The sequence below is a fragment of the Bacillus nitroreducens genome, from assembly GCF_964021195.1.
This window is the reverse complement of record NZ_CAXHYI020000003.1, coordinates 3768476-3812000: the sequence shown is the minus strand read 5'-3', so window position 1 is coordinate 3812000 and position 43525 is coordinate 3768476. Positions and strand designations below refer to the sequence as shown.

Below are 43525 nucleotides of genomic sequence, written 5' to 3'. Positions count from 1 at the left end.
AAAAGCCTTTAAAGGAAAAGGAGGAGGTGAAAGAAACAAAAGAGATTAGAGTAAGTACCACAGATCCAGAAAGTGGGTTTATGTCGCGAGACAATAAGCAAGAGATGTTCTGTTATTTAGACCATCGGACAACAGATTTGAAGTTTAACATTATAACTGATGCATTCGTAACTCCAGGTAATGTCCATGATTCAATACCATATCTTAGCCGTTTAGATCGTCAAATCTTACGATTTAACTTTAATGTGGAAGCTGTTGCTCTTGACTCTGGATACTTAACTAATCCGATTTGCAAAGGATTATCAGATCGTAAGATCTTTGGAGTTATTGCCCATAGAAGGTATCAACCAACAAAAGGACTCTTTCCAAAATGGAAGTTTAAATATAATAAAGAAAATGACATTTATGTTTGTCCAAATAGCGAGGAACTAACATATCGTTCAACTACAAGAGAAGGTTACCGAGAGTACAAGTCAGATCCCAAGAAATGTTCAACCTGCCCTCTTCTTGAACAATGCACTAGATCCCAGAATAAGCAAAAAGTTGTTACTCGTCATGTTTGGGAAGATCATAAAGATAAGGTGAGGCTAAATCGCCTCTCTCCAGAAGGGAAAATTCTTTATAAGTTTAGAAAAGAAACCGTAGAGCGAAGCTTCGCAGACTCAAAAGAGCTGCATGGGCTTCGCTACTGTAGGTTACGGGGAATTAAAAATGCTAGTGAGCAGGTATTACTTACAGCAGCCTGCCAGAACATGAAAAAGATTGCCAACCACCTAGCCAAGCAAGGCTAGATGGTTGGGAGTGATATTTTCAAGATTTTTGATAAAGAATAATGTCAACTTACAACTACAAAAACCACCGAAAACAAAAAGTGTAGAGAAAAAATACCCCTTTCTCTACACTCTGAGATTAGTAGGTACCACTCTACTAATCTCTTTCCAACGTTAGCGTGTGCTTCATCACAATTCGTTCAGGATGTGAATACACATTAAGCTTTCCACCGCGAATAAAACCAACCGCGGTAATATTAAGTTCCTCTGCCATTTTAATGGCTAAATCGGTGGGAGCAGATTTTGATAAGACAATGCCAACCCCGATTTTGGCAGCTTTTAGTAGAACCTCAGACGAAATCCTTCCGCTAAATACAATGACTTTATCACGAACAGGTATTTTATTGTTTAAGCAATACCCATATATTTTATCAAGTGCGTTATGTCTACCAATATCGGTTCGATTTACAATCATTTCGTTTGGTGTGCAAAGTGCGGCATTGTGCACGCCCCCAGTATCTTTGAATACAATACTACTATTTTGCATGTCGTTCATCAAGGTGATGCATTCTTCGGGTGTAAGGGTAATGGTTGATGTAGATGTTTTAGCCGTCTTGGCATCATTCACAAAGTAGAACTGTCTGCCTTTGCCACAGCATGAACCGATGAAACGTTTAGAATAGTAATCTTGACTTGTTGTCACTTCATGCGTTGTTTCAACATAGGCGTAGCCAGCACCCTCGTCAATATGGAGACTCTTAATGTCGTCTCGGAACCTGATGACTCCCTCAGAAGCTAAAAACCCGATAACGAGCTCATCTAGTTCAGAAGGGGTACATACCATCGTAGCAAATTCTTGTTGGTTTAAGATAATCGTTAACGGATATTCACTGACAATTTGATCTTCCTCTTCAATTAACTGACCATCTGCAAATTTGATAATTCCTTTTCTTACAGTAATGTCGTCCAACTTGTATACACCTCACTTTAATTCATAAAATCAGTTTGGATGCGTTTTCCTCATAGATTACTAATTATATAAACATATTTTTTGGGGAAGTACAACTATAACTTTTTCACTATTCGGATGAATTTAGTGAAAAGGTATTGTATTATTTTGCTAGTTTTGTTACTATTTTAACAAATAGTTCACAATATAGACACACTTTTGACACAGGATAGCGAACCTGTCTCTGTTGCAAAAGGTGGAATATTGGAAACGATTACTGTTAGTTTTATAGTAGCGATCCTGCTAGAGAAATTAACCGTCATCAACCCTAGTTGCTAATATATGCATAGGGCTGTTGGCGGTTTTTGTATTTTTAGGATCCTACAAATGTCAATAATAACACTATTTTAAAGGAGAGAAGAAATGGAGAAGACTAAAAATCGTTGGCTGATTGCAGCTTCAGCTGTTGGAATTCACTTATCAATCGGTTCGGTTTATGCGTGGAGTGTATTTACAAAACCTCTCCAAAATCAATTTGGCTGGGATTTAACGGACATTAGTATGACGTTTAGTATCGCAATTTTATTCTTAGGTTTATCAGCTGCTTTCCTAGGGCATTTTGTTGAAAAATATGGACCTCGTGCATCAGGTCTTCTTGCTGCTGTTTTCTTTGGCGTGGGAATTACAGGGTCTGGTATTGCGATCCACTTAGAATCATTGCCATTATTATACTTATTCTATGGTGTATTCGGTGGAATCGGACTAGGCGTTGGTTACATTGCTCCAGTATCGACACTAGTAAAATGGTTTCCAGATCGACGTGGGATGGCAACGGGTCTTGCCATCATGGGGTTTGGATTTGCCTCATTAATTAGTAGCCCTATCATGCAGAAACTGATTGTTTCTGTGGGCATTGCAAATACGTTTTTTATTTTAGGTGTATCATACTTTGCGATTATGATTTTATCATCACTATATCTTGCTCCGCCTAAAGCAGGCTGGATGCCAGCAGGATTCAAAGAGAAAGTATCAAATGGGACTACAAAATTAAAGCAGGATCTGTCCCAACTAACAGCAAATGAAGCAATTAAAACAAAACGCTTTTATTATTTATGGTTAATGCTTTTTATCAACGTCACATGTGGGATTGCTATTATCTCCGCTGCTTCTCCACTTGCACAAGAAAGTGTTGGTTTAACACCAGTTGCAGCTGCAGCATTAGTTGGGGTTCTCGGGGCATTTAACGGACTTGGACGAATTGGCTGGGCTTCAGTATCGGACTACCTAGGCAGACCGAATACATATACCATATTTTTTGTGATACAAGTAATTGCGTTTCCATTACTACCACATGTATCGAATCCATTGTTATTCCAGGTGTTATTAGCACTTATTTATACATGTTATGGTGGTGGATTCTCCGCGATACCAGCATATATTGGCGATTTGTTTGGAACAAAGCAACTTGGTGCAATCCATGGTTACATTTTAACAGCGTGGGCAGCAGCAGGTCTTGCAGGTCCAATGTTTGCCTCATGGATTCGTGACACAACAGGAAGTTATACACAAAGCTTAACAGTATTTACTGCATTATTTGCAGTTGCTTTGGCCGTTTCACTTCTAATTCGTTTGGATATTAAGAAACTACAAAAGCAACAATCTGCAAATGCTGAGCTTGCTGGTTGACATTCACTAGTAATTTGATTAACGTAAAGTTAACGAGTAACTAGTTTAAGAGGTATGCATAAAATGAATAAATACGAAGCAGAGTTTAGCAATTTAGTTAGGTCGTTCCGCAAAAAACATATGGGGAAGGGACCTAGTAAGATCACCACAACATTTTGTAAAAATTGGGCTATTTGTGAGATGGAGGGAAACTTATCTCCAGTTGAAAAGTTCATTGCGGGTGCGGATGAAGGAAAACAGATGCTACGTGCCGCACGTACCGAAATGGTAAAGGAAATGTATCGCAAAAACAGGCCAATTGAAATGGAAGAATTTCTAGGGGCAAATCTCGTCGACTTATTTGTTGATATTGATATTGATCGAGATTTTGGTATGTCAGTGTTTGTATTCGATCAAGATTTAGTGAAAAAATTTAAAGCAAAATAGACAACGATATAATTTGTGTTGGCACTTGGTAGCGACCCTGCTAAAGACTAACCACCGTTTCATTTTTCTACCAGTTTAGAATGATGTTCGGTGGTTTTTTCTTTACCAGGAGGAATAACCACTTTGAATGTAGAATGCAATAAATAATATATTCTTTCTTTACCCATACACATAGTAGTAGTGAAATAAGGAGAAGGGGGATTAAAAAATGGGGAAAACAAAACATCAGGGTCCAATTAAAGCAACGAAAATGCCACAACCAAAGCATTGGGTCAGTCCAATCCCTTTTGGTTTAGGTAAGGTAAAGCCTAAGCATATTAGAGATACAATGAAAGTCGCGTGGGAGAACAAGGATAATCTCGGATATGCCACTCGGATACTAACACAAGGGGTTTGTGACGGATGTGCACTAGGAGTTTCAGGTCTTTACGACCAAACATTAAAGGGTCCACATATGTGTACGACCCGTTTGAATGTTCTTCGCTTAAGTACGATGCCAGCGATTGACTCAGACATTCTTCATAAGGATATTGATGAATTAAGAAAGTATAACAGCACGGAGCTTCGACAGCTAGGAAGAATACCGTATCCAATGATTCGTCGCAAAGGAGATAGAAAGTTTTCTAGAATCTCTTGGGACGAAGCAATGGACATGATAGCCGAAAAAATGAAAAAACTTAATCCAAAGCAATATGCGTTCTATCTTACTTCTCGTGGGATTACAAATGAATCATATTATGTAGCAGCTAAGGTTGCTCGTTTCTTAGGTACGAACCATATTGATAACGCTTCACGTATTTGTCATTCTCCTAGTAAAACAGCGTTGAAACGTTCCGTTGGAGTAGGGGCATCAACTGCTAACTATCAGGATTGGATCGGGACAGACGTTTTAGTGTTCTGGGGTAGTGTAGCCTCTAACAGTTCACCTGTTTCAACAAAATATATGCTTGAAGCAAAAAAACGCGGTACAAAGATTATCGTGATTAATCCTCATCGAGAACCAGCAATGGATAAATATTGGATTCCATCTAATCTGGAATCTGCCTTATTTGGAACAAAGGTCGCCGATGATTTTTACCAAGTAAGCATTGGTGGAGACATTGCCTTCATGTTCGGAATAATGAAGCATTGGTTTGAAATGGAAGAAAAACATCATGGTTCCGCGATTAATCATCAATTTGTGAAAGAACATGTAAATGGGTACGAAGAGTTAAAAGCACATGTAGAAGCTCAAAACTGGGATGAAATCGAGAAATCGTCAGGTGTCACAAAAGAACGCATCATCGAACTAGCCGAAACATTAGCGAAGAGTAAAAATGCGGTATACACTTGGGCAATGGGCTTAACGATGCACTCGTTCGCTACCGATAATATTTCACAGGTTGCTAATCTCGCCTTGTTACGCGGACACTTAGGTCGCAAACATAATGGTCTCATGCCATTCCGTGGTCACTCTTCTGTACAGGGTTCTGGTGAGATGGGAGCAGATCCATTTGTGCTACCTGGTGGTGAATTTGACGAAGCGAATATTCAGCGTATTGAAAAGGTATGGGGCTTTGAATTACCAAAATGGCAAGGAGATATTGTAGGGGTCACTCTGGAAAACATTGTGCTACCTGAGGATCATGAACGCAAGGTAAAACTTTACTATATGTCTGGTGGTAATTTCTTAGAAACGATGCCAGACCCTGATTTCGTAGAAAAAGCACTATCAGAGCTTGAAATCCGCGTTCATCAAGATATCATTTTAAACACGTCAACCTTGGTGGATGCGAAGGAAGCTGTCATTGTTTTACCAGCCCAAACACGATATGAACAAGAAGGTGGAGGAACCTCTACGTCAACAGAGCGTATGGTTTATTTTTCACCTGTCATTGAAGGAAATAAAAATGAAATTAAAGAAGCCCGTGCGGAGTGGAAGATTTATGTTGATCTGGCAAAACGGGTTAAACCTGAACAGGCACATTTAATTGATTTTAAGAGTGGACAGGAAATTCGTAACGAAATTGCAATTGCGAATCCAAATTACGACGGCATCCAACACCTTAAGAAAAAAGGGGACGTGTTTCAATGGGGTGGCGCATGGCTATGTGAAGATGGAATTTGTCCGACTCCAGATGGAAGAGCGAATTTAATTCAGGTTGACATTCCTGATTTAGGGAAAAAAGAAGAGCAATTTGTGTTAACGACTCGTCGTGGAAAGCAATTTAACTCGATGGTTTATAAAGAGGTGGACCCATTTAATGGTGCTGGCCGTTATGATGTGTTAATAAACCCAGAAGATGCGAAGGAGCTACGTATCACGGAAGGTGAAGCAATTGTGGTTCATAATGGATTTGGTGTCTTCCAAGGAAAAGCCAAATTTGCCGATATTGCCAGAAAAAATCTAGGCGTATTCTTCCCAGAAGGTAACTTCTTATTACCAAAAGGCCGTTATGAGAAATTTGCAGGTATTCCTGATTATAATATTGCCGTGTATGTAGAAAAAGCAGAGCGCTTCAATGCAAGAAAAGACACACAATATCAAGAAAAAGAAATCGAGGATGACTTAGACGTAAATCCTCCAGCATAAAAGATAAGCGCTAATCGCTCCCTGATTCCTAGCTAGATCCAAGAAATACTGTCACTACGAGAATAATACTGTCACTATGGGAAAAATACTGTCACTATCCAAGAAATACTGTCACTATGCGAAAAATACTGTCTCTGGGCAGGCATGTCCAATGCCTAACGCTCTAAATCCTAGCAGTCCTGACATAGGCGATAAGTATAAGAAGTCTGAATCGATTGAGTAGATCAGTGAGCCGATCGCGTATGGAGCTAGACATCATTGCTTATAAAAAGTTGTCCCCAAAACTAACATTTTGGGGGCATTTTTATGTCTTGATTAGGGAATGGATAAAAGTAATGCTAGATTTGAAGGGATGTTACCATTGCTTTCGTTTCGTGGAGATGCGCATAAAATCTATTTAAAGCTTAAAAAGAACGTAAAGAAAGACTACACCTTTGGGCATATGAGGGATATGGAGGAAGTCCGGGAAATCAAGCAGTTTTATGAGAAAATTGATTCACAAACGTTAAAAATTATTTATTATCGCATGCTAAAAGAACAAAATGGATCTGGAATGATTCCCATTTTAATCACTGCGGTTCCGTGGTTTTTGTTTCTGTTTTCCAATCAATTGCAAAAGTTCCTGTTTGGAAAAGGGTACTTATATTTGGTCCTCTTTACACTCATTTATTTCTTTCTGCTTTTTTTCACAGTCGTCTTACATTTTCGTGAAAAAGCATGGGCTTCCTTCCATATTCAAATGATTTGTGACATTGTCGAAGAACGAAAAAAAGTTGGGAAATGACCTCCCAACTTCTTTTTAATAAAGTAAATATATAATTGATAATGTTAAAATTCCCATCATGACAGATGATATGAGTCCAACAAATAAAGGACGGAATCCAACAGATTTTATTTTTTTAAAATCAGTTCCGAGCCCGACACTTGCCATTACCATGAGGATTAAAAACTTTGCTACTCCATCTGTCACACTTGTAATTGATGATGGAAGGGAGAAAATCGTATTTACCGCAACTGCTCCAGCGAAAAATAAAATAAAGGTTGGAAAAACCTTACTAATTTTTACCTTATGACCTGTTTCATTTTTAGACTTCATTGAGATAAAGATAGATAAAAGAAGAATCACTGGCACAAGCATAAGAGTTCGAATTAGCTTAATCACGACCGAATTTTCCCCAGCAGCATTACTATAACTGTACCCAGCTGCGACCACTGATGATGTATCGTGGATGGCTAATCCTGCCCATAAACCAAAGATCTGATCGGACATAGAGAAAAGTTGTCCCAAAAGCGGATAAAATAATACTGCCAACACATTAAATGCGAAGATAGTATTGATTGCATACACTGTTTCCTCTTCTTTTGCGCGAACGATCGGACTAGAGGTGACGATTGCCGTGGCCCCACAGATTGCTGTTCCAAGTGAAACAAGAAGTGGAATATTTCCATTTAACTTGAAAAGCTTGGCCAATAGAAAAGTAAAAAGAATTCCTGCTAAAACGGCCATCCCAACTAATAGAATTGCTTCAAATCCAAGTTGGAAAATACTGGCGTAACTGAGACCGAATCCAAGGAGAACAATTGCAGCCTTCAGTAACGTTTTTAGCGTATAGGTTATCCCTTCTGAAAAAACAACGGGAATGGTTAAAAAGTTTCGGACCAGAATTCCGATGATGATCGCAATTACAGCCCCGCCAATCAATGGAAAATCATTTCCTAATGAGTTCGCCAAAACACCAATAATAAAAACAAGCGCGATACCAGGCAACTTATTTCGTAGTGAAAGTGTATGTTCGAATAAGTATGATTTCTTTTCAAAAGATTGTGATACTTCTAGATTTGCATTACTCACGTGATTCATCCCTCTAAACTTGTTTTATACCCACTATCTTACCATAAGGGAGGCACCCTTCACACCTTAAACTTATTCTATTATAATGAATGTAGGTGAATTGTCACGTTTAAAGTGGCATAAAAAAAGAGGAAGTGACTTCTCACTTCCAAACACGAACAGATAAAGAATAAGGAGCTAACACCACACTGTATAGTATGCGAAAAGATAACTGGACATGTGGGGTAGTACACTACGTCAAACGCACATTTTTACCAAAAATAATAAAAAAGGTGTTTTTTTTATGATCGAACAAGCGAAACAAGTATTACAATCGTATTTTGGATATCCTTCGTTTAGACCTGGACAGGAATCCATTATCGAAAATATTCTACAGGGAAACGATACGCTGGCTATTATGCCTACTGGCGGGGGAAAATCTTTATGTTATCAAATACCCGCCCTTATTTTTGAAGGAGCCACCATCGTCATTTCCCCTTTAATCTCATTAATGAAGGATCAGGTAGACACATTGCTGGGTGTCGGGATTCCAGCTACGTATATTAATAGCAGTCTATCATTACAAGAAATTCAGGAAAGGCTGCAGGATGCACGAGCAGGTCGCTATAAAATTATTTATATTGCACCTGAACGACTTGATTCCTCGGGGTTTCGATCCCTTTTATCTTCTTTACCGATTTCAATGATTGCAGTTGATGAAGCTCATTGTATTTCACAATGGGGACACGATTTTAGACCAAGCTATCGAAATATCCATTATATGATTGCAGAATTACCGTCAAAGCCTGTTGTAGCGGCTTTAACGGCAACAGCAACGGTCGAAGTAAAGGATGATATTTGCAGTCAACTTAAAATTGATTCTTCTGCAGTTTTTATTACAGGATTTGCTAGAGAGAATTTAACATTTAACGTGCTTAAAGGTGAGAATAAACGAGATTTTATTAAGAGCTTTTTACTAGAAAATAAGAATCAATCAGGGATTGTCTATGCTGCAACACGTCGTGAGGTCAATGAACTTCATTCCTCACTAAAAAAGGAAGGGTTTTTAGTTGGAAAATATCACGCGGGGCTTTCTGATGAGGAGCGAAAGCAAGCACAGGATGATTTCCTATTTGATACGGTAAATGTCATGATTGCAACAAATGCATTCGGAATGGGAATTGATAAAAGTAATGTAAGATATGTCATTCACTATAATCTACCTAAAAATATAGAAGCCTATTATCAAGAAGCAGGAAGAGCGGGGCGTGATGGTGAAAAAAGCGATTGCTACCTTTTATTTGCCCCCCAGGATATTCAACTGCAAAAATTCCTTATCGAGCAATCGACAATGGATGAAGGGAAAAAAGAACAAGAATACCAAAAGCTTCAGCAAATGATTGATTACTGCCATACTGAAAAATGTTTGCAGCAATATATTTTGGAGTATTTTGGTGAGAAGGAAAGCACCGAATGTACCCGTTGCTTTAATTGCAAAGATGACCGTGAAAAAATCGATGTTACAACGGAAGCGCTCATGGTGTTTTCTTGTATCAAACGAATGAAAGAAAGATTTGGGAAAACATTGGTTGCGCAAGTCCTAAAAGGTTCCCGAAATAAAAAAATCAAAGATTTTGGTTTTACTTCGTTATCCACTTACGGTTTGCTAAAACAATACTCAGAAAAACAAATCGTTGCCTTAATCGACTATTTAACGGCAGAAGGATATGTGAAATTAACAAACTCCCAATATCCAGTACTCATTTTAGATGCAAAAGCCTTGCCAGTTCTAAAAGGAGAAGAAAAAATCTATAAAAAAGAACAGGTGAAGAAAAAACAGATTGTTACTGACAACACATTATTTGAAATCCTTCGTGAGGTTCGGAAAGAAATTTCATCGCGAGATCAAGTCCCACCTTATATTGTCTTTTCTGACAGTACATTGCGTGAAATGAGTGAAGTGGCACCAACGGAAGAAAAGGAATTACTTGAAATAAAAGGGGTTGCCCAAACGAAATTAGAACGATATGGTGAGGATTTCTTAATCGCCATACGAAAGTATCTGGATGAAAAAACTGCGATAATCGAATAGACAATAAAAGGCACCACATTTGTTTGTGGTGCCTTTACTTATGCCTGGAATAGGGTTTCCATGTCTTGATTTCGTGTTTGTTGTTCTTCCTGTGTCGCTAAGTCATATTTCTTTAATAGGTGAAATAGCTCATTTAGAACCTGTTGCGAATGCTCAGCTTTAAGGAATTGAGTTGCTTTTTGGTACAGTTCCCGCGGTAAAAAACTTTCTTGGCTCTGAAGCTTCTTCATAACATCCTCAAGTGAATGGTCGATATTACATGTAGACATCATAATCCCTCCATTTTTACTTCTACTTACATTCTAGCATGTTTGAAGAGGGATGAATAATAAGGTATAAAATTAGAAATCACCATACAGAATGGCAGTTAGCTAAATGCGCAAATTCTACAGGTAGTCTTTATCGTAACTACCACACCTCAGTATTGCTAGGCAAATCTCACAAAGCTCAGGTACAACATTCAAAGTGATATCCCACACATCCCATTTCATACCTTACTGATAAAATGGGCAAAAGGAAGAAGGGAGGTTTATGATGGCCTATTATTTTTGGATTTTCTCGAACGTACTACTCGTGTTAATAACTTTTATTTACATTTGGATTTTTAGTACGCACGATTCTCAGCTTGTCACATTAGGGCAAGTATTTGCTCAAATGGCGGTTATTTTTTTTATTGTAAACGTAAATATGTATTTTATTTTTCTTGTGATTCGTAAAACTAAGGTGCGCAAGTTGAAAATATCACTTGCGAAGATTTCACGCTATATGATGAAATCCCATATCAAGCTGGCTGTCATTGGGACGATATTGATTGTATTTCATGGAGGTATCATGATCGTTACACTTGGGGAAACACTGGGGTATACACATCCTAAGATTTTGAGTGGGATATTTGCAATGCATTTTTTAGTGGTTACCCTTTTTGCGGGTTATCTTCGGCACAAAAAAGCTTCGGGATTTCGGAGAAGGTTTCATTATACAACGGCCTTTTTATTTACATGTATGTTCTTGGTTCACCTTTTTTTACCGATATAAAGATAAAAAAGACCGTCCACATTTCCGTTCTGGTTAGTCCCGCAACGATGCGAATTTGGAAGTGGTGGACGGCCTTACTTGTAGTATATGTTATTACGTAAATAAATTATGCGTTCTTTAAAGTGGCAATCATACTATTTTTTATCTCATTCCAAAGCTCTTTATCTGTTGTAATGCGCTCTACAAAAGATTTAATAAATGCCTTGAATGCAGCATCATATTCAGGTGACTCTTTATCAGGAACATTTGCTTTTAATTCTTCAGCAATTTCTTGTGCTTTTGGTGATCTTGGTCCCCATTTCCCGACCTCTTCAAAGTCCTTATTGATAAAAATAAAGATAGGAATTGAGCGGGATTTACCGTTCGTGAGATATTGATCCATTAACTCTAAATTTTCATCGCGAATTAAATAACGTGTTTCGAGTAACGCTTCATCAGCCATTCTCATGAAGATTGGAAGATTTACCATGGCATCTCCACACCAATCAGCTGCTAGTATGATGGCTTTTAGTTCTTTTTCCTGAAGTGCCCGTAGGAATACTTTATCGGATTCATCTAGTTCAAATTCATTATATACTTTTAACAGATTCTCTTTGTGAACTTGCATGCTGTTAATGTACTCATATTGGTTCATGCCTTTCTCAAACCATGGTTTTAAGTCTGCCATATGTATTTCCTCCTCAAAAATAGGTTCTTTCTTTTTACTATAAAGGATAAAGGCGATTCTAACCACTAAGATGCTTATGAAAAATCATGAACCGATTTGTAAAATTCATACGTATCATGTATCGGAAAGCTTGGTATAATGGGTTCTTCTTCAATAAGAACATCTGTTAATACATAATAGTCCCCATTGGCAGAAGGCATTTCTGTTTGTTCCCATTTCCAACAAGCACCTGAAAATGCAATCAGGTTATCCTGAAGAAGCCTAATTTCATGGAGAACGCCATTTAGTTCAACAAATCCAATACCGTTATTTTCTTTAAGTTGCTGAATTAATTCTTGTTTAGAAATTTTCATTTTCATCCCCCCAATTATTGATAGTTTTACCCAAAGGCTAATGAGTAAGCTATCCAAGTATTGTTAGTTGAATGGTTCATATTTAGCTGAAGGAAGTGACAAAATAGGGGGGCCAAGGAGAAAGTGAAAGCGACTCGCCCAGAAACTTGAAAATGGGAGGACTGTGAGTGTCACGGCCTTCATTTCTTTATTAGCACATGCACATCCCGTCAGAGGCTTCTAAAAATTACAAGAGTATTTAAGCCATTGTTATGGAGTTTCCAAATCTCTCGAGTTTCTAGTCGCTTCCTTTGGTGATTATGCAAGAGGAGTTGAGTGCGCACGTGAGATGGCAAAGGTCACTGTTGGATTTACTTAAGAATCGAAAAAACAAAAAGATTGCACTGGCAATTGATACTTCAACAAATCAGGTACGGTCGATTCTCATAAACAATATCATAAAGTTTTTTGGAGAGATGCATCCAGAGACACATCTGGTACAGGCTGATTTTAAAATCAGAAGCATTACACCGATCCAAAACCCTACCATCAAATACTATACGCATGGCAAATCCTCGTATACAGAGGTACTGGAATGGGCGGATCAAGAGAAAATTGATACCCTTTTCTATATAACAGATGTCACAGGATATTTTTATGATGAACTCGATGTTCATACAGAAATATTCTGGCTCGTTCCTGATGACTATGTTCCAAAAGTACCATTTGGAAAAGCGATAAAAATTGCCTAAATGATTACAAACGCCTAGAATAAGTAATTCTAGGCGTTTTACTGTGGTGTTCATTTGAATTGATAAATTAAATTCATACTTGACGGATTGGAATAAGTTGATTATATTTTAATACGTTATTCATATAAAGGGGGGATAAATCAAATGAGTTTACTTGGTTTAGTAAATATCGTATTGATGGTCTTATTACTAATATTATTGTTTTATATGCAAAAGAAGCATGTCTCATTTTCTAAACGTGTATTTGCAGCACTAGGTTTAGGGGTTGTTTTTGGACTTATCCTACAATTAATCTATGGATCAGATTCAGAAATTATATCCGAGACAATTAGTTGGTATAATATTGTTGGTAATGGCTATGTGAAGTTTTTACAAATGATTGTCATGCCACTTGTGTTTATTTCAATCGTATCTGCTTTCACAAAGATGAAATTAGCAAATAATATTGGAAAAATAAGTGTACTTATCTTAGGGATTTTAGTTGGTACAACTGCAGTCTCGGCACTCGTTGGAATTGGTACAACTGTTGCGTTTGATTTAGAAGCATTCCAAATTGAAGCTGGAGATGCAGAAACAGCAAGAGGAGAAGCAATTGAAGAACGATATGCAGGAATTCAAGACAGAACGTTTCCAGAACAAATTCTTGAATTATTACCAGCAAATCCATTCTTAGATTTCACTGGGGCTCGTTCCACTTCAACAATTGCAGTTGTAATTTTTGCGGCGTTTCTGGGAATGGCGTTTCTTGGAGTTCGTCGTAAAGATCCAGAAAATGCGGAGATGTTTGCAAAGATTATCGATGCTATTTATGCCGTTATCATGCGAGTGGTAACGTTAATTCTACGTTTAACTCCTTATGGTGTTCTTGCGATTATGACTCGTGTAACAGCTACGAGTGATTATGGTGCGATTTACAAGTTAGGAAAATTTGTTGTTGCATCATATGTTGCATTATTGATTGTTTTTGGTCTTCATTTATTATTACTTGCATTAGCTGGACTAAATCCAATTACGTATATTAAAAAGGCTTTCCCTGTCTTAACTTTTGCATTCACGTCAAGAAGTAGTGCAGGAACATTGCCACTAAACATTAAGGCACAATCAAATGATTTAGGTGTACCAGAGGGAATTGCAAACTTTGCTGGTTCATTTGGACTTTCAATTGGACAAAACGGATGTGCGGGTGTATACCCTGCAATGCTTGCGGTCATGATTGCTCCGACAGTAGGTATTAATCCATTGGATCCAACATTTATCATAACACTCGTAGTGATTGTTGCGATCAGTTCATTTGGTGTTGCTGGAGTTGGTGGAGGAGCAACATTTGCTGCCATCCTTGTTCTATCAGCACTGGATTTACCAGTTGCATTAGCAGGTCTTCTAATCTCTGTTGAGCCACTTATTGATATGGGACGCACAGCCCTTAACGTAAGTGGAAGTATGACAGCTGGTGTTCTTACAAGTAAAATGACAAAAGAACTCGACACAGATACTTATACACAACCAACACAATCACTAGGTGCATAAACCATTGAAATAAGACCCTGATATGGGTCTTATTTTTCTTTCATATATACATGCAAAAGAACCAACCGTTATTTTTAACGATTGGTTCTTTTTATTGAGCGTATTAACTTTGTACAAAATAATTTTATTGCCGCGGTAGTTTGAAAATCTTAAACAACGAAAGCCCTACCTCTCTTTCGTCCTCACGGCTCCGAAGCCGATCCAGTGTGAATAAGTCTTTCTCAAATGTAAAAGATAAAACGAAAATTAAAAATTTATCTATTTTAAAATTAAATGTTTAAAGTTATTAGGGAGTAAAGTATTATTATAGAGGAGCTTATTAGTATTGTCAAATTGTTATGGGGTGCTTGTCATGTTTAATACTATGTTTAAAAAGAAATTATTGCTTATTTATTTTTTGGCAGGCCTAATTTGGATTACATTTTCAGAATATGTGCTTGACCAATTTCCATCTGCGTATGCGAACTATATCCAGATAGGAAAAGGTGTTGTTTTTGTTATTTTCACTACAGTTCTCATCAATCTCATTATAAATAAGCATGATGCTTATATAAAAGCGTTGGAAGAGCAAAATGAGTTGTCGACTCTCATTAACGCTATGCCTGACTTTGTTTGTTTTAAGGATGGAGAAGGAAGATGGATTCGAGTCAATGAGTACGGTAAAGATTTATACCAGCTCGATGGAAAACCATATAAATACAAGACAGATAAAGAACTAGCGGACATACTGCCTGTTTTTAGAGATCCATTACTAAGATGTGTGAATTCAGACGAAGAAGCTTGGAATAAAGGCAAAACAACCCGAGTCGAAGAATCTTGCGTTCTCCCAAACGGGGAAATAAAAACGTTTGATGTTATTAAAGTTCCTTTATTTGATGAAGAAGGGCGTCGTAAAGGTCTAGTGACAATAGGTCGTGATATTTCTAAATTAAAGGCTGCAGAGGAAATTGCCTTAAGAAGGGAAAAACTATCTGTGGTTGGTGAACTGGCTGCAGGGATTGCCCATGAGATTCGTAATCCTCTTACAACGATTAAAGGGTTCGTCCAATTACAAAAGGAGACGAATAAATCAAACGAAGCCATATCTGATATTATTCTTTCAGAACTTGAGCGGATTAATCAAATCGTGAGTGAATTGCTCGTCTTTTCAAAACCTCAGAGTAAAATTATGAAAGAGTTTGAAGTGAAAGAACTGATTAACTATGTGATGAAACTTACATCACATCAAGCCACCCTTCATAATGTTGAGATTGTTGTTGAAAACAATGCAGCACAAGCGAAACTTTATGGGGATATGAATGAGTTAATTCAAGTATTCGTAAATGTCATGAAAAATTCAGTCGATGCCATGCAAGATGGTGGGAAAATGAAAATTCGTACTAAGATTGTTGGTAAAAAGATTCATATTGAAGTGATCGATACAGGAGTTGGTATTCCAAAAGAACGACTTGAGAAAATTGGAGAACCATTTTTTACTTTAAAAGAAAAAGGAATGGGCCTTGGTCTTACAATGAGCAACAAGATTATTCAGGACCATAAGGGTTCATTCACAATAAAAAGTAAAGTGGGCTTAGGTACGAAAGTGATCATAACCTTGCCAATCGTCGGCAGTTAAGAGGAGAGCGTACTCTTTTTTCTTATATAGCCGTTCGACCTTTTGAACCATTTTTTTAATTGTGATTGACGCCTGGCGCAAGCAACCAGCCATCTCTCGTCTTGCCAATCCATGAATATGATCAAGCCAAGATAAGAAATGTAAATGGAAAGTAAATAAAAATAGAAAAAGAACCTAGTTTCAGGTTCTTTTTCTATTAAGTACGCTAATTTATTAAACGTTTTGTTTGCTATTTTCTTTTATAACAAACTCTACCGCTTCAGCTACAGAATGTACGACGTAATTTGCTTCTTTTTTCACATCTTCGTGAGCAGTAGACATTGCAAAACTATAAGGCGTTAATTGAAACATTGGAATGTCGTTATACGAGTCTCCGATACATGCAATCTCCTCAGGTTGTAAAGATAATTCCTCTAATAGCTTTTTTATGGCGTTTCCTTTACTGATTTGTTTTGGCATGATATCTAAAACATGTTTTTCCGAAATAAATAAATCAATTTCATCTTTAAATTCGCGAGCCAATTTTTCATAACTTTCGATAATATCATTTTCAAAACCAATTAGTGTAATCTTTGATGGCTTAATCTCTCTTAATTTCGTACCAATTTCAGGGTCTATGATAATGGGGTGGAACATTCTTTTTTGAACATCCTCCACATACTCATTGTTTTCATGCGTGTAATTTGTATCGAAGCTACATACAATGGTCACGAATTTGGGATCTAGTACTTGGTGATAGATACTTTCGGCAACTTCTGTTGTAAACGTTCGAGAGAATATAGACTTTTCTTCGTGTGTTGATGCAAATGCTCCGTTCTGGCTGATGCGATGAAATTTTGGGCCAATTGCTTTTATGACCTCTTTGATTTCATTGTCCATTCTTCCTGTTGCAATACTGACTTGAAGTCCTTCTTCGAGAGCTGTTTGGAGAGCTTTAGCGTCTTCAGGTCTAACCGTATTGTCTTCTTGTAAAAGCGTACCATCTAAATCACTAACTATTAACTTTATCATACTAACACCTCTATGCTGCTTTATTTAAAGGGAAATGGCAATATGTTGTCATTATACATGAAAACTGTAAAGATTATTATAAATTTACATTACAGTTGTAAAATGGGTAAATAACTTTTGTTGACGTGAACCAAATGTGATGAGTAAGATAGAGAAGGTAGGAAACATGTTAAAGGAGAAGGAAATAGGATGGAGTCCTTTAAAATAAAAAAAGTTTTAAATAATAATGTCTTAATTGCAGTACACAAAAAGATCCAAGAGGTCGTGTTAATTGGAAAAGGGATTGGTTTTGGAAGGAAACAAGGTGAGGAGATTTCCCCACAAAAGGCAGAGAAAATATTTGTTTTAAAGAATCAGAAGGAACAAGAACAATATAAAATGTTGGTTACCCAAGTAGATGAAGATTTTATCGAGGTCATGAATGATGTGATTCATCATATAACAAACAGAGTCCATGGACAGCTAAATGAGCATATCCACATTGCGTTAACCGATCATATATCATTTGCGATAAAACGATTGGAACAGGGGCTAGAATTTACAAATCCATTCTTGCTCGAAACGAAAAGCTTATATCCTACTGAATATGAAATATCAGAGGAAGTGATTAAAATTCTTCAAGATAAGCTCGGGGTTAGCTTCCCAGAAGGAGAGATTGGATTTGTTGCCTTGCATATTCATAGTGCGATTTCCAATCATACACTTTCTGAAGTAAATCAATACTCTCAATTAATTGGACAAGTAGTTGGAATGATTGAAAACTCGCTGGATGTTACACTTGATCGACAAAGTATTCATTATTTAAGGCTCATTCGCCATCTGCGTTATACAATTGATCGAGTGAAGTCAGGTGAAGTACTCGAAGAACCAGAGAGTTTAAAAAAAGTCTTGAAACAAGAATATCCGATATGCTATAATTTGTCCTGGAAAGTTATTAAAGTGATGCAACAGGCATTGAAAGTAAAAGTATATGATGCAGAAGCGGTCTATCTGACGATGCATCTTCAAAGGTTAGTATCGAAAAATATATAACGTTTACGTGTTACTGATACGATCAGGCATGAGTGAATAATGATTGAAAGGGGTATTCTATCCCTATATTCAATCGTTATTTCCTCATGCCTTTTTTTATTTTCATTGTTTGCATCAAATATATTAATCAGGAGGTTTGACACTTGTTTAAAAACATTTTTGGAGTACTCCAAAAAGTCGGGAAAGCATTGATGCTACCAGTTGCAATATTACCTGCAGCAGGTATATTATTGGCTTTTGGTAATGCTTTTCAAAATCCCAATTTAATAAAACGGTTACCATTTTTAGAAGCTGATTGGATTCAACTTGTCGCGACTGTTATGGAGCAATCAGGAGGAATCGTCTTTGATAACCTGGCCCTATTATTTGCAGTAGGTGTAGCTGTAGGTTTAGCAGGGGGAGAAGGCGTTGCAGGGTTAGCGGCGTTCATCGGTTATCTCATTTTAAATGTTACAATGGGGGTTGTTTTAGATGTATCCTCAAAAGTAACGATTACAGGACAAGACCCTGTTAGTACAGGTTTTTCTGATCCTGCATTTGCCTATGTGCTAGGAATACCGACACTCCAGACGGGGGTATTCGGAGGCATTATTGTTGGTGTGCTAGCTGCATATATGTATAATAAGTTTTATGCAATTGAACTACCTTCTTACTTAGGATTCTTTGCAGGAAAGCGCTTTGTTCCAATTATTACCGCTGTTTCTGCTCTAGTTTTAGGAATTTTAATGATCTTTATATGGCCACCAATTCAATCAGGTTTGAATGCTTTTTCTCATTTTATGGTTGATTCAAATCGTACGTTATCTGCTTTCATATTTGGAGTCATTGAACGCGCTTTAATTCCATTTGGATTGCACCATATTTTCTATTCACCGTTCTGGTTTGAATTTGGACAATATACAAATGCAGCAGGTGAATTAATTCGTGGTGACCAAAAAATCTTCTTTGAACAAATTAAAGATGGTGTAGAGTTAACAGCGGGTACATTTATGACAGGTAAATTTGCATTTATGATGTTTGGTTTACCAGCAGCTGCATTAGCGATCTACCATGAAGCACGACCAGAGCAAAAGAAAATGGTTGCTGGAATTATGGGTTCTGCCGCACTAACGTCCTTTTTAACAGGGATAACAGAACCACTTGAGTTCTCATTCCTATTTGTTGCGCCAGTCCTATTTGCCATTCACACTATTTTTGCTGGATTGTCATTTATGACGATGCATTTATTAGATGTTAAAATTGGGATGACATTCTCTGGTGGAGTCATTGACTTCCTACTTTTCGGAGTGTTACCTGGACGTACAGATTGGTGGTTAGTGATTCCAGTTGGTTTAATTCTAGCTGTCATTTATTACTTTGGTTTCCGCTTTGCGATTCGGAAATTTAACCTTAAGACTCCTGGGCGTGAAGATGTATCAGATGATGCAACAAATGCTAAAGCAGCAGGGAAGTCAGGGGACCTTCCGTACAATATCCTACAAGCTATGGGCGGTAAGGCGAATATTTCACATCTAGACGCTTGTATTACGAGATTACGTGTAGCTGTGAATGACATCAAGGAAGTTGATAAGGAGCAACTGAAGAAATTAGGTGCTTCTGGGGTAATAGAAATTGGTAATAACATTCAAGCTATTTTTGGTCCAAAGTCAGATACATTGAAGTCCCAAATCAAAGATATCATGGACGGAAAAGTACCAACTCCGACTGAGGTATCTCCAGAAACAGAAGTATTAGAACAGGTTGAGGACATCATGCCTGAGCCACTCGAAAATGAGATGGGAAATGATGAGCTTATTTCGCCTATTAAAGGGGAATTACATCCTATTACAGATGTGCCAGATCAAGTGTTTTCAGGCAAAATGATGGGGGATGGATTTGCTATCCTACCAACAGAAGGATTAGTTGTTGCGCCTGCAGCTGGAAAAATCGTTAATCTTTTCCCAACCAATCATGCAATTGGTTTAGAAACGGTAAATGGCAGAGAAATCTTAATTCATTTTGGAATTGACACAGTTAACCTAAAGGGAGAGGGCTTCGAACCTCTAGTTTCCCAAGGAGATACTGTCGAAATAGGACAACCTCTATTAAAGGTTGATCTAGAATATGTTAAACAGCATGTACCTTCTATCATGACTCCGATTGTCTTTACAAACTTAAGAGATGGAGAACAAATTCGTTTGAATAAGCAAGGTACTGTTGATATAAAACAAGAAAATATTATAACTATTACAAAATAAAAGGAGAAATGCAAAATGGCAGAAAAAACATTCAAAATTACAAGTGATTCAGGAATTCATGCACGTCCAGCTACTTTATTAGTACAGGCTGCTGGTCAATTTAACTCAGATATTCAATTAGAATACAATGGTAAATCAGTGAATCTTAAGTCAATCATGGGTGTTATGTCACTAGGGATTGGACAAGGAGCTGAGGTGAAAATTGTTGCAGAAGGTGCTGATGCAGACGCAGCAATTGCAAAACTAACCGAAATTATGGATAAAGAAGGGCTTGGTGAATAATGTCTGAAGTAATAAAAGGGATTGCTGCTTCAGCAGGAATAGCAATTGCAAAAAGCTTCCGTTTGGAGCATCCTGATTTAACGGTTGAAAAACAAACAATTACAGATAAGGATGCTGAAACGAAACGTTTTGAGAAAGCTGTAAATCAATCAAAACAAGAATTAGAACTGATTAAGAATCGTGCAAATGAAGAATTGGGTGAAGATAAAGCAGCTATCTTCTCAGCTCATCTATTAGTGTTAGAAGACCCAGAACTCCTTAACCCGATTAAAGATAAAATCAATTCAGAAGGTGTAAATGCAGAATTTGCACTCCAGGAAGTTGCGAACATGTTCATTACGATGTTCGAAGGTATGGATAATGAGTATATGGCTGAACGTGCTTCAGACATTCGTGATGTAACAAAGCGTGTATTAGCACACCTATTAGGCGTCACCATCTCAAATCCTAGCTTGATTTCAGAAGAGGTTATTATTATTGCGGAAGATTTAACACCTTCTGACACAGCACAATTAAATCGAAACTATGTAAAGGGCTTTACCACTGATATTGGAGGACGTACTTCTCACTCTGCTATTATGGCGAGATCTATGGAAATTCCTGCAGTTGTTGGTACGAAAGCCGTTACGTCTACGATTGAAGATGGTGTAATGGTAATTGTTGATGGACTTGACGGAGATGTCATTGTTAACCCAACTGAAGAGGTTCTTGCACAATACCGTCAAAAGAAAGAACAATATGAAGCTCAAAAAGAAGAATGGGCGAAGTTAAAAAATGAAAAAACGGTTACGAGTGATGGGCAACATGTAGAGCTTGCAGCAAATATTGGGACACCAGAAGATGTAAAAGGTGTTCTTGATAACGGTGGAGAAGGGGTAGGACTTTACCGTACTGAATTTTTATATATGGGTCGTGACCAGTTACCGACAGAAGATGAACAATTTGAGTCTTATAAAACGGTACTTGAAAAAATGGAAGGCAAGCCTGTTGTTGTACGTACACTAGACATTGGTGGAGATAAGGAACTTCCATATCTAAATCTACCAAAGGAACTAAATCCATTCCTAGGTTTCAGAGCAATACGTCTTTGTTTAGAAGAACAAGACATTTTCCGTACGCAATTACGTGCATTATTGCGCGCTAGTACATACGGGAATTTAAAAATCATGTTCCCTATGATTGCGACACTTGATGAGTTTAGACAAGCGAAAGCAATCCTACTTGAAGAAAAAGACAAGCTTGTAGCTGATGGTATTGCGGTATCAGATTCAATTGAAGTTGGAATTATGGTGGAAATTCCTTCTACTGCTGTCTTAGCTGACCAATTTGCTAAAGAAGTTGACTTCTTCAGTATTGGAACTAATGATTTAATTCAATATACAATGGCTGCTGACCGTATGAATGAACGGGTGTCATATCTTTATCAACCATACTCTCCTTCCATTTTACGCCTTGTTTCAATGGTCATTGAAGCAGCGCATAAAGAAGGTAAGTGGGCAGGCATGTGTGGAGAAATGGCAGGAGATCAAATTGCAATTCCGATTCTTTTAGGACTTGGACTTGATGAATTTAGTATGAGTGCAACCTCGATTCTACCTGCACGAACACAAATTAAAAAGCTATCCAAAGCGGAAATTGCAAGTTTTAAAGAAACTATTCTTTCAATGAGTACAACAGAAGAAGTTGTCGAATTTGTTAAAGAAAAATTCATGAACTAAAATAAAGCGAGTCTAACTTTTAAGGGTTAGACTCGCTTTTTATATGGTTTTAAACGGGTTTTTCCATTCCATTAGCAAACCATAATGACAGGATTCTTCATCTTCTAAATAGTTTTCAATCAGTTGGACTGGTGTACGGCCACATTTCAGTAAGAAGGTAATAACAGGATCTTTTAATTCACCCGTAATAATTTTATTAATATAGTTTTCTGCACTCATCACTGCTGCATACTTAGAATATCCTGAAACTCGGCCACCACCTAATAAGCGATCTAGGTTTAAATGAACCACTACCTCATACATGGATTGCATCAACCATTTTCCAAGTCTGTATGTTCGATATGAAGGACTGACGCAAATATCAACAATATATAAAGTATTTCCGTTAGGATTGTGATTTCGAATATATCCGTTATCTGTCATATCCTCCCATGTATGTGTAGGGTGCTCAGGATCAAATGGAACAATTAAACCCGTCATTGACCCACATATTTTTCCATCCACTTCGACACAGAGGGCACCCTCTGGGAATCGCGTTACATGATTATGTAATTGTTCTCTATTCCACCACAAATCGGAAGGAAAAGGTGGAGGAAAACTTTCTTGTTGGATTCGAATTAAATCATCAAAATCATTCTCCGTATACGTACGGATGACGGCCCTTTTTGGTTTATTTCCATCAAACACATACATGTCTTTTCGAAACATCCTATCACCTCATACCACATTTTACGATATGAAAGAGATAGTGAAAAGAAAAATATTGGCTGTTTTATCACTTCTCATAGTACGGGTAGTATGCTTCAATCAAGTAGATTAACAGTACATGTAAGGATTTAACTAAGAATTAATGTGTGAATGTCATTTCATGTAGGCAACAGCTTTCAATTTATGTGATAGAAAACGTCATCGAAACTGGGTATTTGACTCGGTGTCAAAAAAGCGATCTACTACTTCTTCAATCAATGCAGGTTCAGGTTGATCTCCAGTAAATTCAAAAGTCAGCTCCTGAATAAATTCACCGTCATGATAGACATGTATGGCTCCCTTTTGATTAATCGTACTATATTCTGTTTCGAACCGATATCCATCACGATCTATTGCTCCCATCGTCATCTCTCCTTTTCTTTTAGCTTATTTTTTATTGTTCCTTAATAAGGAGGAATAAGTACATATTTTTTACTAATTACGCCAATATTAACCTTATTCAACTGCTGTTTTTATGCATATAAGCTATGGTGAGGAGGTAGGAAAATGCCAGATCATGATCGTGATTATCATGGACGTGACCCGCATTTTGATGGGCGTTATGAAGGTGTAATCAATAATAGTATGACAGGAAATCAGATTGGAGTGAGAACGGATATAAACCCAGAAAATAGGGAGCAACCGAAAAATCCTTATCAAATCAAACCAAAGGTTGATAAGGAAATGAAGAAGTTTCAGGATATGTTTGAAGGGGAATAAATAGAAAAAGCCAGCAACCGTATATAGTTGCTGGCATCGTTATGTTAGCACCACCAAGCAGCGCCAACAATGATTAGAAGGATAAACAATACTACGATTAACGCAAAACCTCCGCGATAGCCGTAGCCACCATAACCGTAACCACCACATCCGTATCCCCAGTAACCCATAATTCATCTCCCTTTCTATAATCAATTTATTTTTTATGGTTAAAAATTTAATACCCTACATATGCAGCTCCAACAATGATCAATAGAATGAACAATACGACAATCAAAGCAAAACCTGCTCCGTAACCTGCGCCATGAGATCCACTCATTTAGAACACCTCCATTTCTCTTTGGTATATCCTATGGGACCCACACAGTTTTCGTAAGGTACAAATCCCCAATTTTCCCAGATTTTTTTGAAGAAAATATGTTATGATGAATTAAAAAAGGAGAAGGAGATTAGGCAATGGTACATACAAACACAGTAAATGAAAAAACAGTGATTGGTTTTATTGGTACAGGTGTAATGGGAAAAAGCATGGCAGGCCATATACTTTCAAATGGATATCAGGTACTTGTCTATACTCGTACAAAAGAAAAGGCTGCAGACCTTTTTGAACAAGGAGCTATTTGGAAACATTCAGTTGCAGAATTAGCCAAAGAGGCGAATGTTGTCATAACGATGGTTGGAGAACCATCAGATGTGGAAGACATTTACCTTGGAGAAAATGGCTTAGTTGTGAATGCGAAAGAAGGGACCTATTTAATAGATATGACAACTTCTACCCCTTCTTTAGCGATTAAAATAGATGAAGCAGCAAAGCAGAAAGGAATCTATACATTAGATGCACCAGTGTCGGGTGGTGATGTTGGAGCAAGAGAAGCCAAATTAGCCATCATGGTTGGTGGTGATGAAGCTGTATTTGAAGCATGCAAACCAATTCTTGAAACAATGGGAGAAAATATTGTGTATCAAGGTCCAGCAGGTTCTGGTCAACATACAAAAATGTGTAATCAAATTGCCATTGCTTCAAATATGATTGGCGTGGCGGAAGCAATGGTTTACGCAAAGAAATCTGGACTTAATCCTGAAACCGTTTTAAAAAGTATCACAACGGGAGCAGCTGGTAGTTGGTCTTTAAGTAATCTTGCCCCAAGAATGATCGCTGGTAATTTTGAACCTGGTTTCTTTATTAAACACTTCATTAAAGATATGGGAATTGCGCTAGAAGAAGCAAAAGCCATGGATATGAAAGCACCAGGACTTCAATTAGCAATGGAATTGTATCGTGAATTAGCAGAACAAGGTGAAGAAAACAGCGGTACTCAGGCTATCTACAAACTCTGGAAATAATTTGTCAGAGGGACAAGTCCAATTTTGACTTGCCCCTTAACGTATATAAAATCCCCGTAGAGAAGAAAATAATGGTGATGATTCTCTAAGGGGGTGTAACAGTCGTGGCAAAGCGTACTAAGAAAAATGATCCTGAACAAAAAAACAAAAAGGGCTTTGACTCAGCAGTAACGGATACTGAATTCGGCAATGAGCTAGGAAGTGCTGCAGCAAACAGAGCCCATAAGAAAAAAGCGAAAAAAGAAAAAGCCCCAAAAAACGATGGGAAATATGAGGGTGGGCTATAATTAACATACGTAAGAATCGACAAGTAATCGTGACTTGTCGATTTTTTTTGATACAATTTATTTCCGCTCAGGCGCTACATTTATAAGCGGGTATGGGTTGGGCCTTTTCAACGAAATGAGAGGCGACTTACACTCAAAACGGGAAAATTAGCCGACCAAAAATCGCCACGGCCACATGTTAGTCGGCACTAGCTCATACTGTGCGTCGGAGACATAGACAAAGAGTCGCTTTGTTTCTAAAAGGAGGAGTTGAAATTTCTCAAGCTTCTAGCAGCTGCAACTAGACACATCACTAAACGCTCCCTGTGGGTCTCAAGCCGCATGCTAATCTGAGTAGGACCCTGAAAAAATACCTTGAGTAATCCCACACACGAAGAAAATGCTTATATTTATATGTTCAAGTAGTCGCCACTTTCCACTACAACCAATAGATATATTTTTCCAACAGAGACCATTATTTAGCAAGCAACCTTAATTAAAATGAAAAGCCAATTTCAAAGCAAATCTTGTTCTTCTTAATATTGTCGAAAAAACACTCGGAATTTTGTGTAAATTTCATTATAATAATAAAAACAGGTCATTCTGCCTATGGATATGAACTCAGCCCTAAATTAATGTAATAGTATAGTAAAAAAATGGTTATTTGAATTTAAATTGTAAAACACAATGATACATAAGAATGAGTTTAATGGGAGGAGGGGGTTCAACAGATGAAGGTGAAAAAACAAAAAAGTGCTTCAGAACAATTACCACAAGTACAAACACCTATTCATTTTGTATTAACAGTCACGAAAAATGGTAAAATCCTCTATATATCTAATAATTGTACGGAAATTCTAGGTTATGCAAAGGATAGCTTAATAGGAACTTCAATAAGGGATATTGTACATGAAGATGATCGATTCATGCTTGAAAGCTACTTATTTAATAAACAAGATCGTTCCACATGTGCACTTAGGGTTATGAAGAAAACTCATGACTTCATTTGGTTTGAGGCAATTGTTGAACCCATCTATGACTCCAGTTCTTGTGATTACGAAGAAGTTTTACTAAAAATGAGAGTGCTAGTAGAGCCATCACATAAACAGATCCATGAAGAAAATAATAGGAATTCCCTCTTTTCAGCTATTGCTGAAGTGGATGTACTCAAAAGTAATCTAGTTGATGCACCAATCCTAATCGATGAGGCTCCATTTCCAATTATCATCTCAAAATTAGGCAAAATTACATATATGAATCGTGAAGCTATATCATTACTTAAAATTCAAAACCCAACAGACGTAATAGGAAGCACTATCTGTTCTTATATCGATCCAGAATTCCATACGGTTGTTGAAAAAAGAATTCAGCAGCTTCGAAGTGGTTTTCGTTTGGGAATTATTGAGCAAAAATGGAGAAAACAAAACAAGGAAGAAATTTTTGTCGAGGTAAAGGAAGTACCCATTTACATTAAAGATGAAATCTATGAATATCTAGTTTTACATGACATTTCATCAAGAAAATCCTTTCATGATATTATCCATAGGAGTCGAGAGCGGTATCAGCGAATTGTCCAAAACTCGATTGATACAATTGCGGTGATTTTTCAAAATAACTGGGTCTTCATTAATGATTCTGGAGTGAAAATGTTTGGTGCAACGAGCTACACAGAAATGTTAGGTAAAAATATCTATACATTCCTTCACCCAGAAAATCATGATGAAGTGAGAGAATTTATCAAAATTGTAAATGAGGAAAAGAAAGAAGTAAATTTCAGCAAGCAATCATGGTACACGTTTCAAGGTAAACAAGTATACACTGAATTAATCGGAATACCTACAACGTATTTTGGCGAGTCAGCCGTTCAAGTGATCATTCGAGATATATCAGATCGAATAAAAGCTGAAGAATTAATGATTAAATCTGAAAAACTTTCAATTGCTGGACAACTTGCTGCTGGTATTGCACATGAAATTAGAAATCCTTTGACCGCGATTAAGGGCTTTTTACAATTGTTTAATGATGATTTTGATGGCAAACAAAATTATTTTGATATTATTTTTTCAGAATTAAATCGGATTGAGTTAATTTTAAGCGAGCTTTTGTTATTGGCAAAGCCGTCTGAAATTAAATTTAAAAATAAGGATATTCGTACGATCTTACGTGATGTGGTCACCTTGCTTGAAACGCAGGCGATTTTACAAAATATTCAAATTAATATCGAATTTCAGAATGAAGAATCGATCATAACATGTGATGAGAATCAGATTAAACAAGTATTTATTAATCTGATTAAAAATTCGATTGATGCGATGGAAAACGGTGGAAATATCTATATCCGATCAATTGTTACACAGGAATTCATCTACCTGTTATTTATTGATGAAGGGTGTGGTATTCCGAAATCGATCCTCGATCGAATTGGTGAGCCTTTTTATACCACCAAAGAAAAAGGAACAGGACTTGGACTTATGGTAAGCTATAATATTATTGAAAATCACAACGGAGAAATTAAGGTGGATAGTAAGGAAAATGAAGGGACAACCTTTGAAATTAAGCTTCCACGTATTCACGAAAACGGTGTTGCACAATAGGCTACATCGTTTCAGTCTGTTGACAAATTCTCGCATACTTCGTTGCTAGCCTCACACGTTCGCACATGTAAGCAACTTCTATTCGCGTCTTCGATCGGCTGCTTGCTTGTCTGACAAGCGTTTTAAGACAGTTTGGGAAAGTGAATTTTACTCGTGTTTCCTATCAAAATGAGTATAGACAAAGTCAAGTTTGACTTTGTCTACACTCTGCAACGATGTAGTACAATACGCTGCATCGTTTTTTTATGTGCAAAATAAAAAAGGCTAGTGGTTCTGCACTAGCCTAATAAGTTATTGTAAAAATTCGTGTTCAGAAAGTAACATTTTATATTGTTTTGAAAGCTCCATAAATAAGGCTTCATCTTGGTCAATAAGTGATTGATCAATTTGTTTTACTAATTGCTTTTTTCTAAAGGAGGCCAGTGATTGGATGAGAACCATTTCGGCTACCTTTGCATACATTTCTTCATCAGGCTTTTGAGAAATAACGACTACCTCATTTTTCTGCTCATTGTTCAAATGGTCCATTGCTTAATCACTCCTTTGAATTTTTCGCTTAGCAACTGAAAAACTTCATCTTCTAAGCTCCACTAGAATGTGTAAATTGTAAAGATTTGATTACATCTTCTAGTTGTCTTTCTATTATGAAGGAAGAATGAAAAAAAGTAAAGTGTTTTATTAGAAAATTTAGATATATCTGAACTTGGTTATGCCTGGCACATATGGATAGAAGTGTAAGAGAATATGAAAAATTGGGTTAACTTCCTATTCCGATTCATAGTATGGAATGAAGAACTTTTTAACTTTCTTACTTAGCAGAAGGTCACTTACGTTTTCAGAGTAGGAGGATCATGCACAAAATGAATCAATTCAGTTGGGTCATTCCCAAAACACTTGATTAAAATGAAGGAGGTACCTGCTATGAATCGACCGTATAGTGGTTATCAAATGAACCCATATTATCGGGCAGTTCCATATTATTATTATCCGTATTATCCAGCAATTAACTATCAACAAACATATTATATAAATTCTCCAACATCTGTTGACCAGACTAGACAAACGGCAGAATTCCAAAAAGTTTGGCAAGAAGTAAGCAAACAGCTACAACCGCAATTTGATCAATTAGCAGAGTATAATGTGAACCAGAGATTGTCGCAATATATTGCGATGCAACTTGTTATGTTTACAATTATGACGCAGCATCAGTTTTCTGGTTCTTTAGAACAGAAAGTAAATCAAACTTTTCGAGTTTTTCGTAATCAAGCCAATTGGTTCTTTGCTATCCTATCTCCTTACCGCATCCCAGAACGTGTGCTGGAAAGAGTATTGAAAGACATTATTCGATTAACCTATGAAAATATCGGTTATTCGCCTGAAAAGGATTGGAGTGAGTGGGAAGACCTAGGAGGATATTTAACAGCTGGTCCTTCAGCTACTGTTCTTGGAAGAAATCAACTAGACGTTTATGTACGGGGGAGAAATCGGGTACTTTATCATCGAATATGGAATGGTTCAAGTTGGACAGATTGGGAGAATCTTGGCGGCACCCTTACATCCTCTCCAGCTGCTGTGTCATGGGGACCTAATCGGGTGGATGTTTTTGGACGAGGAGAAAATAACCAATTGATTCATAAATATTGGAACGGAACGGACTGGAGTGAGTGGGAGGATTTAGGTGGTGTGTTGACCTCTTCACCTGCTGTCGCTTCATGGGCGGAAAATCGACTTGATGTGTTTGCAAGAGGTATGGACCGTCATCTTTACCATAAATATTGGAACGGTTCAAATTGGAGTGATTGGGAAGACCTAGGTGGTGTGTTGACCTCTGCACCTGGTGCAGTTTCATGGGGACCAAACCGGATTGATGTCTTCGCAAGAGGAGAAAATCGTGCGCTTTATCATAAATATTGGAATGGCTCAAATTGGAGCGATTGGGAGGACCTAGGCGGGCAGTTAACTTCAAGTCCAGCTGCTTCATCGAGGCAACCTAATAATCTTGATGTATTTGTTAAAGGAAAAGACGACCACTTGTATTATAAGAATTGGAATGGAAGTCGTTGGAATGATTGGGAAAATCTAGGTGGAACACTAACTTCTGAACCCTCCTCAGCCTCTTGGGGACGTAATCGCATCGATGTCTTTGCGAGAGGTGAAGACCACCAATTAATCCATAAATGGAAAGCCTGATGGACGCGAAAGGAGAGCATTTATGCCTAGATATGTATGGGGAGTCAATTCAGCAGTAGCAGCAAACGAGGAATTATATACATGTGTGAAAAGTAAATTTGGAAATCCAAAATTCTGGGGGAGATATGTAAGTGAAGTCCCGAATGTATCAGTGGGACTAACAAGGAAAGAAATATCTTTTTTGCATAATCGTGGCATTAAGGTATTACCAATCTATCAGATTTTCTCTGATGCCACTGGATATGAAAAAGGCCAACTTGCTGCAAGAAATGCCGTTTTTAATGCAAAACGTTTAGGATTCCCCAATCAAATCGCGTTGTTTGCAAGTGTCGAGCGAGTAGTTGATGAAGCTTGGATTCGAGGATGGGTAGAATCGATCTATCCAAGTGGCTATCGACCTGGAATCTATCATAATCCAGTTGAAGGAAATTTTGCAGGAGCCTATTGTGAAGCAGTTCGAAATAATAGAGAAGTAGCGGTTCAAACGTTATTGTGGAGTACGGACCCTTCACCAGGAGTAACAAAAGAACGGAAAGCCCCTGTTTATAAACCGTCTTCTCCAAAATGTAAGGCAAATGTATGGGTATGGCAGTACGGAAAAGATGCGGAAGTCTGTTCAATCGATACAAATCTTGCAGACCAACGTGTTTTACATTATTTATTTTAAAAAACCAGGCGGATAAATCACCTGGTTTTTTTGTGTTTCGATAAAGAGCGTAGGGTCTTACCACATAAGCAAAGCTTTCGGAAGGTAGGCTTGTCAGGTGTTTGTCATCTAAATTGTGACTCTATGATTTATCTAATTATCGATAACTTTCTCCTAGCTTTTTAAATACAGGCTTTTGATACGTTCGTTTTTTGTGAGGTGTAACATTTTCATTTTTCTCTTCTAAACCTACATACTGTTGTAACAAATTTTTAGCTAGAGAGAGGGATAGATGGGTTTTTGGATTTCGATATGTCTGATTCAACTTGCCAAGGTGTGGTAGGTGTGTGAAGTCTTCTTTAGTGGGAGGCATATGAAAATAATAGTCTCCTGCCGAAATTAAGACATCGGATTGTTGCTGACTATTTTTTGGATTTCTAGAAAAATGAAGTCCTTCTTTTTTGGCTTTTCCTTCTGAGATAAGCTTTTCTAATGCTTTTCGCTTCAGTAAGTATAAAAATTTTGGATTTGTAGCAGTTTTGGCGTGTCGGTTTACGACAAAAATGGCACGAGCGAGGTTGTCCACAGTTTGTTCAAGTGGGACTTGATTTACCTTTTTTTTCATACTTTCTCTCCTTTCTATTCTTTATTATACTGGTAGTAGTCTATTTTGACAAATACTCTATATTTCTGGTCATTTTATACTTGAAAAATATAGGTTCTTTTCTAATAGAATGTTGCTATTGGATAAAACTAACCTTTTGATTTCAGCGGAAGGTGGCGACTCCCGCTCAAAAGCGTCCACCTGCAGCCAGCCGAAATCAATTGTGTCAAAAACAACAAAGTTTGCGAAAATAGCCAAAATATAAAACGCGTAAAAACATAGATTTTTTAAAGGATGGTTGTTTTGAACGATCATGTAAACCAATTGAACGAAACGAAAAAAGCATCCACCTAGAGTGTTTATCAATAGTACCAATTTTACAAAAACACCCTAGGGACAATGAAGGATTTTGCCGATAAATGTAGAAGAAGTATGTATATTAGATATGTAGTGAGGAATGGTCTCATAATGAACAGGATGAACAATGTAATTTTAACGGATGAACAATACAGCCGTTTTGATAAGAGAATCGAATCGATGATATTTGAAATTATTCTTAAGCATATTAAGGATTTAATTTATGTCATGAAAGTTGAAGCGAATGGCGACTTCTCCTATGTTTTTTTGAATGAAGAAGCAAAAGGGCATGCCAAATTGACGAACGATAGTATTGGAAGAACACTTCAAGAGGTACTACCCATTAAAACGGCAAATCGTTTACATAAACAATATAAGGCTGTTTTAGAAAAGAAAAAACCTATATCATACCAGGATGTTGTCATTCTAGCAGATAAAAAAGTTGTTCACGGTGAGTCCATTTTAACACCAATTTTTGATGAAAATGGGAACATCCCGTTTATCGTAAGTGTAACACGAGATATCACTAAAAGAGTGGCCGATAAAGAAATGATTACACACATGGCTTATCATGACCCACTTACTGGACTCCCAAATCGTAGTTCTTTGAGTAAAGATCTAGATCAAGCAATCGAAAAATCAAAAAGTGGTTATCAGAAGCTAGCACTAATGTTTATCGATCTTGACCGTTTTAAATATTTTAATGATACCATGGGACATCTTGCCGGTGATCATCTATTACAAGAAGTTGGGAAACGACTCACATCGATTGGTCAAGAAAACTATAAAGTGTTTCGCCAAGGCGGGGATGAATTCATTGTGATCCTCCCAAACACATCAAGAGAAGACGCTGAAGAATTTGCACAGAACGTGATTCAAGTTCTTAAAAAGCCTTTCGTACTGGAGAATAAGGAGTTTGTCATTTCGGCCAGCATTGGAATTAGTCTATTTCCTTATGATGGAAGAGAGGGTGGCACGTTGCTAAATAATGCCGACACCGCCCTATACCGTGCGAAGAAACTAGGTAGGTCGCTTTATCAATTTTATAATAGTGACATGCAAAAGCAAAATTCAAATGTCATGCAGCTAGAAATAGACCTACGAAAAGCAATTGAAAATCAGGAACTCGAAATCTATTTTCAACCTCAGCTAGACTTAGCTACAAACATGGTTTCTAGTTTTGAAGCATTAGTGAGGTGGAACCATCCAACTCTTGGGCTAGTTTCGCCTGCTAGTTTTATACCGATTGCTGAGGATACGGGACTTATATTACCAATTGGGGAATGGCTTATCAAAACGATTTGTCAGAAGCTAAAAGCTTGGAAAGAAAGTGGCTATAGTCCTGTTTCAATAGGCATTAATCTATCACCCGTGCAATTCCAGCAACATAATTTAGTGAAGATCATTCAGGATAATATTGAGGAGAACCAACTATATCCAGGTAGTCTTGAGTTTGAACTTACTGAAGGTGCCATGCAAAACCCAAATCAAGCGATGGAAACACTTATGAAATTAAAGGAAATTGGTGTCCGTATAGCTGTGGATGATTTTGGGACAGGCTATTCCTCTTTAAGCTATATTAAAAAACTTCCAATTGATACATTAAAAATTGATAAGTCATTTGTTAAAGATGTACTACGAGATGAAAAAGACGCAGCTATAACAACTACAATCATTCATCTAGCACAAAGCTTGGGACTTTCTGTGATCGCAGAGGGTGTTGAGGAAGCACAGCAAGTTGAATTTTTTAAGATAATGGGTTGTCATAAAGTACAAGGATATTTCTTCAGTAAACCATTACCTGAAGAAGAAGTGATTGAACATTATTTTAAAAACAAGTAAGAGGATGCCGTTTGGACATCCTCTTTTTGTTATGGAGAGCGAAGTGTAAAAACAGAGATTTCAGGTTTTGAGAGAAACCTAACTGGAAGCCTCGTTGTTCCGAGTCCACGATTTACATAAAGGGCCATTTGATTTGGCTCAATGATGTAATCACCCTCATAGTAGATACTACCAAGTGGGGGAGTAATAAGAGGTCCTATAAATGGAAGTTGTATCTGTCCACCATGACTATGACCTGACAATTGCAAATGCGCTCCATTTTCAGCTGCACGTTCGGCAATATCGGGCTCATGTGCTAGTAGAATCGTATAACTAGAAGGATCCACATGTTGGAAGGCTTGTTCAAAACTAGGGCGCCCAAGCATGACATCATCTAATCCGACAACTGTTATTTTTGAATTCTTCAAGAATACTTCCTTCGAGCTATTCATTAAGAGAGTGAAGTCCGTTTGTTCCATCAGATTTTTATAAATGTCTGATCCATATCCTCCATGGTCGTGGTTTCCGTAAATAGCAAATTTTCCAAGGGGAGCTTCCAATCGACTTAAAATCGGAATGAGGTAATTGACAGCACCATATTTATTAGGCTCATCCATTAAATCCCCAGTAAAAAATATGAGATCGGGTTTGAGGTCATTTATTTGCTCCACGATTTTATTTAGTTGTTCCAATGTAAAGTGATGCCCGACATGTGTATCGCTAAATTGGACAATTTTAATGTTGTGAAATTCATTTGGTATATTCGGGTGTTTAATTGTATGATTTGAAATTTCAAGTTGTTTTGGTTCAACATACCGAGCATACCAATATCCTAGAACAGAGGCAAAAACAGCTGTAGATGTGGCAGTTAATGCCCGTTTCATAAATTTTCGTCTTGTGAGATTTTTTGACATTCTAACCGCCAACCTATCATCAATAATCATTTGAAACTCTTAAACTAGTGTAGCATATTCATATTCAATTGAGTTTTAAATATGTATTACAGTTATCTGCAAATTTTTTCACATGACTCACGCCAAATTTCTCTCCTTTTTTCAAAATTAGGTTAAATTTATTGTTAGTATGGATATAAATGTGTCAAAATGTGCCATTATTTAACGAACGATTCATATCCACCGAACCTTCAGAAATTGTTAAAATGATGGTACTTGTACAAGGTTAGTTACATCACATCGAGCATAGGCGCATACCTTATGTACAAAATAATAACGGCAGCTTTCAGTAGGTGTATTTACCACAAGAAGCGATTGACTTAGACTGCACGTGCCGATGGCGCCTGAAGAAGACTAAAATGGAAGGATGATATTTTGAGCAAGCGAATTACACTACTATTCATTGTCATTTTTTTAATCGGACTTGTAACTGTACCTACGGCTAAAGCATCATCTGGACTACCACTTTCACAAGAGCAAGTGTTTTCCCTTCTACAGGAAGCTTTTACGGCGCAAACCTCATTAACTAATGAGTTTCGTTCCTATGATGAAGTTCAGCAGATCTTATCACCATATTTTAACGAGGAATATATGAATAAATTTCTCGAGGAGAATGTAATTAAAGAAGAACAAGGTTATATTGTATACGGCTCTGATTTTGCGTTTTATTTCATTCCATTTTACTCCTATTCAGAGCAAACGAAGATTTTGTTTGATAAAGAGGAACATAAAATTTTCGTCTATGAGTTCTTTGAATCCCCAGAGTCAGGACCTGTTGCATATGATGACCATTTTGAAGTAATCACGTTAGAAAAAATAAATTCAAATTGGCTGATTACTGAATTATCAATTGAGGATGAAGCCCCTTCAGTCAAACAGAATTCAATTCAGGAAGAAACCGAAAATGCAGAGACGACATTTTTGACATGGAATCCATTCCATGCATTCTTACTTGAAATGGATAATCGAACACCGTATTTTTATCAAATCTATAAAAGTATTTTCTAACCTAAAATAGAAATCCCAAATGGGATTTCTATTTTTTTACTGTTTAGGAAATAAACAGTATCACCTAATGGATAATCTACACCAGGTTGTCCACCTCAAGCGTAAGCAACCAGCCTCTCTTAACGTCTAGCCTATCCGCCTTGAAGTCAAAAAACACGTCTTTAGCCCTTATTGTCTTATACTGTTAGACATACTAAGGACAAGGAGGGTTCGAGAGCATTAGCATCAGACGAAAGGATGTTTGACATCGACGTTTGCACAGAACGTGGCAGTTAGTTAGTCGATGTTTCACTTTCAAGGCGTTTACGTTTTTGTTCTTTAAGAATGGAATCGACTATTCCCATCGCACATATATCAAGGTCAATTTCAATAATTTCATACACATCGTGATTCCGGGGAACTTTTCGTTTATCGAGGTAGGCATGGACCTCTTTTAAGATGATATCCTTTATGAAATCCTTGTGCTCGGTAGGACTTGCCGTAGGATTTATTTTAAAAGACTGATTTCCTGCATTCACAAATATAGGCAACCAACGTTTTAGTTGGGTATATACTTCATTTACATTTGTAGACATGCCGTAATGGCCAAAATAAATAGCTGAAACTCCAAGTGCTTGTACTTTTTCCGCAAATTCAATCATCTTGTCAGGACGAAATTGATTTGGAGATGTAGAAGGTAGATAAAGTTCAATTTGATCTTTCACAAGCTCATGATAATATATGCCAATAGTGTCTCCAGTAAAAATGCCGTTACTTATCGGATCATAAATACTAAAATGATGGTTGGCATGACCAGGCGAATCATAGAAAACAAGTGAACAATTTGGCCCAATTGTCAGCTCTTCTTGGTCTTCTTTTACAATTAGTTTCTCATCTGGGATAGGTAAAATTGGGTCAAATAAGGAATCAAAGGTTTCTCCATAAACGGCTCTCGCACCCTGAATTAAACGAGTGGGGTCTGCCAAATGTCTTGCCCCTTTAGGATGTACGACGACCTTAGCATTTGGACAATGCTGTAACAAGAGTCCAGCTCCTCCTGCATGGTCTAAATGGATATGAGTGACAATGATATACTCCACATCGCTTGGTTGAATTTTCAGTTCTTTTAACCCATCTAAAATATAAGGAACTGATGGACTTGCACTTGTTTCAACAATCGTAATTTTTTCTTCTTTAATTATGTAAGAACCTGTTCGTGCTTTTCTTCCCAAATCATGTGCATCAATTAAAAAGATTCGTTCATTAAGTTGTGTAAGATTTGCCATGTTCTCCTCCAATTTTTTATTGTGCCGTAGCTAATTTTATTGTATTGTTACATAGTAGTTATTGTAAAGGTACTTGCGTGTAATATTCTGAAAATATTAGTCGGGTTGAAAAATGATCAATTTCGTGGATAGAAGCACGATTATTGCTTAATCCTAACAATAGAAACAGGCTTCACGCATATGAAAGGAGAGGCTACTATGTCGCAGTTACAAGGAATCATTACTCGCCTAATAAGCCTTCAAGAAAATGCAAATGGTGGAGAGACACCACAACGTTTCTTTGAAGTGAATGGTGAAAGAAAGTGCAGTGTAAAATATTTTAACAAGACAAGTACATTTGAACTTGAAGTATACCAACAAGGGGAAAAACCCAAAACATATCAATTCGATAATATTGACATGATTGCAATTGAAATTTTTGATTTGATTAATTAATTACTTGATTAGGTTCGGCTTTCTGCCGAGCCTTTTTTCGTTCTAAAGGACGATTTTATCATCTCACTCAAATATTACGAGTTATCCACACAAAATTATGGTAAAATAAAAGTGGTGCATAAAAATAGTAAACAGTTAAAATATGAAAATTAATACGATGTGAGGTTGTGAGGCTTACATGTTTGGTCTTCAAAGTGAAAATGTATTTGAAACATCTATTAAGGACTTACTTATTCCTGCGGATAAAGTAGCCCATGTCCAAATAGGGAATAGCTTAGAACACGCACTTCTGGTTCTTACGAAAACAGGTTATACCGCGGTACCTGTATTAGACCCAACGTATAAACTGCACGGATTAATTAGCTCCACACATATTCTCGACTCTATTCTTGGCTTAGAACGAATTGAATTTGAACGCTTAGAGAAAATGAAGGTTGAAGAAGTCATGAATAGTGAAATCCCTCGATTAAATCTGAATGACAATGTGCTAAAAGGACTTGATCTAGTCATCAATCATCCATTTGTATGTGTTGAAAATGATGACTTACTTTTTGAAGGAATTTTTACACGTCGGGCAATTTTAAAACAATTAAATAAACAGCAAAAGTTAAATAAGTAAACAAAATCCTCCGCTTTAATTAGGAGGGTTTTTTTGTTTGTAATAAAATGATCGAATACATACGAGTAGTAGCTTTCACACTCCGAAATGTTAACCAACAATGGTAAAGAAGTGTGAGTTTCACGTACGTGTCAGGATTCACCAATGTAAAAATATCACATCTTGATAGAAGTTTCTCTTTATATCCATTACACTATACTATAAGTAAAACTTATGGCTGTTTTCAGGAGGTACGAATGTGCAACTTTCAGAATTTCAATTATTAGTGGTCCTTTCGACTGAGTTAAATATGAGAAAAGCATCCGAAAGATTATTTGTTACACAACCAGCATTGTCCCAGAGGTTGCAATCTATTGAAAAATCTTGGAACACGAAAATTTTTATCCGATCTCAAAAAGGTCTCACTCCTACACCTGCTGGTGAAAAAATTATTGAATTTGCAAAAGAGGTTGTTGAAAAGGAAGAAAAAATTAGAGAACAACTACAAGGACTGGATCAAGAAGTTCACGGTACACTAAAAATTGCTTGTGCATCCATTATTGGTCAAAATTGGCTTCCTAAGGTTTTAAAGAGATATGTGAACAAATATCCACAAGCAAAAATTTCATTAATTACGGGATGGAGTAGTGAAATTTTAAAAAATTTGTATGATGATACCGTCCATATTGGAATTATTCGCGGTAAGCCTGACTGGAAGGGTGCAAAACACCATCTCTTAACGGATACAATGTACTTAGTTGATAAAGAAATCCAAAAAATCGATCAAGTGTGGGAAACAGATCGTCCATTTATTCAATTTAAGAGTGATTCTACTTATTATCAAGAAATCCAAGAGTGGTGGCATCGCACATTTCAATCAACACCTCGTAGAACGATTGTTGTAGATCAAATTGAAACATGTAAACAGATGACATTGAATGGAATTGGGTATGCAATACTACCATCTGTGACATTAAATAATGACGAAACGAAAAATATTTATAAGATTCCATTGTTGAATGAAAACAATCAACCGATGAAACGTGATACATGGTTAGTAGGGTATGATTATGCTTTCGAATTGAAGCAAGTACAGGCATTTCTTGAATTGATCAAGGAGAATGCTGATACTTTTTAGTCGACTTAGAGTATTTTCATCCACTTTACTTGACGATGTAAGTCAATCCATCCATATCGAATGTTGCAAGGAGCGCTTTTCTTACTATGTGTGGAATAATCAAAGTCTGAATGTGACAAATTACATATATGAGGAGGTGGATGATTAATGGCGAAAATTGGAGTAGAAGGTTCTTTAACAAATGTTCAGCAGGCTCTACAAGAAAAAGGCTATGAAGTTGTTCAACTACAACAAGAAACTGACGCACAAAACTGTGACGCTTGTGTTGTAACAGGATTAGATTCGAACGTAATGGGTATGGCTGATACCGTCATGAAGGGACCTGTTATAGAGGCGAACGGACTTACTGCTGATCAGGTTTGTCAAGAATTAGAGAATCGTTTAGGGCAAGCTTAATATGTGATAAAACAATACTTACTAGGCCAAGTCAAAGATGACTTGGTATTTTTTTTGTTGACTATAAAAAATATTTAACATTTTCAGATAATACACTAGATATTTATTTCGAAAACCGATATATTATATGTTACGTAGTTTTTTACGTTTTATGGAAACACCAAGGAGGAATTTTATGGAGACATTTAAGAAGTTGAAAGGGTTTTATTGGCCGTATCGTAAATATTTTTTCTGGTCTTTATTTGCGCTTGTTTTTGTGACAGGAATTACAGTCGTATACCCAATCGTACTTCAAATTACCATTGATGAAGTCATACGAGCAGAGAAGTATCAGCTTGTACCATATCTTGCATTCGGTTTTATTGGCATTATGTTGTTAAAGGGGATAGCTACATATTTTAACCAATATCTTGGAGACTTATTTGGGATTACAGCAGTTTATAAAGTAAGGAATGCCTTATATGAAAAGCTTCAACGTTTGTCCTTCAGTTATTATGACAATGCGAAGACAGGGGATCTTATGTCACGTTTAACCGCAGATGTTGAGGGGATACGTTTCTTCCTTTCCTTTGGTTTTGCTGAATTACTTCGCTTTACACTTTTAATTGTCTTTAGTTTAATCGTAATGTTTTCTTATTCGGTTCCTCTTACATTCGTTACAATTATGGCACTACCGTTCTTAGCCATAGTTGTTTATCGGTTCGATAAACGTGTTCATCCAGCATTTCGTAAGGTACGAAAAACATTTGGTCGTTTAAATACCAATGTTCAAGAAAACATAAGTGGAATTAATACAGTCAAGTCCTTATCACGTGAGGAATATCAAATTTCTAAATTCAATCGTTCCAATGAAGGTTACCGTGAAGTTTCACTTGCGACATCAAATGTGTGGGCAAAGTTTTTTCCGTTGATGGAATTTATCGGCAATGTTTGTGTCGTAGCCCTTTTATCTTATGGAGGGTATTTAGTCATTGAAGGATCCGTTTCGTATGGGGAACTCGTGGCATTTTTTAGTTTAGTTTGGTATTTGTTAAATCCCATTATGAACCTTGGCTTTATCATTAATATGTTCTCACAAGCGAAAGCATCAGGTGAGCGCCTCCTTGAGATTCTTGAGGCTGATGAAAAAATTATTGATCGAAAAGATGTCATAAACAAAACGAGACTACAGGGGCATGTTGAATTTAAAAATGTCAGTCTTCAATATACAAAAGATGATGAAAAAGCATTAGAATCTATCTCGTTCACGGCTGAACCAGGAAAAATCATTGGTTTAATCGGTCCAACAGGTTCAGGTAAAACAAGTATTACTCAACTGATGACGAGGTTTTATGAACCTGTAAAGGGTCAAGTTTTTATTGATGGTCGAGATGTTTCAGATTATTCTATTCAGACCTTAAGAAGTAATATTGGATTCGTCATGCAAGAGTCGTTCTTATTTTCGTCCACGATCCGCGCAAATATTGCCTATGGTCGACCTCATGCCACTATGGATGAAATTATCGATGCAGCAAAACGGGCACAAGCACATGATTTTATTATGGAACTCCCAAATGGTTATGAAACAATGCTCGGTGAACGTGGTATGGGGCTATCTGGTGGGCAAAAGCAACGAATTGCAATTGCAAGAGCGATTTGTATCGACCCAAGTATATTAATCCTCGATGATGCGACAAGTGCCGTTGATATGGAAACCGAATTCAAAATCGGGCAAGCATTGAAAGAAGTCATGAAGGGACGTACTACTTTCATTATTGCACATCGTATATCTTCTCTAAAACATGCGGATGAAATCCTTGTTCTTGAAGACGGTGCAATTGTTGAACGAGGTACTCATGAAGAATTGCTGAAGCAGGAAGGTCCGTATCAACGTATCTATCAGATTCAGTATAAAGACCAAAAAGTTGTCCAAAAGGCGCAGGTAGGATAGGTGGGGGTGAGGTAAATGAATAAAGTAGAAAAACGAGATATGAAACAGCGCTTCCATTATTCAACGGATCAAGCGATTGAAAAACCGTTTAATTGGAAACAGATGCTTAGATTATTAGGGTATATGAAACCATATTCTAAGAATTTATTACCACTAGCCATATTGATGGTATTATTGACAACGGCTGTTAGGTTGATAGCTCCTATTCTTATTGGAAAATATACAATCGACCATGCAATTGCGAACAAAGATGTGAATCTATTAATTCTTTTAGTCGGAACGATTGCAGCATTATATGCAATCAATTATGTAGCCAATATATTTCGGATCAAATGGACGAATATGCTTGGGCAGAATATCATTTATGATTTGCGTAAGCATCTTTTTACACATGTCCAAGGGCTTTCCCACCGTTTCTTTGATCAGCGTTCGGCAGGTTCCATTCTCGTTCGAATCCTGAATGATGTGAATTCACTTCAGGAATTATTCACAAATGGGGTTATTAATCTATTAATGGATTTTGTCCTATTGTTTGGGGTTATCATCATTCTCTTTAGCTTAAGCCCCAAATTAACATTGGCTATTCTAATTATTCTACCGTTAATGGTCTTCATCACGACAAAACTTAGACGGAAAATTAGAAGGTCATGGCAAACCGTTCGGATTAAGCAGTCCATGTTAAACTCGCATTTAAACGAAAGTATTCAAGGAATTCGTGTCACTCAAGCATTTACTCAAGAAAAGGAAAATATAGAGTTTTTTGACGGAATAAATAATGAAAACTATGAAAGTTGGCGTGATGCTACCCAGAAGAACGCGATGTTTCGACCATTTGTTGAAATGACAAATGCAGTTGGAACGGTGATACTAATTTGGTTTGGAGCTACTCTTATCCAAGCAGATTCCTTAACCATCGGCGTTTTTGTTTCCTTTGCATTTTATTTAGGAATGTTTTGGGAGCCGATTTCACGTTTAGGTCAAGTATATAACCAACTACTAGTTGGGATGGCCTCTTCTGAACGAATTTTTGAATATATTGATGAAAAACCAATTGTTGGTGAGAAAGATCATGCCATCAACCTAACGGAAATGAAGGGGAAAGTTGAATTTGATCAAGTTGAATTTGCATATGATGAAAGTCGTAAAGCGTTAAAAGGTGTTACCTTAACAATTGAAGCGGGCCAAACGATTGCATTAGTAGGTCATACAGGATCAGGAAAAACAACGATTGCGAATCTGATTAGTCGTTTTTATGATGCAACAAGTGGGGAGATCAGAATTGATGGAATCGATATTAAAGATTTATCACTCCAAAGTGTCCGTTCGCAAATAAGTGTTGTACTCCAAGATACGTTTATTTTCTCGGGTACGATTAAAGACAATATCAGGTTTGGACGCCCGGACGCAACCGATGAAGAGGTAATGGAGGCTGCAAAAGCGGTAGGGGCTCATCCTTTTATTATGAAGCTTGTCAATGGGTATGACACAGAAGTTGAGGAGAGGGGCAATATTTTATCAGTTGGTGAAAGACAATTATTATCCTTTGCCCGCGCGCTACTGGCAGATCCGAAAATATTGATTTTAGATGAAGCAACGGCAAGTATTGATACAGAAACCGAGGTTAAAATTCAACTTGCATTAAAGCAATTACTAAAAGGACGTACAGCGATTATTATCGCTCATCGACTTTCAACGATTCGTGAAGCTGATAAAATTTTTGTACTGGATCATGGTGAAATAATTGAACAAGGAACCCATCATGAACTAATGAACGAAGAGGGAGAGTACTTTGGATTAGTAAAAGCGCAATATAAGATGCTTGAAGCAATGTAGGACTAGGATATCCTAGTCTTTTTATATTGCATAGGTAGTGCTTTAAAAATATAGAGTTAGTATGATACAATCAATGGTATCTAAAATTTGGAGGAATAGTAGTGAATAAAAAGGAATTTGCGGTAATTGGCCTTGGTCGTTTTGGA

At 37.1% G+C, this 43525-nt stretch carries 43 protein-coding genes (1 of these 43 only partly in view); 29 read left to right on the top strand and 14 right to left on the bottom strand.

The annotated features are described in order from the left end of the window. A partial coding sequence (locus ACWPVE_RS22485; protein WP_453997341.1) for an IS1182 family transposase occupies positions 1-791 on the top strand: 791 nt, incomplete at its 5' end. Positions 792-927: 136 nt separating this feature from the next. Here the strand turns inward: ACWPVE_RS22485 and fdhD are convergent. Next, the gene (fdhD, locus tag ACWPVE_RS22480; protein WP_453997339.1) at positions 928-1740 is read right to left on the bottom strand and encodes a formate dehydrogenase accessory sulfurtransferase FdhD; all 813 of its coding nucleotides are present in this window, start codon (positions 1738-1740) and stop codon (positions 928-930) included. Between the two features lie 402 nt (positions 1741-2142). On the opposite strand from fdhD, the gene ACWPVE_RS22475 reads away from it, so the two are divergent. The 4 genes from ACWPVE_RS22475 to ACWPVE_RS22460 all read left to right on the top strand — a co-directional run bounded on the left by ACWPVE_RS22475 (position 2143) and on the right by ACWPVE_RS22460 (position 7187). Beyond that, positions 2143-3405, top strand: coding sequence for an L-lactate MFS transporter (locus ACWPVE_RS22475; protein WP_453997337.1), 1263 nt, complete (start codon positions 2143-2145; stop codon positions 3403-3405). A 63-nt stretch (positions 3406-3468) separates the two neighbouring features. Further along, entirely contained in the window at positions 3469-3831 is a 363-nt protein-coding gene (locus ACWPVE_RS22470; protein WP_453997335.1) for a DUF2294 domain-containing protein, read from the top strand. Between the two features lie 208 nt (positions 3832-4039). Next, complete coding sequence (locus ACWPVE_RS22465; protein WP_453997333.1) at positions 4040-6403, top strand: FdhF/YdeP family oxidoreductase; 2364 nt, start codon at positions 4040-4042, stop codon at positions 6401-6403. A gap of 322 nt (positions 6404-6725) precedes the next feature. Next, positions 6726-7187 carry a hypothetical protein gene (locus tag ACWPVE_RS22460; RefSeq protein WP_453997331.1) on the top strand — a complete coding sequence of 154 codons (462 nt, stop codon included), beginning with the start codon at positions 6726-6728 and terminating at the stop codon, positions 7185-7187. Positions 7188-7202: 15 nt separating this feature from the next. On the opposite strand, the gene ACWPVE_RS22455 is transcribed toward ACWPVE_RS22460, so the two are convergent. Continuing rightward, positions 7203-8255 carry a YeiH family protein gene (locus tag ACWPVE_RS22455; RefSeq protein WP_453997329.1) on the bottom strand — a complete coding sequence of 351 codons (1053 nt, stop codon included), beginning with the start codon at positions 8253-8255 and terminating at the stop codon, positions 7203-7205. Between the two features lie 283 nt (positions 8256-8538). On the opposite strand from ACWPVE_RS22455, the gene recQ reads away from it, so the two are divergent. Then, on the top strand, positions 8539-10326 hold the full coding sequence (gene recQ / locus ACWPVE_RS22450) for a DNA helicase RecQ (protein WP_453997327.1): 1788 nt from the start codon (positions 8539-8541) through the stop codon (positions 10324-10326). Positions 10327-10364: 38 nt separating this feature from the next. Here the strand turns inward: recQ and ACWPVE_RS22445 are convergent, their stop codons facing one another. After that, positions 10365-10595, bottom strand: coding sequence for a hypothetical protein (locus ACWPVE_RS22445; protein ID WP_453997325.1), 231 nt, complete (start codon positions 10593-10595; stop codon positions 10365-10367). Between the two features lie 265 nt (positions 10596-10860). On the opposite strand from ACWPVE_RS22445, the gene ACWPVE_RS22440 reads away from it, so the two are divergent. Beyond that, positions 10861-11361, top strand: a complete 501-nt coding sequence (locus ACWPVE_RS22440; RefSeq protein WP_453997323.1) for a hypothetical protein — start codon at positions 10861-10863, stop codon at positions 11359-11361. A gap of 106 nt (positions 11362-11467) precedes the next feature. On the opposite strand, the gene ACWPVE_RS22435 is transcribed toward ACWPVE_RS22440, so the two are convergent. Both ACWPVE_RS22435 and ACWPVE_RS22430 read right to left on the bottom strand, forming a co-directional pair. Then, the gene (locus ACWPVE_RS22435) at positions 11468-12028 is read right to left on the bottom strand and encodes a thioredoxin family protein (protein WP_453997321.1); all 561 of its coding nucleotides are present in this window, start codon (positions 12026-12028) and stop codon (positions 11468-11470) included. A 74-nt stretch (positions 12029-12102) separates the two neighbouring features. After that, positions 12103-12381 (bottom strand): hypothetical protein, encoded by a 279-nt coding sequence (locus ACWPVE_RS22430; protein WP_453997319.1) that lies wholly within the window; start codon positions 12379-12381, stop codon positions 12103-12105. 323 nt (positions 12382-12704) lie between these two features. Between ACWPVE_RS22430 and ACWPVE_RS22425 the strand changes: the two genes are divergently transcribed. From ACWPVE_RS22425 to cas8a1, 3 genes are all read left to right on the top strand, one after another. Continuing rightward, entirely contained in the window at positions 12705-13112 is a 408-nt protein-coding gene (locus ACWPVE_RS22425; RefSeq protein WP_453997317.1) for a VWA-like domain-containing protein, read from the top strand. 144 nt (positions 13113-13256) lie between these two features. Further along, positions 13257-14639 carry an L-cystine transporter gene (locus ACWPVE_RS22420; RefSeq protein ID WP_453997315.1) on the top strand — a complete coding sequence of 461 codons (1383 nt, stop codon included), beginning with the start codon at positions 13257-13259 and terminating at the stop codon, positions 14637-14639. Positions 14640-14991: 352 nt separating this feature from the next. Beyond that, a complete protein-coding gene (gene cas8a1, locus ACWPVE_RS22415; protein WP_453997313.1) occupies positions 14992-16254 on the top strand; it encodes a type I-B CRISPR-associated protein Cas8b1/Cst1 in 1263 nt (420 codons plus the stop codon). Positions 16255-16467: 213 nt separating this feature from the next. On the opposite strand, the gene ACWPVE_RS22410 is transcribed toward cas8a1, so the two are convergent. After that, complete coding sequence (locus ACWPVE_RS22410) at positions 16468-17265, bottom strand: HAD family hydrolase (RefSeq protein WP_453997311.1); 798 nt, start codon at positions 17263-17265, stop codon at positions 16468-16470. A gap of 189 nt (positions 17266-17454) precedes the next feature. Here ACWPVE_RS22410 and glcT point away from each other — a divergent pair, with 189 nt between their 5' ends. From glcT to ptsP, 4 genes are all read left to right on the top strand, one after another. Then, on the top strand, positions 17455-18297 hold the full coding sequence (glcT, locus tag ACWPVE_RS22405) for a glucose PTS transporter transcription antiterminator GlcT (protein ID WP_453997309.1): 843 nt from the start codon (positions 17455-17457) through the stop codon (positions 18295-18297). A 143-nt stretch (positions 18298-18440) separates the two neighbouring features. Further along, complete coding sequence (ptsG, locus tag ACWPVE_RS22400) at positions 18441-20534, top strand: glucose-specific PTS transporter subunit IIBC (RefSeq protein WP_453997307.1); 2094 nt, start codon at positions 18441-18443, stop codon at positions 20532-20534. 15 nt (positions 20535-20549) lie between these two features. After that, entirely contained in the window at positions 20550-20816 is a 267-nt protein-coding gene (locus ACWPVE_RS22395; RefSeq protein ID WP_453997305.1) for a phosphocarrier protein HPr, read from the top strand. Continuing rightward, positions 20816-22534 carry a phosphoenolpyruvate--protein phosphotransferase gene (ptsP, locus tag ACWPVE_RS22390; protein WP_453997303.1) on the top strand — a complete coding sequence of 573 codons (1719 nt, stop codon included), beginning with the start codon at positions 20816-20818 and terminating at the stop codon, positions 22532-22534. The genes ACWPVE_RS22395 and ptsP overlap by 1 nt, the downstream gene beginning before the upstream one ends. Positions 22535-22573: 39 nt before the next feature. Here the strand turns inward: ptsP and ACWPVE_RS22385 are convergent, their stop codons facing one another. Then, positions 22574-23242: a GNAT family N-acetyltransferase gene (locus ACWPVE_RS22385; RefSeq protein WP_453997301.1), complete on the bottom strand. Its 669-nt coding sequence runs from the start codon at positions 23240-23242 to the stop codon at positions 22574-22576. 198 nt (positions 23243-23440) lie between these two features. Continuing rightward, positions 23441-23644 (bottom strand): DUF5370 family protein, encoded by a 204-nt coding sequence (locus ACWPVE_RS22380; RefSeq protein ID WP_453997299.1) that lies wholly within the window; start codon positions 23642-23644, stop codon positions 23441-23443. Positions 23645-23788: 144 nt separating this feature from the next. Here ACWPVE_RS22380 and ACWPVE_RS22375 point away from each other — a divergent pair, with 144 nt between their 5' ends. Continuing rightward, the gene (locus tag ACWPVE_RS22375; RefSeq protein ID WP_453997295.1) at positions 23789-24001 is read left to right on the top strand and encodes a hypothetical protein; all 213 of its coding nucleotides are present in this window, start codon (positions 23789-23791) and stop codon (positions 23999-24001) included. Positions 24002-24045: 44 nt separating this feature from the next. Here ACWPVE_RS22375 and ACWPVE_RS22370 read toward each other — a convergent pair whose 3' ends face one another. Next, complete coding sequence (locus ACWPVE_RS22370; protein ID WP_453997694.1) at positions 24046-24174, bottom strand: YjcZ family sporulation protein; 129 nt, start codon at positions 24172-24174, stop codon at positions 24046-24048. 44 nt (positions 24175-24218) lie between these two features. Then, positions 24219-24320 (bottom strand): YjcZ family sporulation protein, encoded by a 102-nt coding sequence (locus ACWPVE_RS22365; protein ID WP_453997293.1) that lies wholly within the window; start codon positions 24318-24320, stop codon positions 24219-24221. A 137-nt stretch (positions 24321-24457) separates the two neighbouring features. Here ACWPVE_RS22365 and ACWPVE_RS22360 point away from each other — a divergent pair, with 137 nt between their 5' ends. The 3 genes from ACWPVE_RS22360 (at position 24458) to ACWPVE_RS22350 (ending at position 28205) form a co-directional block, all read left to right on the top strand. Further along, complete coding sequence (locus ACWPVE_RS22360; protein WP_453997291.1) at positions 24458-25345, top strand: NAD(P)-dependent oxidoreductase; 888 nt, start codon at positions 24458-24460, stop codon at positions 25343-25345. Between the two features lie 104 nt (positions 25346-25449). Further along, the gene (locus ACWPVE_RS22355) at positions 25450-25632 is read left to right on the top strand and encodes a hypothetical protein (protein ID WP_453997289.1); all 183 of its coding nucleotides are present in this window, start codon (positions 25450-25452) and stop codon (positions 25630-25632) included. A gap of 710 nt (positions 25633-26342) precedes the next feature. After that, a complete protein-coding gene (locus tag ACWPVE_RS22350) occupies positions 26343-28205 on the top strand; it encodes a PAS domain S-box protein (RefSeq protein ID WP_453997287.1) in 1863 nt (620 codons plus the stop codon). A gap of 291 nt (positions 28206-28496) precedes the next feature. On the opposite strand, the gene ACWPVE_RS22345 is transcribed toward ACWPVE_RS22350, so the two are convergent. Then, on the bottom strand, positions 28497-28733 hold the full coding sequence (locus ACWPVE_RS22345) for an IDEAL domain-containing protein (RefSeq protein WP_453997285.1): 237 nt from the start codon (positions 28731-28733) through the stop codon (positions 28497-28499). Positions 28734-29126: 393 nt separating this feature from the next. Here ACWPVE_RS22345 and ACWPVE_RS22340 point away from each other — a divergent pair, with 393 nt between their 5' ends. Beyond that, positions 29127-30395 (top strand): sialidase, encoded by a 1269-nt coding sequence (locus ACWPVE_RS22340; protein WP_453997283.1) that lies wholly within the window; start codon positions 29127-29129, stop codon positions 30393-30395. A 22-nt stretch (positions 30396-30417) separates the two neighbouring features. Next, the gene (locus ACWPVE_RS22335) at positions 30418-31062 is read left to right on the top strand and encodes a glycoside hydrolase domain-containing protein (protein WP_453997281.1); all 645 of its coding nucleotides are present in this window, start codon (positions 30418-30420) and stop codon (positions 31060-31062) included. Between the two features lie 136 nt (positions 31063-31198). Here the strand turns inward: ACWPVE_RS22335 and ACWPVE_RS22330 are convergent, their stop codons facing one another. Beyond that, entirely contained in the window at positions 31199-31666 is a 468-nt protein-coding gene (locus ACWPVE_RS22330) for a YkyB family protein (RefSeq protein ID WP_453997279.1), read from the bottom strand. A gap of 447 nt (positions 31667-32113) precedes the next feature. Between ACWPVE_RS22330 and ACWPVE_RS22325 the strand changes: the two genes are divergently transcribed. After that, positions 32114-33844, top strand: a complete 1731-nt coding sequence (locus tag ACWPVE_RS22325) for a sensor domain-containing protein (protein ID WP_453997277.1) — start codon at positions 32114-32116, stop codon at positions 33842-33844. Between the two features lie 29 nt (positions 33845-33873). On the opposite strand, the gene ACWPVE_RS22320 is transcribed toward ACWPVE_RS22325, so the two are convergent. Beyond that, positions 33874-34737 carry a metallophosphoesterase gene (locus ACWPVE_RS22320; RefSeq protein WP_453997274.1) on the bottom strand — a complete coding sequence of 288 codons (864 nt, stop codon included), beginning with the start codon at positions 34735-34737 and terminating at the stop codon, positions 33874-33876. Positions 34738-35151: 414 nt separating this feature from the next. Between ACWPVE_RS22320 and ACWPVE_RS22315 the strand changes: the two genes are divergently transcribed. Further along, the gene (locus ACWPVE_RS22315) at positions 35152-35784 is read left to right on the top strand and encodes a DUF3993 domain-containing protein (RefSeq protein WP_453997272.1); all 633 of its coding nucleotides are present in this window, start codon (positions 35152-35154) and stop codon (positions 35782-35784) included. A gap of 272 nt (positions 35785-36056) precedes the next feature. Here ACWPVE_RS22315 and ACWPVE_RS22310 read toward each other — a convergent pair whose 3' ends face one another. Then, positions 36057-37049, bottom strand: a complete 993-nt coding sequence (locus ACWPVE_RS22310) for an MBL fold metallo-hydrolase (protein ID WP_453997270.1) — start codon at positions 37047-37049, stop codon at positions 36057-36059. Positions 37050-37247: 198 nt separating this feature from the next. Between ACWPVE_RS22310 and ACWPVE_RS22305 the strand changes: the two genes are divergently transcribed. From ACWPVE_RS22305 to ACWPVE_RS22275, 7 genes are all read left to right on the top strand, one after another. Continuing rightward, positions 37248-37484, top strand: a complete 237-nt coding sequence (locus tag ACWPVE_RS22305; RefSeq protein WP_453997268.1) for a YkuJ family protein — start codon at positions 37248-37250, stop codon at positions 37482-37484. A gap of 178 nt (positions 37485-37662) precedes the next feature. After that, positions 37663-38103: a cyclic-di-AMP-binding protein CbpB gene (gene cbpB / locus ACWPVE_RS22300; RefSeq protein ID WP_453997266.1), complete on the top strand. Its 441-nt coding sequence runs from the start codon at positions 37663-37665 to the stop codon at positions 38101-38103. A gap of 238 nt (positions 38104-38341) precedes the next feature. Continuing rightward, the gene (locus ACWPVE_RS22295) at positions 38342-39220 is read left to right on the top strand and encodes a LysR family transcriptional regulator (protein WP_453997264.1); all 879 of its coding nucleotides are present in this window, start codon (positions 38342-38344) and stop codon (positions 39218-39220) included. A gap of 147 nt (positions 39221-39367) precedes the next feature. Further along, entirely contained in the window at positions 39368-39616 is a 249-nt protein-coding gene (locus ACWPVE_RS22290) for a YkuS family protein (RefSeq protein ID WP_453997262.1), read from the top strand. Between the two features lie 175 nt (positions 39617-39791). Next, positions 39792-41546, top strand: coding sequence for an ABC transporter ATP-binding protein (locus tag ACWPVE_RS22285; RefSeq protein ID WP_453997260.1), 1755 nt, complete (start codon positions 39792-39794; stop codon positions 41544-41546). A gap of 15 nt (positions 41547-41561) precedes the next feature. Further along, on the top strand, positions 41562-43379 hold the full coding sequence (locus ACWPVE_RS22280) for an ABC transporter ATP-binding protein (protein WP_453997258.1): 1818 nt from the start codon (positions 41562-41564) through the stop codon (positions 43377-43379). Between the two features lie 101 nt (positions 43380-43480). Then, positions 43481-43525 carry the start of a potassium channel family protein gene (locus tag ACWPVE_RS22275; RefSeq protein ID WP_453997256.1) on the top strand. It continues 624 nt past the right edge of the window, so 45 of the gene's 669 nt are visible here — the first part of the coding sequence; its start codon is at positions 43481-43483; the stop codon falls past the right edge of the window.

What these genes read in the sequence shown, in the direction of transcription:
- ACWPVE_RS22470 (WP_453997335.1), top strand. Translation starts at nt 3,469, where the DNA reads ATGAATAAATACGAAGCAGAGTTTAGCAATTTAGTTAGGTCGTTCCGC.
- cbpB (WP_453997266.1), top strand. Translation starts at nt 37,663, where the DNA reads ATGTTTGGTCTTCAAAGTGAAAATGTATTTGAAACATCTATTAAGGAC.
- ACWPVE_RS22325 (WP_453997277.1), top strand. Translation starts at nt 32,114, where the DNA reads ATGAACAGGATGAACAATGTAATTTTAACGGATGAACAATACAGCCGT.
- ACWPVE_RS22380 (WP_453997299.1), bottom strand. Translation starts at nt 23,644, where the DNA reads ATGGGAGCAATAGATCGTGATGGATATCGGTTCGAAACAGAATATAGT.
- ACWPVE_RS22290 (WP_453997262.1), top strand. Translation starts at nt 39,368, where the DNA reads ATGGCGAAAATTGGAGTAGAAGGTTCTTTAACAAATGTTCAGCAGGCT.
- recQ (WP_453997327.1), top strand. Translation starts at nt 8,539, where the DNA reads ATGATCGAACAAGCGAAACAAGTATTACAATCGTATTTTGGATATCCT.
- ACWPVE_RS22280 (WP_453997258.1), top strand. Translation starts at nt 41,562, where the DNA reads ATGAATAAAGTAGAAAAACGAGATATGAAACAGCGCTTCCATTATTCA.
- ACWPVE_RS22305 (WP_453997268.1), top strand. Translation starts at nt 37,248, where the DNA reads ATGTCGCAGTTACAAGGAATCATTACTCGCCTAATAAGCCTTCAAGAA.
- ACWPVE_RS22365 (WP_453997293.1), bottom strand. Translation starts at nt 24,320, where the DNA reads ATGAGTGGATCTCATGGCGCAGGTTACGGAGCAGGTTTTGCTTTGATT.
- ACWPVE_RS22385 (WP_453997301.1), bottom strand. Translation starts at nt 23,242, where the DNA reads ATGTTTCGAAAAGACATGTATGTGTTTGATGGAAATAAACCAAAAAGG.
- ACWPVE_RS22375 (WP_453997295.1), top strand. Translation starts at nt 23,789, where the DNA reads ATGCCAGATCATGATCGTGATTATCATGGACGTGACCCGCATTTTGAT.
- cas8a1 (WP_453997313.1), top strand. Translation starts at nt 14,992, where the DNA reads ATGTTTAATACTATGTTTAAAAAGAAATTATTGCTTATTTATTTTTTG.
- ACWPVE_RS22285 (WP_453997260.1), top strand. Translation starts at nt 39,792, where the DNA reads ATGGAGACATTTAAGAAGTTGAAAGGGTTTTATTGGCCGTATCGTAAA.
- ACWPVE_RS22475 (WP_453997337.1), top strand. Translation starts at nt 2,143, where the DNA reads ATGGAGAAGACTAAAAATCGTTGGCTGATTGCAGCTTCAGCTGTTGGA.
- ACWPVE_RS22320 (WP_453997274.1), bottom strand. Translation starts at nt 34,737, where the DNA reads ATGTCAAAAAATCTCACAAGACGAAAATTTATGAAACGGGCATTAACT.
- ACWPVE_RS22465 (WP_453997333.1), top strand. Translation starts at nt 4,040, where the DNA reads ATGGGGAAAACAAAACATCAGGGTCCAATTAAAGCAACGAAAATGCCA.
- glcT (WP_453997309.1), top strand. Translation starts at nt 17,455, where the DNA reads ATGGAGTCCTTTAAAATAAAAAAAGTTTTAAATAATAATGTCTTAATT.
- ACWPVE_RS22395 (WP_453997305.1), top strand. Translation starts at nt 20,550, where the DNA reads ATGGCAGAAAAAACATTCAAAATTACAAGTGATTCAGGAATTCATGCA.
- ACWPVE_RS22420 (WP_453997315.1), top strand. Translation starts at nt 13,257, where the DNA reads ATGAGTTTACTTGGTTTAGTAAATATCGTATTGATGGTCTTATTACTA.
- ACWPVE_RS22460 (WP_453997331.1), top strand. Translation starts at nt 6,726, where the DNA reads ATGGATAAAAGTAATGCTAGATTTGAAGGGATGTTACCATTGCTTTCG.
- ACWPVE_RS22335 (WP_453997281.1), top strand. Translation starts at nt 30,418, where the DNA reads ATGCCTAGATATGTATGGGGAGTCAATTCAGCAGTAGCAGCAAACGAG.
- ACWPVE_RS22340 (WP_453997283.1), top strand. Translation starts at nt 29,127, where the DNA reads ATGAATCGACCGTATAGTGGTTATCAAATGAACCCATATTATCGGGCA.
- ACWPVE_RS22445 (WP_453997325.1), bottom strand. Translation starts at nt 10,595, where the DNA reads ATGTCTACATGTAATATCGACCATTCACTTGAGGATGTTATGAAGAAG.
- ACWPVE_RS22360 (WP_453997291.1), top strand. Translation starts at nt 24,458, where the DNA reads ATGGTACATACAAACACAGTAAATGAAAAAACAGTGATTGGTTTTATT.
- ACWPVE_RS22435 (WP_453997321.1), bottom strand. Translation starts at nt 12,028, where the DNA reads ATGGCAGACTTAAAACCATGGTTTGAGAAAGGCATGAACCAATATGAG.
- ACWPVE_RS22410 (WP_453997311.1), bottom strand. Translation starts at nt 17,265, where the DNA reads ATGATAAAGTTAATAGTTAGTGATTTAGATGGTACGCTTTTACAAGAA.
- ACWPVE_RS22350 (WP_453997287.1), top strand. Translation starts at nt 26,343, where the DNA reads ATGAAGGTGAAAAAACAAAAAAGTGCTTCAGAACAATTACCACAAGTA.
- ACWPVE_RS22330 (WP_453997279.1), bottom strand. Translation starts at nt 31,666, where the DNA reads ATGAAAAAAAAGGTAAATCAAGTCCCACTTGAACAAACTGTGGACAAC.
- ACWPVE_RS22345 (WP_453997285.1), bottom strand. Translation starts at nt 28,733, where the DNA reads ATGGACCATTTGAACAATGAGCAGAAAAATGAGGTAGTCGTTATTTCT.
- ACWPVE_RS22440 (WP_453997323.1), top strand. Translation starts at nt 10,861, where the DNA reads ATGGCCTATTATTTTTGGATTTTCTCGAACGTACTACTCGTGTTAATA.
- ptsP (WP_453997303.1), top strand. Translation starts at nt 20,816, where the DNA reads ATGTCTGAAGTAATAAAAGGGATTGCTGCTTCAGCAGGAATAGCAATT.
- ACWPVE_RS22310 (WP_453997270.1), bottom strand. Translation starts at nt 37,049, where the DNA reads ATGGCAAATCTTACACAACTTAATGAACGAATCTTTTTAATTGATGCA.
- ACWPVE_RS22430 (WP_453997319.1), bottom strand. Translation starts at nt 12,381, where the DNA reads ATGAAAATTTCTAAACAAGAATTAATTCAGCAACTTAAAGAAAATAAC.